General features: G+C 63.7%; 59 protein-coding genes (2 of these 59 only partly in view). 34 read left to right on the top strand and 25 right to left on the bottom strand.

Annotated elements, in window-relative coordinates; translation table 11 throughout:
• The 6 genes in view from G8E03_RS05890 to upp are tightly spaced (each overlapping or abutting the next) and all read left to right on the top strand, a layout consistent with a single transcriptional unit that may run on beyond the window.
• Positions 1-115 carry the 3' portion of a purine-nucleoside phosphorylase gene (locus G8E03_RS05890; RefSeq protein WP_166189698.1) on the top strand. The gene continues 677 nt to the left of window position 1, outside the view, so only the last 115 of its 792 coding nucleotides appear in the window; the start codon falls outside the window, past its left edge; it ends in the stop codon at positions 113-115.
• Positions 112-876: a deoxyribose-phosphate aldolase gene (deoC, locus tag G8E03_RS05895; RefSeq protein ID WP_166189700.1), complete on the top strand. Its 765-nt coding sequence runs from the start codon at positions 112-114 to the stop codon at positions 874-876. The genes G8E03_RS05890 and deoC overlap by 4 nt, the downstream gene beginning before the upstream one ends.
• Complete coding sequence (gene deoA, locus G8E03_RS05900) at positions 876-2183, top strand: thymidine phosphorylase (protein ID WP_166189702.1); 1308 nt, start codon at positions 876-878, stop codon at positions 2181-2183. The genes deoC and deoA overlap by 1 nt, the downstream gene beginning before the upstream one ends.
• On the top strand, positions 2183-3397 hold the full coding sequence (locus tag G8E03_RS05905; RefSeq protein WP_166189704.1) for a phosphopentomutase: 1215 nt from the start codon (positions 2183-2185) through the stop codon (positions 3395-3397). Before deoA ends, G8E03_RS05905 begins: the two co-directional genes overlap by 1 nt.
• Entirely contained in the window at positions 3394-4383 is a 990-nt protein-coding gene (gene add, locus G8E03_RS05910; RefSeq protein ID WP_166189706.1) for an adenosine deaminase, read from the top strand. The genes G8E03_RS05905 and add overlap by 4 nt, the downstream gene beginning before the upstream one ends.
• Positions 4380-5012 carry a uracil phosphoribosyltransferase gene (gene upp / locus G8E03_RS05915; RefSeq protein WP_166189708.1) on the top strand — a complete coding sequence of 211 codons (633 nt, stop codon included), beginning with the start codon at positions 4380-4382 and terminating at the stop codon, positions 5010-5012. The genes add and upp overlap by 4 nt, the downstream gene beginning before the upstream one ends.
• Positions 5013-5030: 18 nt before the next feature.
• On the opposite strand, the gene G8E03_RS05920 is transcribed toward upp, so the two are convergent.
• From G8E03_RS05920 to G8E03_RS05930, 3 genes are all read right to left on the bottom strand, one after another.
• Positions 5031-5729 (bottom strand): NAD(P)-dependent oxidoreductase, encoded by a 699-nt coding sequence (locus tag G8E03_RS05920; RefSeq protein WP_166189711.1) that lies wholly within the window; start codon positions 5727-5729, stop codon positions 5031-5033.
• A 46-nt stretch (positions 5730-5775) separates the two neighbouring features.
• Positions 5776-6678, bottom strand: a complete 903-nt coding sequence (gene rpoH / locus G8E03_RS05925) for an RNA polymerase sigma factor RpoH (protein WP_166189713.1) — start codon at positions 6676-6678, stop codon at positions 5776-5778.
• Between the two features lie 67 nt (positions 6679-6745).
• Positions 6746-7777 (bottom strand): RluA family pseudouridine synthase, encoded by a 1032-nt coding sequence (locus tag G8E03_RS05930; RefSeq protein WP_166189716.1) that lies wholly within the window; start codon positions 7775-7777, stop codon positions 6746-6748.
• Between G8E03_RS05930 and G8E03_RS05935 the strand changes: the two genes are divergently transcribed.
• A complete protein-coding gene (locus tag G8E03_RS05935) occupies positions 7776-8093 on the top strand; it encodes a DUF6476 family protein (protein ID WP_166189718.1) in 318 nt (105 codons plus the stop codon). The two genes, G8E03_RS05930 and G8E03_RS05935, sit on opposite strands and share 2 nt — an antisense overlap.
• Before the next feature lie 14 nt (positions 8094-8107).
• Here the strand turns inward: G8E03_RS05935 and G8E03_RS05940 are convergent, their stop codons facing one another.
• Positions 8108-8413 (bottom strand): hypothetical protein, encoded by a 306-nt coding sequence (locus tag G8E03_RS05940; protein WP_166189720.1) that lies wholly within the window; start codon positions 8411-8413, stop codon positions 8108-8110.
• A gap of 67 nt (positions 8414-8480) precedes the next feature.
• Between G8E03_RS05940 and G8E03_RS05945 the strand changes: the two genes are divergently transcribed.
• From G8E03_RS05945 to G8E03_RS05955, 3 genes are all read left to right on the top strand, one after another.
• Entirely contained in the window at positions 8481-10274 is a 1794-nt protein-coding gene (locus tag G8E03_RS05945; protein WP_166189722.1) for an aminopeptidase P family protein, read from the top strand.
• 74 nt (positions 10275-10348) lie between these two features.
• Positions 10349-10693 carry a DUF427 domain-containing protein gene (locus tag G8E03_RS05950; RefSeq protein WP_166189724.1) on the top strand — a complete coding sequence of 115 codons (345 nt, stop codon included), beginning with the start codon at positions 10349-10351 and terminating at the stop codon, positions 10691-10693.
• A 227-nt stretch (positions 10694-10920) separates the two neighbouring features.
• Positions 10921-12591 carry a chloride channel protein gene (locus G8E03_RS05955; RefSeq protein WP_430693241.1) on the top strand — a complete coding sequence of 557 codons (1671 nt, stop codon included), beginning with the start codon at positions 10921-10923 and terminating at the stop codon, positions 12589-12591.
• A gap of 162 nt (positions 12592-12753) precedes the next feature.
• Here G8E03_RS05955 and G8E03_RS05960 read toward each other — a convergent pair whose 3' ends face one another.
• The 7 genes from G8E03_RS05960 to G8E03_RS05990 form a co-directional block, all read right to left on the bottom strand.
• Positions 12754-13926: a dipeptidase gene (locus G8E03_RS05960; RefSeq protein ID WP_166189727.1), complete on the bottom strand. Its 1173-nt coding sequence runs from the start codon at positions 13924-13926 to the stop codon at positions 12754-12756.
• Positions 13927-13998: 72 nt separating this feature from the next.
• Positions 13999-15762 carry a M3 family oligoendopeptidase gene (locus tag G8E03_RS05965; RefSeq protein WP_166193922.1) on the bottom strand — a complete coding sequence of 588 codons (1764 nt, stop codon included), beginning with the start codon at positions 15760-15762 and terminating at the stop codon, positions 13999-14001.
• A 248-nt stretch (positions 15763-16010) separates the two neighbouring features.
• Positions 16011-16544: an OmpA family protein gene (locus G8E03_RS05970; protein ID WP_205793279.1), complete on the bottom strand. Its 534-nt coding sequence runs from the start codon at positions 16542-16544 to the stop codon at positions 16011-16013.
• A gap of 230 nt (positions 16545-16774) precedes the next feature.
• Positions 16775-17209 carry an OmpA family protein gene (locus G8E03_RS05975; protein WP_166189732.1) on the bottom strand — a complete coding sequence of 145 codons (435 nt, stop codon included), beginning with the start codon at positions 17207-17209 and terminating at the stop codon, positions 16775-16777.
• Between the two features lie 140 nt (positions 17210-17349).
• Positions 17350-18036: a molecular chaperone DjiA gene (locus G8E03_RS05980; RefSeq protein ID WP_166189734.1), complete on the bottom strand. Its 687-nt coding sequence runs from the start codon at positions 18034-18036 to the stop codon at positions 17350-17352.
• A 46-nt stretch (positions 18037-18082) separates the two neighbouring features.
• On the bottom strand, positions 18083-18910 hold the full coding sequence (locus tag G8E03_RS05985) for a PhzF family phenazine biosynthesis protein (RefSeq protein WP_166189736.1): 828 nt from the start codon (positions 18908-18910) through the stop codon (positions 18083-18085).
• A 171-nt stretch (positions 18911-19081) separates the two neighbouring features.
• The gene (locus G8E03_RS05990) at positions 19082-19567 is read right to left on the bottom strand and encodes a GNAT family N-acetyltransferase (RefSeq protein WP_166189739.1); all 486 of its coding nucleotides are present in this window, start codon (positions 19565-19567) and stop codon (positions 19082-19084) included.
• Positions 19568-19633: 66 nt separating this feature from the next.
• Here G8E03_RS05990 and G8E03_RS05995 point away from each other — a divergent pair, with 66 nt between their 5' ends.
• Positions 19634-23248: a hydantoinase B/oxoprolinase family protein gene (locus G8E03_RS05995; protein ID WP_166189741.1), complete on the top strand. Its 3615-nt coding sequence runs from the start codon at positions 19634-19636 to the stop codon at positions 23246-23248.
• A 69-nt stretch (positions 23249-23317) separates the two neighbouring features.
• Entirely contained in the window at positions 23318-23767 is a 450-nt protein-coding gene (locus G8E03_RS06000) for a YtoQ family protein (protein WP_166189742.1), read from the top strand.
• A 2-nt stretch (positions 23768-23769) separates the two neighbouring features.
• Here the strand turns inward: G8E03_RS06000 and G8E03_RS06005 are convergent, their stop codons facing one another.
• A complete protein-coding gene (locus tag G8E03_RS06005) occupies positions 23770-24471 on the bottom strand; it encodes a glutathione S-transferase N-terminal domain-containing protein (RefSeq protein WP_166189744.1) in 702 nt (233 codons plus the stop codon).
• A gap of 139 nt (positions 24472-24610) precedes the next feature.
• Here G8E03_RS06005 and mscL point away from each other — a divergent pair, with 139 nt between their 5' ends.
• Positions 24611-25054 (top strand): large conductance mechanosensitive channel protein MscL, encoded by a 444-nt coding sequence (gene mscL / locus G8E03_RS06010; protein ID WP_205793355.1) that lies wholly within the window; start codon positions 24611-24613, stop codon positions 25052-25054.
• 88 nt (positions 25055-25142) lie between these two features.
• Here the strand turns inward: mscL and ald are convergent, their stop codons facing one another.
• Positions 25143-26249 (bottom strand): alanine dehydrogenase, encoded by a 1107-nt coding sequence (gene ald, locus G8E03_RS06015; RefSeq protein ID WP_166189748.1) that lies wholly within the window; start codon positions 26247-26249, stop codon positions 25143-25145.
• Positions 26250-26386: 137 nt separating this feature from the next.
• Here ald and G8E03_RS06020 point away from each other — a divergent pair, with 137 nt between their 5' ends.
• Entirely contained in the window at positions 26387-26872 is a 486-nt protein-coding gene (locus G8E03_RS06020; protein WP_166189750.1) for an Lrp/AsnC family transcriptional regulator, read from the top strand.
• Here the strand turns inward: G8E03_RS06020 and G8E03_RS06025 are convergent.
• The gene (locus G8E03_RS06025; RefSeq protein ID WP_185803657.1) at positions 26848-27168 is read right to left on the bottom strand and encodes an AzlD domain-containing protein; all 321 of its coding nucleotides are present in this window, start codon (positions 27166-27168) and stop codon (positions 26848-26850) included. The two genes, G8E03_RS06020 and G8E03_RS06025, sit on opposite strands and share 25 nt — an antisense overlap.
• Positions 27168-27899 carry an AzlC family ABC transporter permease gene (locus G8E03_RS06030; RefSeq protein ID WP_166189755.1) on the bottom strand — a complete coding sequence of 244 codons (732 nt, stop codon included), beginning with the start codon at positions 27897-27899 and terminating at the stop codon, positions 27168-27170. The genes G8E03_RS06025 and G8E03_RS06030 overlap by 1 nt, the downstream gene beginning before the upstream one ends.
• A gap of 142 nt (positions 27900-28041) precedes the next feature.
• On the opposite strand from G8E03_RS06030, the gene G8E03_RS06035 reads away from it, so the two are divergent.
• The 7 genes from G8E03_RS06035 to G8E03_RS06065 all read left to right on the top strand — a co-directional run bounded on the left by G8E03_RS06035 (position 28042) and on the right by G8E03_RS06065 (position 34857).
• Complete coding sequence (locus tag G8E03_RS06035; protein ID WP_205793282.1) at positions 28042-28713, top strand: esterase/lipase family protein; 672 nt, start codon at positions 28042-28044, stop codon at positions 28711-28713.
• Positions 28710-29597 carry a formate dehydrogenase accessory sulfurtransferase FdhD gene (locus G8E03_RS06040; protein ID WP_166189759.1) on the top strand — a complete coding sequence of 296 codons (888 nt, stop codon included), beginning with the start codon at positions 28710-28712 and terminating at the stop codon, positions 29595-29597. The genes G8E03_RS06035 and G8E03_RS06040 overlap by 4 nt, the downstream gene beginning before the upstream one ends.
• Positions 29584-30357, top strand: a complete 774-nt coding sequence (locus G8E03_RS06045) for a hypothetical protein (RefSeq protein ID WP_166189761.1) — start codon at positions 29584-29586, stop codon at positions 30355-30357. The genes G8E03_RS06040 and G8E03_RS06045 overlap by 14 nt, the downstream gene beginning before the upstream one ends.
• Positions 30354-30956 carry a molybdenum cofactor guanylyltransferase MobA gene (gene mobA / locus G8E03_RS06050; RefSeq protein ID WP_166189763.1) on the top strand — a complete coding sequence of 201 codons (603 nt, stop codon included), beginning with the start codon at positions 30354-30356 and terminating at the stop codon, positions 30954-30956. The genes G8E03_RS06045 and mobA overlap by 4 nt, the downstream gene beginning before the upstream one ends.
• Positions 30953-31471 carry a molybdopterin-guanine dinucleotide biosynthesis protein B gene (gene mobB / locus G8E03_RS06055; protein ID WP_166189766.1) on the top strand — a complete coding sequence of 173 codons (519 nt, stop codon included), beginning with the start codon at positions 30953-30955 and terminating at the stop codon, positions 31469-31471. The genes mobA and mobB overlap by 4 nt, the downstream gene beginning before the upstream one ends.
• Positions 31468-33573 (top strand): molybdopterin-binding protein, encoded by a 2106-nt coding sequence (locus G8E03_RS06060; RefSeq protein WP_166189768.1) that lies wholly within the window; start codon positions 31468-31470, stop codon positions 33571-33573. Before mobB ends, G8E03_RS06060 begins: the two co-directional genes overlap by 4 nt.
• Positions 33574-33678: 105 nt before the next feature.
• Entirely contained in the window at positions 33679-34857 is a 1179-nt protein-coding gene (locus G8E03_RS06065; protein WP_166189770.1) for an MFS transporter, read from the top strand.
• 1 nt (position 34858) lies between these two features.
• On the opposite strand, the gene G8E03_RS06070 is transcribed toward G8E03_RS06065, so the two are convergent.
• Positions 34859-35830: a hypothetical protein gene (locus G8E03_RS06070; protein ID WP_166189772.1), complete on the bottom strand. Its 972-nt coding sequence runs from the start codon at positions 35828-35830 to the stop codon at positions 34859-34861.
• A gap of 28 nt (positions 35831-35858) precedes the next feature.
• On the bottom strand, positions 35859-36329 hold the full coding sequence (gene greA / locus G8E03_RS06075) for a transcription elongation factor GreA (protein ID WP_166189774.1): 471 nt from the start codon (positions 36327-36329) through the stop codon (positions 35859-35861).
• 127 nt (positions 36330-36456) lie between these two features.
• Between greA and G8E03_RS06080 the strand changes: the two genes are divergently transcribed.
• The 4 genes from G8E03_RS06080 (at position 36457) to G8E03_RS06095 (ending at position 41928) form a co-directional block, all read left to right on the top strand.
• Complete coding sequence (locus tag G8E03_RS06080) at positions 36457-37548, top strand: phosphatase PAP2 family protein (RefSeq protein ID WP_166189776.1); 1092 nt, start codon at positions 36457-36459, stop codon at positions 37546-37548.
• Positions 37549-37618: 70 nt separating this feature from the next.
• The gene (locus tag G8E03_RS06085; RefSeq protein ID WP_166189779.1) at positions 37619-39268 is read left to right on the top strand and encodes an electron transfer flavoprotein-ubiquinone oxidoreductase; all 1650 of its coding nucleotides are present in this window, start codon (positions 37619-37621) and stop codon (positions 39266-39268) included.
• Positions 39269-39419: 151 nt separating this feature from the next.
• Positions 39420-41093: a tetratricopeptide repeat protein gene (locus G8E03_RS06090; protein ID WP_166189781.1), complete on the top strand. Its 1674-nt coding sequence runs from the start codon at positions 39420-39422 to the stop codon at positions 41091-41093.
• A gap of 16 nt (positions 41094-41109) precedes the next feature.
• Positions 41110-41928, top strand: a complete 819-nt coding sequence (locus tag G8E03_RS06095) for a 4-(cytidine 5'-diphospho)-2-C-methyl-D-erythritol kinase (protein ID WP_205793357.1) — start codon at positions 41110-41112, stop codon at positions 41926-41928.
• 11 nt (positions 41929-41939) lie between these two features.
• Here the strand turns inward: G8E03_RS06095 and G8E03_RS06100 are convergent, their stop codons facing one another.
• Positions 41940-42872 carry a polyprenyl synthetase family protein gene (locus tag G8E03_RS06100; protein WP_166189783.1) on the bottom strand — a complete coding sequence of 311 codons (933 nt, stop codon included), beginning with the start codon at positions 42870-42872 and terminating at the stop codon, positions 41940-41942.
• Positions 42873-42988: 116 nt separating this feature from the next.
• On the opposite strand from G8E03_RS06100, the gene G8E03_RS06105 reads away from it, so the two are divergent.
• The 3 genes from G8E03_RS06105 (at position 42989) to G8E03_RS06115 (ending at position 44221) form a co-directional block, all read left to right on the top strand.
• Positions 42989-43210, top strand: coding sequence for a putative signal transducing protein (locus G8E03_RS06105; protein WP_166189785.1), 222 nt, complete (start codon positions 42989-42991; stop codon positions 43208-43210).
• Positions 43207-43965 (top strand): tRNA1(Val) (adenine(37)-N6)-methyltransferase, encoded by a 759-nt coding sequence (locus G8E03_RS06110; protein ID WP_240910436.1) that lies wholly within the window; start codon positions 43207-43209, stop codon positions 43963-43965. The genes G8E03_RS06105 and G8E03_RS06110 overlap by 4 nt, the downstream gene beginning before the upstream one ends.
• Positions 43966-44056: 91 nt before the next feature.
• A complete protein-coding gene (locus tag G8E03_RS06115; protein WP_166189787.1) occupies positions 44057-44221 on the top strand; it encodes a YdcH family protein in 165 nt (54 codons plus the stop codon).
• Here G8E03_RS06115 and yddG read toward each other — a convergent pair.
• The 5 genes from yddG to G8E03_RS06140 all read right to left on the bottom strand — a co-directional run bounded on the left by yddG (position 44202) and on the right by G8E03_RS06140 (position 49210).
• The gene (gene yddG / locus G8E03_RS06120) at positions 44202-45074 is read right to left on the bottom strand and encodes an aromatic amino acid exporter YddG (RefSeq protein ID WP_166189789.1); all 873 of its coding nucleotides are present in this window, start codon (positions 45072-45074) and stop codon (positions 44202-44204) included. The two genes, G8E03_RS06115 and yddG, sit on opposite strands and share 20 nt — an antisense overlap.
• On the bottom strand, positions 45071-45808 hold the full coding sequence (locus tag G8E03_RS06125) for a glutamine amidotransferase-related protein (protein ID WP_166189792.1): 738 nt from the start codon (positions 45806-45808) through the stop codon (positions 45071-45073). Before G8E03_RS06125 ends, yddG begins: the two co-directional genes overlap by 4 nt.
• Before the next feature lie 207 nt (positions 45809-46015).
• On the bottom strand, positions 46016-46738 hold the full coding sequence (phbB, locus tag G8E03_RS06130) for an acetoacetyl-CoA reductase (protein ID WP_166189794.1): 723 nt from the start codon (positions 46736-46738) through the stop codon (positions 46016-46018).
• A gap of 65 nt (positions 46739-46803) precedes the next feature.
• Positions 46804-47979, bottom strand: coding sequence for an acetyl-CoA C-acetyltransferase (locus G8E03_RS06135; RefSeq protein ID WP_166189796.1), 1176 nt, complete (start codon positions 47977-47979; stop codon positions 46804-46806).
• 79 nt (positions 47980-48058) lie between these two features.
• On the bottom strand, positions 48059-49210 hold the full coding sequence (locus tag G8E03_RS06140; RefSeq protein WP_166189798.1) for an alpha/beta fold hydrolase: 1152 nt from the start codon (positions 49208-49210) through the stop codon (positions 48059-48061).
• Between the two features lie 118 nt (positions 49211-49328).
• On the opposite strand from G8E03_RS06140, the gene phaR reads away from it, so the two are divergent.
• Positions 49329-49922 (top strand): polyhydroxyalkanoate synthesis repressor PhaR, encoded by a 594-nt coding sequence (gene phaR, locus G8E03_RS06145; RefSeq protein ID WP_166189800.1) that lies wholly within the window; start codon positions 49329-49331, stop codon positions 49920-49922.
• Here phaR and G8E03_RS06150 read toward each other — a convergent pair whose 3' ends face one another.
• Positions 49923-50711: an EAL domain-containing protein gene (locus tag G8E03_RS06150; protein WP_166189803.1), complete on the bottom strand. Its 789-nt coding sequence runs from the start codon at positions 50709-50711 to the stop codon at positions 49923-49925. It abuts the gene before it with no gap.
• Between the two features lie 68 nt (positions 50712-50779).
• Here G8E03_RS06150 and G8E03_RS06155 point away from each other — a divergent pair, with 68 nt between their 5' ends.
• The gene (locus G8E03_RS06155; protein WP_166189805.1) at positions 50780-51358 is read left to right on the top strand and encodes a DNA-3-methyladenine glycosylase I; all 579 of its coding nucleotides are present in this window, start codon (positions 50780-50782) and stop codon (positions 51356-51358) included.
• Here the strand turns inward: G8E03_RS06155 and G8E03_RS06160 are convergent.
• Positions 51355-51957 (bottom strand): TlpA disulfide reductase family protein, encoded by a 603-nt coding sequence (locus G8E03_RS06160; protein ID WP_240910437.1) that lies wholly within the window; start codon positions 51955-51957, stop codon positions 51355-51357. The genes G8E03_RS06155 and G8E03_RS06160 overlap by 4 nt on opposite strands.
• Positions 51958-51986: 29 nt before the next feature.
• On the opposite strand from G8E03_RS06160, the gene argH reads away from it, so the two are divergent.
• The 4 genes from argH to lysA all read left to right on the top strand — a co-directional run.
• Positions 51987-53393, top strand: a complete 1407-nt coding sequence (gene argH, locus G8E03_RS06165; RefSeq protein WP_166189807.1) for an argininosuccinate lyase — start codon at positions 51987-51989, stop codon at positions 53391-53393.
• Positions 53390-53515, top strand: coding sequence for a hypothetical protein (locus G8E03_RS17575; protein WP_283811450.1), 126 nt, complete (start codon positions 53390-53392; stop codon positions 53513-53515). The genes argH and G8E03_RS17575 overlap by 4 nt, the downstream gene beginning before the upstream one ends.
• A gap of 80 nt (positions 53516-53595) precedes the next feature.
• On the top strand, positions 53596-53913 hold the full coding sequence (locus tag G8E03_RS06170; RefSeq protein WP_166189809.1) for a DUF2834 domain-containing protein: 318 nt from the start codon (positions 53596-53598) through the stop codon (positions 53911-53913).
• A gap of 13 nt (positions 53914-53926) precedes the next feature.
• A protein-coding gene (gene lysA / locus G8E03_RS06175) for a diaminopimelate decarboxylase (protein ID WP_166189811.1) crosses the window boundary here: on the top strand, positions 53927-55016 show its 5' portion. It continues 188 nt past the right edge of the window; only the first 1090 of its 1278 coding nucleotides appear in the window; its start codon is at positions 53927-53929; its stop codon lies off the right edge, out of view.

Raw genomic sequence — 55016 nt, forward strand, 5'->3', positions numbered from 1 at the left:
CGGGGCCGGAATGACCACCACCAACAATTCCCACGCGGAAACGCTGGAGGAATCCGCCAAGGCACGCGGTGCCTTCATCCAGCTGGTCCGCGCCTATATTCGGAGCTTCGCATGAGCGATCTGAAAGCTGTCGCCCTCAAGGCAGTGTCCTGCCTCGACCTGACCAACCTCGACGACGATTGCACCGAGGAGGACGTCATCGCCCTGTGCAAGCGGGCGCAAACCCCGCACGGGCCGACGGCGGCCATCTGCATCTGGCCTCGTTTCGTCGCGGCGGCGCGAACGCATCTGGGCGACAACAGTCCGATCCGCATCGCCACCGTCGTGAACTTTCCGGGCGGCATGGACGATGCTGACGACGTGATGGCCCTGACCGAACAGGCCATCGCCGATGGCGCGGATGAGATTGACATGGTGATCCCCTGGCCCAAGCTGATCGAAGGGCACGATCAGGACGTCTCCGCGATTGTCGGACGGGTGCGCCGGTCCGCCGACGGGGCGCTGGTCAAGGCGATTCTGGAGACAGGAATGCTCAGGGAGCCGGACCTGATCAGCCGGGCCGCGAGGCTGGCCATCGAAGGCGGCGCCCATTTCATCAAGACATCGACCGGCAAGGTTCCCGTCAACGCCACGCTGAGTTCCGCCCGTCTGATGTTGGAGGCGATCCGCGACAGCGGCGAGCCGGTCGGGTTCAAGCCTGCGGGCGGTGTGAAATCCACCAATGACGCGGCAGCCTATATTGCATTGTGCGAGGAAATCATGGGCGACGGCTGGGTCACGCCCATGACGTTCCGCATCGGCGCGTCGGGTGTGCTGACGGCCCTGCTGGCAACGCTCGATGATGACGGGGAACCGACCGAAGGGGAGGGTTACTGATGCTGCCACAGGAAGTCATCGGCAAGAAACGCGACGGCGACCGCCTGACGGAGGCGGAGATCCGCTTCTTTATCGAGGGTCTGCACGATGAGAGCATTACCGAGGGGCAGGTCGGTGCCATGGCCATGGCGATCCTGCTCAACGGCATGGTGATGGACGAACGTGTCGCCCTGACCCAGGCGATGCGCGACAGCGGCACCGTTCTGAAATGGGATCTCGACGGTCCTGTGATCGACAAGCATTCGACGGGGGGCGTCGGTGATAACGTTTCGTTGATGCTGGCGCCGGCGCTGGCGGCCTGCGGGGCCTATGTGCCGATGATTTCGGGGCGCGGTCTGGGCCATACCGGCGGCACGCTCGACAAATTCGACGCGATCCCCGGCTACCGCACTCAGCCCGATATCGAGGAGTTGTACCGCGTCACGGGCAAGGTCGGCTGCGCCATCATCGGCCAGACCCCCGATATCGCCCCGGCGGACAAGCGGCTCTACGGTATCCGCGATGTGACGGGCACGGTAGAGAGTATCGACCTGATCACCGCATCCATCCTGTCCAAGAAGCTGGCGGCTGGCCTCGACGCGCTGGTGCTGGACGTGAAGGTCGGCACCGGTGCCTTTATGGCCACGGCCGAGGATGCCGATGCGCTGGCGCGGTCGCTGGTTGAGGTGGCGAACGGCGCGGGGTGCAAGACCTCCGCCATTGTGACCGACATGAACGAACCGCTGGCCTCGGCTGCGGGCAACGCTCTCGAAGTCATCAACGCCGTGCGGTTCCTGAAGATGGAGGAGATCGACAGCCGCCTTTGGGACGTGACCGTCGCCCTTGGCGGTCAGGCACTGGTGCTGGCGGGGATCGCCGGCGACGCCGCGGACGGTGAGGCGCGGATGCGCGATGCCTTCGACTCCGGTCAGGCCGCCGAGCGGTTCGCCCGGATGGTCACAGAACTCGGCGGACCCGCCGATTTCATGGACCGCTACGAGGATCACTTGCCCCGCGCCAATGTCGTGCGTGAGGTGATCGCGGAGCGCCCTGGTTTCGTGGCCAAGATCAACACACGCGGCGTGGGGCTGACGGTGGTCGAGCTTGGCGGTGGCCGGGTGCGCGCCGCCGATCCCATCGACTATTCCGTCGGTCTGGACATGCTGGCAGGGCGGGGCCTGCGGGTGGATGACGAGCAGCCGATCGCCCGCATCCATGCCAGCGACGAGGCCGCCGCCGACCGGGCGGAGGCCCGCCTGCGCGCCGCCTATCGCATCAGCGACGAGGCCCCGCATCAGTTGCAACTGGAAAAAGGGCGGATCGGCTGATGGCGCGCGCGTTTCTCCTCGTGCTTGACAGTGTTGGCGTGGGCGGTGCCCCTGACGCCGCGCAGTTTGGCGATGGTCCGAACGGTGACGAGGGGTCCAACACCCTGGGTCACATTGCCGAGGAATGCGCCGCCGGGCGCGCGGAGGAGGGGCGCACCGGCCCGCTTACCGTGCCTAATCTGGACGCGCTGGGACTGGGGGCGGCCACGCGGCTCTCCTCCGGCCTCGACGTGCCGGGCCTGAGCGCGACCCCGACCGCCGCATGGAGTGCCGCGACGGAGGTTTCGCAGGGCAAGGACACGCCGTCCGGGCATTGGGAGCTGGCGGGGGTGCCCGTGCCGTGGGACTGGCATTATTTCCCGGAAACCATCCCGACCTTCCCCGATGACCTGATCGCGGAGCTGGTGGCGCGCGGTGACATTCCCGGCATCCTTGGCAACAAGCACGCCTCGGGCGTACCGATCATCGAGGAGTTGGCCGAGGAGCATATCCGCACCGGCAAGCCGATTTGCTACACCTCCGCCGACAGCGTGTTCCAGATCGCGGCGCATGAGGAACATTTCGGGTTGGAGCGTTTGCTCAAGCTGTGCGAGGTCGCCGCCGAACTGGTGCATCCGATGCTGGTCGGTCGCGTCATCGCCCGCCCCTTCGTCGGCACACCGGGCCATTGGCAGCGAACCGCGAACCGCCGCGACTACGCCATCGCGCCGCCCGAACCTACTATCCTGGACCGGGTGCAGGCCGCTGGCGGCAGGACCATCGCCGTGGGTAAGATCGGAGACATCTTCGCCCATCGCGGGATCGATGAGTTGCACAAGGGCAAGGACGACATGGCCCTCGTGGACCACACCCTGCGCCTGCTGGACGAGGCGCCGGACGGGGCGTTCGTCTTTGCCAATTATGTCGAGTTCGACAGCAAGTATGGCCACCGCCGCGACGTGTCCGGCTATGCCCGCGCGTTGGAGGTGTTCGACACCCGCGTTCCGCAGATCCTCGCCCGGATGCGCCCGGATGATCTGGTGATCTTCACGGCGGACCACGGAAACGATCCGACATGGCGCGGCACTGACCACACCCGCGAACGGGTGCCCGTGCTGATGGCCGGTCTGGGCCCCGCGCGCGAACTTGGCCTGCACGGCTTCGCAGATGTGGGCGAAACCATTGCCGCGCATCTGGAAGTCGCCCCCGGAAAACATGGAAAATCACTGTTATGAGTACCGGAATAGACGTGGCCGACCTGCCCAAGGTCGAGTTGCACCTGCATCTGGAGGGAGCGGCCCCGCCCGCCTTCATGTCGGCCCTCGCGGCGGAGAAGGGGCTGGACCTCAGTGCCGTTATCGACGGCGACACCTATATCTACACTGATTTTCCAGCCTTTTTGGCCGCTTACGAGGCCGTCAGTTCCATTTTGCAGACGCCAGATGACTATCGCCGTCTGGTGCGTGCGGTGCTGGAACAGTCCCGCGATCAGGGCGTCATCTATACCGAACTGTTTGTGGCCCCTGCGATCACAGGAACGTCGATGACCGATTGGCCGCAATACCTCGCCGGGATGGAGGCTGGCGCCGACGATGTGCCGCAGGTCGAATGTCGCTTCATTTCCACCGCTGTGCGTCACCTCGGCCCCGAAATCGCCCGCCAGACGGCAGAGGTGACGGTGGCCCACCTGACACCCCGCCTGACCGGTTGGGGCATGGGCGGGAATGAGAGCATGTTCTGCCCCGCGGATTTTGTACCTGCCTTCGACATCGCGCGGCAGGCCGGGCTGGGCATCACCACCCATGCTGGTGAGGTTGAGGGCCCGCAAAGCATCCTCGACAGTCTCGACTACCTCAAACCCAGCCGTATCGGCCATGGCGTGCGCGCCATCGAGGATGCCGCCCTGATCGACCGGCTGGCGGCGGAGGGGATCGTGCTGGAGGTCAACCCCGGCTCGAACCTGCGGCTGGACGTGTATCCGACGCTGGACGATCATCCCATCGACCGTTTGCTGCGGGCTGGTGTGGCCGTCACAGTCTCCACCGATGATCCGCCGTATTTCGGCACCACGATGCGGGACGAATACAGCGAACTTGCGCGGGTCTTCGGCTGGACGAAGCTGGAATTCGATGCCATCAACCGCGTCGCACTCAGCGCGGCATTCTGTGACGAGGCGACCCGCGCGCGCCTGATGAAACATTTCGAGGAGCTTGCCGCATGAGCGACCACCTGACCGTCGTGAATCACCCCCTGGTGCAGCACAAGCTTACGCTGATGCGGGAGAAATCGACCTCCACCGCCGTGTTCCGGCAGTTGTTGCGAGAGATCAGCCACCTGCTGGCCTATGAGGTGACGCGCGACCTGCCGATGACCACCACCAATATCGACACGCCGCTGGTCGAGATGGACGCCCCGACGCTCAAGGGTAAGAAGCTGGCCTTGATCTCGATCCTGCGGGCGGGCAACGGGCTGCTGGATGGGGTGATGGACCTGATTCCGTCCGCCCGTGTCGGATTCGTCGGTCTGTACCGGGATGAGGAAACCCTCAAGCCGGTGCAGTATTACTACAAGGTGCCGGCGGAGCTGAACAGCCGTGTGGTGATCGCGGTCGATCCGATGCTGGCAACGGGCAACTCCTCGGCTGCCGCGATTGATCTGCTCAAACAGTCGGGCGCCACCGATATTCGCTTCCTGTGCTTGCTCGCCTCGCCTGAGGGTGTGGCCCTGATGAAGGATCGCCATCCCGACGTGCCGATCATCACGGCCGCGCTGGATGAGCGCCTGAATGAGAAGGGGTACATCCTGCCCGGCCTCGGCGATGCGGGCGACCGCATGTTCGGGACGAAGTGATCTGTCCGGGCGGTCCGTTTAATAGGTGCGCAGATTGGGCAGTTTTCGGTTGAGAACGTGCCCATCTGCGCTCTGCACATAGCAGGGCGTGGCGCGCAACCAGTCGTCCTGCACAGCGCATTGCACCATGAACGCTGCCAGATCAGCACGGCGGGTCAGCCAATGCCCCTCGGGCGGTCGATCTGCGTAGGCTTGGGGCGGGGGCGACGCGATCACATCATCCTGAAGGTATCCGGCCCGAACGGCGGTGTACTGCAAGCTGGGATATCCGCTCAACATCCGCTCCATGCTGCGCATCTGCGAATAAACACGAGTCAGCGCCATGACGGGGCCGGTGCGGAACCACAACGGCCCGAAATCATTGCTGCGCGACCACAGCGCTGAAATGCATATCAGTCTGTCGACGCCCGCGCGTTGCATCGCTTCGATGACGTTTTCGTGCCCATCCGTGTAGAGCGGCGGCGGGTTGAGCAGCGTTTTCGGGTCATTCGCCACGCCCAATGCCGATATGACGGCATCGACATCCTGCAAAGCCTCGTCCAGTCCTTCGCCAGACAACACGTTTACCTTCACCGGGCGAACCTGTTCGTCGGTTGCCTCGATATCCCCGGGATCGCGGGCGGCGGCTGTGACCGCCAGCCCGGCATCGAGCGCGGCTTGCATTACCAGCGCTCCGGTGCCCCCGGTCGCGCCGAGCAATAGGATGCGTTTCGTCATGAAGCCCTCCCGCAATGTCATGCAGGACAAGTATACCGACTGCGGTTCAGTTCAGGGCAGGAATCATGTTTTGCTCCGCGGCAAGTTCGCGCATCCGCTTTTGCAGCTTCTCGAAGGCACGGACCTCAATCTGACGGATGCGTTCCCGACTGACATTGTAGACTTGACTGAGATCTTCGAGCGTTTGCGGCTCATCCTTCAGCTTGCGCTCAGTCAGGATATGGCGCTCACGCTCGTTAAGCTCCTGCATCGCTTCCATCATCATGGAGCGGCGATTGTCCAGCTCGTCCTGCTCGGCATAGGCCTCGGCCTGATCGGCATCGTCGTCGGTCAGCCAATCCTGCCATTCGGACGCGCCCTCGCCATCGGATTTCAGCGGTGCGTTCAATGAGGCGTCACCGCCCGACAGCCGCCGGTTCATCGAGGTGACTTCTTCCTCCGTCACGCCCAGATCGGTGGCGATGCGCGAAACATTGTCGGGGCGCAGATCACCATCCTCCAACGCGCCGATCTTGTTCTTGGCCTTGCGCAAGTTGAAGAACAGCTTCTTTTGCGCCGCAGTCGTGCCCATCTTGACCAGCGACCAGGACCGCAGGATGTATTCCTGAATGCTGGCGCGGATCCACCACATCGCATAGGTGGCCAGACGGAAGCCCTTCTCGGGATCGAAGCGTTTGACCGCTTGCATCAGGCCGACATTCGCCTCCGACACCACCTCAGCCGTCGGCAGGCCGTAGCCGCGATAGCCCATAGCGATCTTTGCTGCCAGGCGCAGGTGCGATGTCACCAACTGGTGCGCGCTGTCGGAATCCTGATGGTCCACCCATGCCTTGGCCAGCATGTATTCCTGCTCCGGCTCCAGCATGGGAAACTTGCGGATTTCCTGCATGTAACGGCTCAACCCCTGTTCGGGTGACGGGGCGGGAAGTGATGTGTAAGTGCTGGCCATGGTGCGTCTCCCTCGTAACGGTCTCAATGGTCATTTAAGGATTGTACGGATGAAGACAAGAAATCCGTCACGAATGTTGCGATTGTTCACGTGTTCGCGTGCAGTTCCGCAATTCCTGCAACAATTGCGCGAAATCTGCGGGCAGGGGGGCCTCAAAATACAGGTTTTCACCGCTGATCGGATGGACAAAGCCCAGGCTGGTCGCGTGCAGTGCCTGTCGGGGGAAGCGTTTGAGCATCTCCGCCCCGCGCGGCACGGTGCGATGCCCGCCATAGACCGGATCGCCGACCAGCGCGTGCCCGGCATGGGTCATGTGCACCCTGATCTGATGGGTGCGCCCGGTTTCCAGACGGCATTCCAGCAGCGCCGCCAAGGGGCGGGCCAGGTCGAAGCGTTCCAGAATCTTCGCCCGTGTTACGGCATGGCGACCGCCTGCACGCACGGCCATCTTCTTGCGATCCGCAGGGTGACGGTCGATCTCGGTCGCGATGCGGATCAGGCCTCCCGCCTCGAAGGTGACGCCGGAAATGCCGCGCAGGCGCGGGTCGGCGGGATCGGGAACGCCGTGGCACAGGGCCGTGTAATGGCGGGCGATGTCATGACGTGCGAAAGCGGCGGACAGGGGCTGATGCGCCGCGTCGGATTTGGCCACCACCAGCAAACCGGAGGTATCCTTGTCGATCCGGTGCACGATGCCGGGCCGTCGTTCACCGCCTACGCCCGATAGCGTGTCGCCGCAATGGTGCAGCAGGGCATTGACCAGCGTGCCGTCGGGCGCACCGGGGGCAGGGTGCACGACCATGCCGGCAGGTTTGTTGACCACGATCAGGGCGTCATCCTCGAACACGACATCCAGGGGAATGTCCTGCGGTTCGGGCGCGGCATCGGCGGGCGGCGGCGGTTGCACGGTGAAGCTTTCGCCGACAGCGACCTTGCGCTTGATGTCCGTCTCAACCCCGTCCGGCCCGGTGACGGCGCCGCTTTCCACCAGATTGCGCAGGCGCGAGCGGCTCAGCCCGACCCCCTCTGGCGCTGCGTCGGCCAGCACCTTATCAAGGCGGCCAGAACTGCCTGCCACAATGTGGAAAGGATGCGACATGACATCTCCAGATGAGTTTCCGCCCGAACCGCCACGGTTGCGCGCGTTGCGCCGATTGGTCACGACCCTGACGATCGTGCTGATCGCAGGGGTCATAGTCGTAGTTGTCCTGCTTGTCATCCGGTTGAGCCGGATTTCAGCCCCCCCCGAATTTCCCGATCACCTCGCCGCCCCGCAAGGAGAGAGCGTTCGCGCCGCCACCATGGGCACCGGGTGGAACGCCATCGTCACACGCGATGACAGCGGCGTGGAGCGTATTCACATCCTGCGCCCCGACGGCACGATTCGCCAGACGGTTGAGGTGACGGTGGAGTGACGGCCCCGAACCGGTCAGCGCAATTTCGGTGCGGCGGCCCCGGCGATCAGGAAGAACACCCCGATCACGACCAGAATCGGCGCCAGCGGCGTATACAGGATGGGCGCGATGACGCTTTCCCAGATCCACGGCGCCAGATATCGTTCGACCCCCGGCTGCAATCCCAGCAAGCTTTCGCGGTGGAACCCGGCCCAGACCGCACCGGTCTCGGCCAGCTTGAATTCGCGGTCCTGTAAGGTGGTGGCGGAAAAGTCGAACCAGACCCGCAGCAGCGCAAGCGCCATGAAGATGTAGCCGATTGCCTTGAATGTCTTCCGCATCTTGATCTTCCCCTGAATGTTCGCGCAGCCTGCGCCCGAACAGTACGCCGCCGCCTGAGGAACGCAAATGTATCAATCCTTCGAGATGACCACCTCGCCCGAGACCGGCGCCGCACGACTGCGCGCGTTGCGTGCCGAACTGTCGCGGCGCGGCCTTGACGGGTTTCTGGTTCCGCGTGCCGATGCGCATCAGGGTGAATACGTCGCCGCCCGTGATGAGCGGCTGTCATGGCTGGCGGGGTTCACCGGCTCGGCCGGTCTTTGCGCGGTTCTGCCGGATCATGCGGGCGTGTTCATCGACGGGCGGTATACCTTGCAGGTGCGCGGGCAGATCGACCTCGACCATTTTACGCCTGTCGCCTGGACGGGGCAGGAGGTCGGCCCGTGGATCGCCCAACATCTGTCCGAAGGCATCGTCGGATTCGATCCGTGGCTGCATACCCCACGGGAAATCGCGGCGTTGCGCGAAAAGCTGCCGTCTGGTGTCGAGTTGCGCGCGTTAGACTCCAACCCGCTGGATGCCGTCTGGCACGATCAGCCGCCGCCGCCCGACGCGCCCATTGTCGTGCACCCGCTGAACCTGGCGGGTGAGGCGAGTGTGGACAAGCGCGCGCGCCTGGCCGAAGATTTGCGCGGGAAGGGTGCCGAGGCGGCCATCCTCAGCCTGCCAGACAGCATCGCGTGGCTCCTCAATATCCGGGGGGCGGATATCGCCCGCACTCCTGTCGCGCTGCTGTTTGCGATCCTGTATGCCGATGGCTCCGTCGATCTGTTCAATGCGGCGGAGCGTGCCGATGATGCCCTGCGCGCGCATCTCGGCCCGGATGTGCACCTGCATGGGATGGATGCCTTCGCCGCGACGCTGGACGCATTACAGGGCACGGTCGCGCTCGACCGGTCCTCCGCACCCGTCTGGATCGCGGACCGGGTGGCGGATGCATTGGATTTCGAACCGGTGCGCCTGCCCAAGGCCCGCAAGAACGCAGCCGAGATCGAGGGCGCACGCAACGCGCATGTCCGCGATGCCGTCGCGATGGCGCAGTTCCTGCACTGGCTGGATCAGAACGCGCCGAGCGGTAAGTTGAGCGAAATCGCCATCGCGCGCGAACTCGAATCATTCCGAAATGCCACCGGTCAGTTGCGCGACATCAGCTTCGAGACGATATCGGGTGCCGGCCCGAACGGTGCGATCGTACATTACCGCGTTACCGAAGCCTCCGACCGAATCCTGTCTCCGGGGGAGGTGATGCTGGTGGATTCCGGTGGACAATATCCCGATGGCACGACCGATATCACACGTACGGTGGCGGTGGGGCCGGTCGATCCGGAGGCGGCGCGGGCCTTTACGCTGGTTCTGCGGGGCATGATCGCGATCAGCCGTCTGCGATGGCCCTCGGGGCTGGGCGGGGCGCATATCGACGCGCTGGCGCGGGCGCCGCTGTGGTCAGCGGGCATGGATTACGCCCACGGCACAGGGCATGGCGTCGGGGCCTATCTGGGCGTTCACGAAGGCCCGCAGAGCCTGTCGCGCCGGTCCGCCGTGCCGTTCGAGCCGGGCAATATCCTCAGCAACGAACCGGGCTATTACCGCGAGGGCGCGTTCGGCATACGAATCGAGAACCTGCTGGTGGTCCAGCCGCCTTCGGACGTGCCCGGTGGCGATGCACCGATGCTGTCCTTCGAGACGCTGACACTGGTACCCATTGACCGCAGGCTGATCCTCCCCCACCTTCTGACATCGGAGGAGCGTGACTGGCTCGACCGATATCACAACCGAGTGTGCGCCCAGATTGGCGCCCTCGTTCCCCCTGCGACACGCGACTGGCTCAAAGCCGCCTGCGCGCCGCTACCGAAAGATTGAAGAACGCGTCACCGACCTGTCATGCCCTGCATGGCAGACCGGTTGAGGACGTTCCGTTTGAGGAGGAGACCGCAATGGTCGAAAAGCACATTACCATCGTCGAGGCCAGTGAACCCTGGACCGTCCGCACCGCCGGCGCAATCATCGCGGAGAGCGCCAACGCACTCCAACTGATCGAGGGCGACAATCCCGCCGTGATCTATTTCCCCCGCGCAGACATCGCGATGGCCTTTCTGGATCCTTCGGACAAGACGACACATTGCCCGCATAAGGGCGAGGCTGAGTATTTTTCCATCGTTACGAAAAGCGGCACGCTGGTCGATGTCGCCTGGTCCTATCCCCAGCCGAACGAAGGGGTGGAGCAGATTGCCGGCCACATCGCGTTCCACACCGATCGTGTAACTGTCGAGCGGTTCTGAACGGCGAAGGCGGGCGTCCCCTGTGGGGCATCCGCCCTGTCGGATCCCGGCGGGATTCTCGTTCTGCCCGATCTAATTGGCTCGGTATACTGGCTGAACCGGGCGGTGCGGCCCCGCTTCTTTCCATTTCAGGTCATGGCACGTCGCGCGTTCTTTTGCGCGCGCGGATCATCTGCGATCTTCCACCCTGTCACCTGCGGTGCTAGGACCGAAGGGCAGGAGGACAGATGCGCGACGTCATCAAAGCGAACTTTGCGCGCCACCGCGATGGCCTGGCAGGCATGTTGCGACGTATGCGCACGCGCGGTCCCGATCAGGTTCAATTCTGGCTGATCGCGCTGGTGATCGGTGCGCTGGCCGGTGTGGCCGCCATCGGGTTTCGTGAAGGTATCGCGCTGCTGCAACGCACCGTTTACGGTGAAACGGATGAAATGCTGCATTCCCACCTGTCCACCTTGCCGTGGTATTGGGTTCTGGGAATCCCGGTCGTCGGCGGTTTTGTTGTCGGCCTGATCCTGTGGCGGTTCACGCCTGACGGGAGGGGTCGCTCCGTCGCCCATGCGATCGAGGGCGCGGCCCTGGGCCACGGCCGGGTAGAGCAGGAAGCCGGGCTTGCCTCCGCCGCCGCGTCACTGATCACATTGTCCACCGGCGGCTCGACCGGGCGTGAGGGGCCGGTGGTTCATCTGGCCTCGCTGATTTCCTCTGCCGTGTCCAACTGGCTGCGTGCACCCGATATCACCGCACGCGATCTGATGGGCTGCGCCGTGGCGGGCGCGGTCAGCGCCAGTTTCAACGCGCCGATTGCGGGTGCTCTTTTCGCGTTGGAGGTGATCCTGCGCCACTTTGCCATCCACGCCTTTGCCCCGATCGTGGTGGCCTCCGTATCCGCCACGGTGGTCAGCCGCATGTGGTCGGGCAATGTGCCTGAGTTCACGCAACCGGTCAGCACCCTAGCCTTCTATGTCGAGATTCCGGCCTTCATGGTGCTGGGGCTGGTCTGCGGTCTGGTGGCCGTGGTGATGATGCGCGCCATCTTTCTGGCCGAGGATGCAGGCGACTGGATCGCGAAGCGTCTGAATCTGTGGTTGCCGCTTCGCCCGGCATTCGCGGGTCTGCTGCTGGGTATGATCGCGACGCAGTTTCCCCATATCATCGGCGTCGGGTATGAGACGACGACCAAAGCCCTCAACGGCCATCTGCTGTTGTGGACCGCGATCATTTTCGCCGTGGTCAAGGTCGTGGCCGTCGCCATCACCATGGCGGGGCGCATGGGGGGCGGTGTCTTCTCACCCTCGTTGATGCTGGGCGCGCTGACGGGGTTGGCCTTTGGCTGGATCGCGACCTCCATCTTTCCGTCAGTCTCCGGGTCGCAGGCGCTCTATGCGCTGGCGGGGATGGGGGCGGTTGCGGCGGCGGTGCTGGGGGCGCCGATCTCCACCACGCTGATCGTGTTCGAGATGACGGGCGATTGGCAGGCCGGGATCGCGGTGATGGTGGCGGTGTCGCTGGCCTCCGCCGTGGCGGTGAAGTTTGTGGACCGGTCCTTCTTTCTCACCCAACTGGAACGCAGCGGGCGGCATGTCGCCGCCGGGCCGCAGGACTATGTTTTGTGCACCATCACGGTCGGCTCCCTCATGCGCCCGCGGGGGGCGGAAAACGGTGCCTCCGACACGCAAAGCTGGGCGCTGGTGGAGCAGGGGGCCTTTCTCACGCGCGGTGACACGCTGGAATCCGCCCTGCCGATGTTCGACCAGATCAGCGGCGGCATGATCCCCGTGGTGCAACCTACCGGCGACGACAGCCCGCCAGAACTGCTGGGCGCAGTGTTTCACGTCGAGGCGTTGAAAGCCTACAACCGCGCATTGGCCCAGATTGCGGAGGAGGAACATTCATAGGGGCGCGCCAAGGTTTTGCGCGCCCGATCTCGCTGGATGCTCGGTCTTGCTGGATGATCTTGCGACGTGGCGGCAACCGGCACCGCGCATCACGGTCCGTTGAAGTTTCCCGCGCGATTGCGGCCACGCTCGACATGATCCGCGCGCGAAACCCGTTAGCGTTCAGCCCTGCGGCAGATTCGCGCGCAGGAAGCGGATCGTGTTTCCGCCCATGACGGCCGCGATGTCCTGGTCCGACAGTCCGGCCTCGATCAAGGCATGGGTTACGGCGGCCAGCTCCGACACGTCGAACGTCGTTTCCACCGCCCCGTCATAATCGGAGCCGAGCGAGACGTGATCCACGCCGACGACCTCGATCGCGGCCATGATCGCGGCGGCAATGCCGGCGGGGGTAGCGTCGCAGGTCACGTCCTCCCAAAACCCGATCCCGATCAGACCGCCTTCGTCCGCGATGCGCTGCATCAGCTCATCGGGGAAGTTCCGCACCGTTTCGCAATGGCTGAAGATGCCGGTATGGCTGACGATGACGGGGCGGCGCATGATGTCCAGAACGTCCTCGGCCATCTGGGGCGAGGCATGGGCAAGATCGACGATCATCCCACGATCCTGCAGGCCCGCCACGACCCTGCCTCCGAAATCGGTCAGGCCCGCCCCGCGTGAGCCGTGCAGCGATCCGCCCAATTCGTTATCAAAGAAATGCATCAGACCGACGAGCCGGAATCCCACATCGTAGATCGTGTCCAGATTGGCCAGATCGCCCTCCAGAACATGGGCACCCTCAGCCCCCAGAATGCCTGCGATAGGCTGGTGCCCCTCGCCCCGTTCCGCCAGTGCCGCATCCAGATCCGCTGCCGTTCGTACGAAGCGCAGCATGTCGGGATGCGCGTCCGCCGTTTCCTGTAGCCGGTTGGCCTGATCCAGACCACGCTCCAACAGGCTGGTCCACGTTCGAACGGGACGCAACTGGCCGAAGCTCAGCAATGTGATGTTGTCGCGCGCGTCGGTCGCGTTCGCCTCGTAGTTTTGCCCCGCCGGGCTTTTCGTCACGGTGGTGAAGACCTGAACCGCCACGTTGCCCTCTGCCAGGCGCGGCAGATCGACATGCCCACGCTCGGACCGCTCGGCCAAATCGCGGTCCCACAGCAGGCTGTCGGCGTGCCAGTCCGCGATGGTCAGGCTGTCATGCAGGCGCTGCGCCTCGGCCGAGACGGGCCATCCCTCATGCTCCGCAACCCGGTTCTGGGCGTTTTCCGTCAGTCCCGGTGCGAAGATGAAAAAGCCCGCCACCGCCAATAGGGCGAGGGCGAGCAGGGTGTAGGCTAACTTGCGCAGCATTTCAGGATCCCCCTCGATTTTGATCCTGAAATTGCTCAATCATAACGTGCGCGGTCAAGCGCAATCGTCGCGTCAGTCCTCCATCGCCTCCAACTCGTCGATCAGGCCCTCGATAACGCTCAAGCCCTTGTCCCAGAACTTGGGATCGCTTGCATCCAGCCCGAACGGCTCCAGCAATTCCTTGTGGTGCTTTGAGCCGCCTGCCTCCAGCATCGCGAAGTATTTCTCCTGAAAATTCTCGTCGCCGTCTTCGTAAACAGCATAGAGCGCGTTTACCAAGCCGTCACCGAAGGCATAGGCATAGACGTAGAAGGGCGAGTGGATGAAGTGGGGGACGTAGCTCCAGAATGTCTCGTACCCGTCCACGAACTCGAACACCGGGCCCAGGGATTCGGCCTGAACGCTCATCCAGATGGCGTTGATGTCGTCGGGGGTCAGTTCGCCCTCGCGCCGGGCGGCGTGCAGCTTGCACTCGAAATCGTAAAAGGCGATCTGGCGCACGACCGTGTTGATCATGTCCTCTACCTTGGAGGCCAGAAGCGCCTTGCGCGCGGTGCCCTCCTTGCCCTCCAGCAATTTGCGGAAGGTCAGCATCTCACCGAACACACTGGCTGTTTCGGCCAGCGTCAGCGGAGTGGAGGACAGCATCTCACCCTGCTTCGCCGCCAAACGCTGGTGCACGCCGTGGCCCAGTTCGTGTGCCAGGGTCATGACGTCGCGCTGCTTGCCCAGATAGTTCAACATCACGAAAGGATGGGCATCCACGACAGTGGGATGGGCGAAGGCGCCCGGGGCCTTGCCCGGTTTTACCGGCGCGTCGATCCAGCCCTTGGTAAAGAACGGCTCCGCCAATTCGGCCAGCCGCGGATCGAAGCCGGAATAGGCGTCCAGCACGGTCTGCTTTGCTTCCTCCCAACCGATGGTGCGATCGTCGGAAATCGGCAATGGCGCGTTGCGGTCCCAGACCTGCATCGTCTCCAGCCCCAGCCACTTTGCCTTCAGCGCGTAATAGCGATGCGACAGTCGGGGATAGGCCGCGACAACCGCGTCGCGCAGCGCTTCGACCACTTCAGGCTCCACATGGTTCGCAAGGTGGCGGGAGGCCTGCGGCGTCGGCAGTTTGCGCCACCGATCCTCGACCTCCTTGTCTTTGGCAAGCGTGTTGGTGATCCGGGAGAACAGCGGCAAGTGATGCCAGAAGACGGCGATCAAAGCGTGGGTGGCGGTTTCGCGCCGGGCGCGGTCGGGATCGCTGAGCAGGTTCAGCGTTGCCTCAAGGCTCAGCTTTTCTCCCTCGACGTCGAATTCCAGCCCGGCCATCGTTTCATCGAACAGGCGATTCCACGCGGCGGCCCCGACGACGGATTGATCGTGGAGGAACGTCTCCAACTCGTCGCTCAACTGATAGGGCTTCATCGCCCGCATCCGATCCAGAACGGGTTTGTAGCGGGTCAGCGTCTCATCTTGACTGACCAGCAGATCGAAGCGCTCATCCTCGATCCGGTTCATTTCCAGACTGAAGAACACCAGATCGGAGGAGATCGTGGTGATCTTGTCCTGCATGTCTGACATGAACTTCGCACGGTTCGCATCCGTGGTGTTCTGATAATAGCGCAACCCGGCAAAGGACATGATCCGGCCCATGACCGACTGCATCCCTTCATATCGCTGGATGCAGGTGCCCAGGGCGATGGCGGTCTTGTCGGACAGTTGCCCCTCGTAATCCGCGCGGAATCTTTTCGCCTCCTCGGCCAACCAGTTCAGGTCGCTGGCGATCTTGGGGTCGTCCTGTCCGGCATACAGGGCGGAAAAATCCCATTCCGGCAGATCGGCCATGTCACCGCCGCCACCACCTTCACCGGGTTGCAGACAGGTCAGCGGGCGAAGGGGACGGATCGAATTCATCGGATGCTCCGGTTTGAAATGGATGTGCTGACCCTCAGGTAAGCCATGCCAAGCAAGAGACAATGCGCAGATAAAGTTTCCTGATCATTCAGGTGAGCGTGCGAACGCAAAAACGCCCCGACAGTGATGCCGAGGCGTTTTCAAATTTCAAATCGAAGGCGTTCAAACCTTCACTGAAATCAGTTGTGCAGAACGATGCCTTCCTTCGTGGAGGCGGATTCGCACAGGCCGTCGGAAGCGACGATCACGCAGTCATAGGTGACTTCCTGAACAGGTGCCGCAACGCCATCGACGCTGATCTCAACGCGACGGTTACGTGCTTCGCGCACGCCGTCTGCGGTGGGGACGGCCAGGTCCAGCTCGGAACGACCCGAAGCGGTAATGATCGCGGGGTTCACACCGTTGCCGACCATTGCGCCAACGACGGTTGCCGCGCGTGCTTCGGACAGTGCCTGGTTGTAGGCGACGGAACCGACGGTGTCGGTATGGCCCACGACGGACACGGACGTGGAGCCCTCAGCCGCGCCGGAGGCTGCGGACACGGTCTCAGCGCCGAGCGCCGACAGGTCAGCGCGATCGAACGCGAAAAAGACCGTGTAGTCGGTCGCCACGGTGGGTGCCGGTGCCGGTGCGACAGCCACAGTAGTGGTCTCGCCTGCACATGCTGCCAGGAACGCAGCCGCGCCGATCATCATAACGGAAGCAGTTTTCATCCCTCTCTCCATTCTTTGTTAGAGGTGATTTCGGCCCAGCAAATGCACCAGACCATCCGGGTTAGAACGCGGTATTAATTGATTTAAGTACAGCGTCACGCAATCACGCGGCTCCGATTATTGCGGACTGATGCATTTCAGCATCGGCCCTATACCAAATATGACATTCAGCACGAAGCGCGCTCTCAACAATAGTATGCTGGCGAACGCGGGTCCGCCAGCAGAGTCTCTTATTCTACACCGATTTCGACACGACGGTTACGTGCTTCGCGCACGCCGTCTGCTGTCGGGACGGCCAGATCCAGCTCGGAACGGCCCGCAGCGGTGATGATCGCAGGGTTCACACCGTTGCCAACCATCGCGCCGACGACAGTTGCTGCACGTGCTTCGGACAGTGCCTGGTTGTAGGCGACGGAACCGACAGTATCGGTGTGGCCCACAACGGAAACCGTGGACGAACCAGTGCTGCTGGCGACATTGGATGCGGCCACGACGGTTTCTGCGCCGACCGGCGTCAGATCGGCGCGGTCAAACCCGAAATACACCGTGTAGTCTTCCGCGACGACTTCGACGACTGGCTCTGCGACGACCACTTCGTCATTGCCGCCACATGCAGCCAGAGCAAATGCGGAACCAGCGAGGAGGAGAGTTGCGTAGGTCTTCATGGTAATTTCCCTTTTTCGAATGCCGAGATCGCGGAGGATCGTGCAAAATGCGGATATGTCGATGTGTCCGACCAACGACCCGGTGCTGCATTGGTTCCCATTCGGGGCAAATTCTTCGTGATAAACGGAACGACTCGACCTCAGGCCGCAGTTCGTTCGTGCAGAATTTCATCCCATGCGCGATTGATCGCGACCATTCGCTTGGTTGCCAGTTGAACGGCTTCCTCGGGGACACCCCGTGCGATCATGCTGTCGGGATGGGTCTCGCGTACCAGCGCACGCCAGCGGGCCCGCATCTCGTCCATTGTCATGTCGGGGCTGATGCCCAGCACATCGTAGGGGTCCTGTTCCGCATCGGGGACCTGCCGGGCGCGAATCGCGCGAAAGCACCGCTCGTCAATTCCGAAGATCTCGGCCACGCGGTGCAGGAATCGATCCTCAGCCGGGTGATAGAACCCGTCTGCGGCGGCGATATGAAACAGCCCCTCCAGCAGATCCTGACGCACGGCTTCGTCATAGGCCAACATGCGGGCGATCTGGGTGGCGTAGGATTCGAAGCCTGCCGAATCGGTGCGGGCCATGTCGAAGATGCGCGCGGCCTTCGCCTCATCCTCGGGGGCGATCTGAAAGACCTCGCGAAAGGCCGTCACCTCGTCCCGTGTTACTTGACCATCCGCCTTCGCCATCTTGGCGCCCAGGGCGATGACCGCGATGGTGAAGCCGACGCTGCGCTCCGGATTCGAGGCGAGTCTGTCGAACACGACCGACAGCCCTTCGCCTGCGCGAAGAGCTGACAGCGCCTCAACTATGCGGGTCCAGATCGACATGCGCCGACCATAGCAGAATCCGGGAGGAGAACCATGCGTCGATTTATCAGATCACACGAACGCGACCGGCGACACGCACGCCTGCGCCCTGTCCCGGCAGGGCGGTGGCGAACAACCTGCTGGGCACACCCATGTCGTGGCCTTGCGCGATTTCGATTCGGCCGTGGCGTAGATTCGCATCGCGCCACCAGCCTGCCAGTGCAGCCGCCGCGGCACCGGTCGCGGGGTCCTCGATCACACCGCCCGAGGCGAAGGCGTTGCGGGCATGCACAATGCCATCCTGCGCCACATGGATCAGGGAAATCGTGACCAGGCCGACCTCACGCATCAGGGCGGCCCCCTCGGACAGGTCATAGGTCATCGTCGCGAGGCGGCTGCGGTCGTGCAGGCTGATGATCAGGTGATCGGCCCCTGCATGGGCGCAGGTCGGTCGCAGGGTGGGATCCAGATCGCCCCCCGTCAGCCCGAAAAGCAGCATCGCGCGGGCAACCGTTCCGGCCAGCGGTGCGTCGTGATGCGCGGGCGGGGATGTCAGCTCCGCCTGCCAGTGATCGCCCTCCGCCTCGGCCCGAACCTCGACCGGGCCGGCGGCGAAGGTATCCAGGTGAAAAGCACCCGCGCCATGGGCCTGCCCCAGCGCGGCCCCCAGTGCCACTGTGGCGTGACCGCAAAAGGGCACCTCCCCCACGGGCGCGAAATATCGCACGGACCAACGTTCACCGACCGGTGCGGCGAAGACGGTCTCGGAATACCCGACCTCGCGCGCCACATCCTGCATGGTCTCCACATCCGGCAGGCTGTCGCGGATCACCACACCTGCCGGATTGCCGCCGAGATCCCCATCGGCGAAGGCCGCAAGCCGCTGTACATCCATGATATCTCTCCTGTTCAGGCTCCCGTCACGATGTGGCGCGGCGGCGACCCGGTCCAACGCCAATCCTTGATGCCATCCATCAAGCCTTTCACTTTCCTGAAATATCCCCGCCGGAGGCAATGCTTTCCTCTTGCCGCAGACCTTCCTGGAACGGGGTTTCGCGCAGCGATCTCAAAGTTTGCGATGCATCAGCACCAGCTCCAGATCACGCCCGAACTTGCGCCCGGCCCCGGGTATGCGCCCGACTTCAGTGAAGCCCAGGGCGGCATGAAAGCGGATCGCGGCGGTATTCTCCCCGCTGATTCCACCGATCATCGCGGTTTTTCCGTGCCGGATCGCCTGGTCGTACAGCGCGTGCATCAGGGCACGCCCGCCACCGCCGCGCTGGGCACCCTCAGCCAGCATCACGGTATGTTCCGCGACATGTGCGTAGCCGGTGCCGCCGCGAAAGGTCCCGTAGGTGGCAAACCCGGTGCAGTTGGTGTCGGTATCGAGGACCAGAACCGGCTCCCCTGCGGTGGCCTTCGCGGTCAGCCAGTGGCGCAGGTCCTTTGCCTCGGATGTGAAAGTGGCGGTCGTCAGCGCGATCACGCGGTTCCAGATTGTCTCGATCGCGGGAATGTCCGCGTTCTGTGCCATGCGTACCGCAGCGTGCATTGCTTGCCCTTCCGATTTTCCCGGTCCAAGACTGGGGTTGAACATGGGTGGAGCATAGAGCATCAGATGAGCGGCAACTGGGATTTCTGGATCGATCGCGGTGGAACCTTCACGGATATCGTCGCCCGCGACCCCGAGGGGGGGCTGTCCACGGCCAAGCTGCTGTCCGAAAACCCCGAACAATACGCTGATGCGGCGCTTGCGGGGATCCGCCGGTTCTTGGGCCTCGCCCCCGATGCGCTGATCCCGCTAAGCCGCGTCGGGTCGGTCAAGATGGGCACGACCGTCGCCACCAACGCGCTTCTGGAACGCAAGGGCGACCGCACCGCGCTGGTCATCACGCAGGGGCTGGGGGATCAGTTGCGATTGGCCTACCAGCACCGTCCGCGCCTGTTCGATCGCCATATCGTGCTGCCCGAAATGCTCTATGATGAGGTGGTCGAGGCGCATGAGCGTGTGCGCGCCGATGGCACGGTGGAACGGGCGCTGGACGCCGATCGCCTTCGCGATGACCTGAACCGCTTGCGAGCCGACGGCTTCGACGCGCTGGCAATCGTGTTCGTCCACGGCTACCGCCACACCGCGCATGAGGCACGCGCCGCCGAGATCGCGCGTCAGATCGGCTTCTCTCAGGTCTCCGTCAGTCACGAGGTCTCCCCCCTGATGAAGATGGTCAGCCGGGGCGACACCACCGTGGTGGACGCCTATCTGTCCCCGATCCTGCGCCGTTATGTGGACCGGGTCGCGGATGCGTTCGACGGCGATCCGGCGGGCAAGCTGATGTTCATGCAATCTTCGGGCGGGCTGACCGATGCGCGGTTGTTTCAGGGCAAGGATGCGATCCTGTCGGGCCCGGCGGGCGGCGTTGTGGGGGCGGTGCGCACCTCGCAGATCGCGGGGTTCGAGCGGATCGTGGGATTCGACATGGGCGGCACCTCCACCGATGTCTGCCATTTCGCGGGCGATTTCGAGCGTGTGCTCAACACCGAGGTTGCGGGCGTGCGCATCACCGCCCCGATGATGAACATTCACACCGTCGCGGCGGGCGGCGGGTCGCTGCTGACCTTTGACGGTCAGCGGATGCGTGTGGGCCCTGAAAGCGCCGGCGCCGATCCCGGCCCGGCCTGCTATGGCCGCGGCGGACCGCTGGCCGTGACCGATGCCAATGTGATGACGGGCAAGCTGCGACCGGAATTCTTCCCGGCTATCTTCGGCCCCGATGCCGACCAACCGCTGGATGTGGCCGCGACCAAGGCTGCCTTCGATATGCTTGTCATTCAGACCGGCAAAAGCGCGGAGGTACTGGCCGATGGTTTCCTGCGCATCGCGGTTGAAAACATGGCCAATGCCATCAAGAAAATCTCCGTCCAGCGCGGCTACGAGGTGTCGAAATACTGCCTGACCGTGTTTGGCGGGGCCGGGGCGCAGCACGCCTGCGCCATCGCGGATACGCTGGGCATGGAAACCTGTCTGATCCATCCGTTTGCCTCGCTGCTCAGCGCCTATGGCATGGGTCTGGCCGATATTCGCGCCGCGCGCCAGCAAGCGGTGGAGGCGGTGCTGGACGATAGCAGCCGACTGGAATCCGCGAATATCATCGAATCGCTGTCGGCGCAGGCGGCGGATGAAGTCATGGGTCAGGGGGTTCCCGCAAATTCCGTGCACTATGACCGTATCCTGAACCTCAAGGTGCAGGGCACCGACACCTCCCTGCCGATCCCGTTCGGGTCACTCTCCGAACTGCGCACGGCCTTTGACACCGCGCATCTGCAACGGTTCGGTTTCGCATCGCCCGATGCACCGCTGGTCATCGAAAGCGTCGCGGTCGAGGCCGTGGGCGAGGCGGGCGATCTGTCAGAGCCTACGCTGGACATGGCCGCGCGGGAGGAGAGTTACGACACCGCGCTTATCGCTCCGATTTATGTCAGCGGCTGGCACGACGCCCGCTTCGTCAAGCGTGAGGTCCTGCGCCCCGGCGACACCCTGACCGGCCCCGCCGTGCTGGTCGAGCCGCACACCTCCATCACGATCGAGCCGGGCTGGCAGGCGCGCATCACCGCACACGACCACGTCACCCTGCATCGGATCGCAGCGCGCGAGGATGCCCACGCCATCGGCACCCGCGCCGATCCCGTAATGCTGGAGGTGTTCAACAACCTCTATATGTCGATCGCCGAACAGATGGGCGCGGTGCTGGAAAACACCGCCGCCTCCGTCACGATCAAGGAGCGGCTGGATTTTTCCTGCGCGGTGTTCGATGCGGCGGGCGATCTGATCGCGAACGCGCCGCACATGCCGGTGCACCTCGGCTCGATGGGGGCCAGCGTCAAGGCGATCATCGCCCAGAATCCCGACATGGGGCAGGGCGACGTCTACGTCCTGAACGCGCCCTATAATGGCGGCACGCATCTGCCCGATATCACAGTGGTGCAGCCGATCTTCTCGGACGGGGGGGAACTGCTGTTCTTTACCTCTGCCCGTGGGCACCACACCGATGTCGGCGGTCTGACCCCCGGTTCGATGCCGCCCGACAGCCGCACCATTCATGACGAGGGCGCGTTGATCGACAACTGGAAACTGGTGGATGCTGGCCATTTCCGCGAACAGGAAACCCGCGATCTGCTGTTGTCGGCACAGCATCCCGTGCGGGCCGTAGACACCAATATTGCCGACCTCAAGGCGCAGGTGGCCAGTTGTGCCAAGGGGGCGGCGGAACTGCGCCGCATGGTCGACCTGTTCGGGCTCGACGTGGTGCGCGCTTATATGGGCCACGTGCAGGACAACGCCGAGGAATGCGTGCGCCGTGCGATCCAGACGCTTCACGATGCCGAATATGTCTACCCGATGGATCCCGACTTCGACGGCAACCCGCGTGAGGTGCGCGTCAAGATCACCGTGGACCGCGACACCCGGTCCGCCACCGTGGATTTCACCGGCACCACGGGGCAGCTTGCCACGAATTACAACGCACCCGAACCGGTAACGATGGCCGCCGTGCTCTACGTCTTCCGTCTGCTGGTGGATGACGACATTCCGATGAACGAGGGGGTGATGAAACCGCTCAGGGTGATCCTGCCCGGCGGCACCATGCTCAGCCCCCGATACCCCGCCGCGGTTATCGCCGGTAATGTCGAGACATCGCAGGCCGTGACCTCCGCCCTGCTGCTGGCGCTGGGCGTGCAAGCGGCGGCGCAAAGCACGATGAACAACACCACATGGGGCAACGCAACCTACCAGTATTACGAAACGATCTGCGGTGGCTCCGGCGCGGGGCGCCTGACCGACGGGACGGGGCATCCGGGCACTGGCGGCGTGCACACTCACATGACCAATTCACGCCTGACCGATCCCGAGGTTCTGGAATGGCGGTTCCCTGTCGTGCTCGATGAATTCAGCCTGCGCCGCGATTCAGGCGGGGCGGGGCAGTTTCGCGGCGGCGACGGCACCACACGCCGGATTCGCTTTCTGGAGGAGATGACCCTCGCCGTCCTGTCCGGCCACCGCATCGTTCCCCCACCGGGGCTGGAGGGGGGCGGTCCCGGCGAGGTCGGCGCCAGCCGCATCCAGCGCGCGAACGGTGAGGTGGAGCGTCTGAAATCCGCCGACCGCACCGAAATGGCCCCCGGCGATACCTACTGGCTCGACACGCCGTCGGGCGGCGGCTTCACGCCCGAGGCCTGATCCGGGGCCGCAGCGGAAAATTTGCCAACCACAGGGCAGCCGCAGCCCATGAAAACAGGAGTTATTCCAATGCATCTGAGCGTTTACCTTTCAGGCGAGATCCACACCGACTGGCGCGATGAAATCGCCCAGGGCGCGGCAGACCTGCCGGTCAGCTTCACCGCGCCCGTGACGGATCATGCCGCCTCCGACGATTGCGGCGTCGCGATTCTGGGCGCAGAATCCGACAAGTTCTGGCATGATCGCAAGGGCGCTGGCCTGAACGCGATCCGCACTCGCAAGGGGATCGAGGAGGCCGACATCGTCGTCGTGCGCTTCGGCGAAAAGTACAAGCAATGGAACGCCGCCTTCGATGCCGGGTACGCGGCGGCGCTGGGCAAGTCATTGATAATCATGCACGGTTCCGACCACGCCCACGCCCTGAAGGAAGTGGACGCAGCCGCGAATGCCGTATGCGAAACGCCGCAGCAGGTCGTGGACATGCTGCGCTACGTCATCGCCGGAACGCTGCCCGGCTAGGGTCACTCTCGCGGAGGGATGTTCATCGCTGCCTTGCTCGCCGGACGCCCGGCGTGCAAGGTCAGGTAGCGCGCGACATTGCCGTAGTCGGACATGCTCAGGGCTTCCTCCCCCTCGTAGAAGCTGACCGCGTTCAGCCATGGCCAGATCGCCATATCCGCTATCGTATGCTGACCGGCTGCGACAAAATCCTTCGCGCGCAGATGCTCATCCAGAACGCCCAGCAGCCGCTTCGCCTCCGTCGTGAAGCGATCCTTGGCATAATCGTCGGTCGTCTTGTCGGCAGCGAACTTGTGAAAATGTCCGAACTGCCCCAGCATCGGGCCGAGCCCGCCCATCTGCCACATCAGCCAGCTGAGCACTTCGGCCTTGGCCTGCGGCGCGGACGGCAGGAATTTTCCCGACTTTTCCGCCAGATAGATCATGATCGCACCCGTCTCGAAGATCTCGACCGGGTCGCCGCTCGGGCCGCAGGGGTCGATGATTGCGGGGATCTTGTTGTTGGGGTTGAGCGCCAGAAACTCCGGTGTCATCTGGTCGTTCTGCATGATGTTGATGGTATGTGCCTCGTAGGGCAGGCCGGTTTCCTCCAGCATGGCGGAGACCTTGATCCCGTTGGGTGTCGGGAAGGAATAGAGTTGAATTCGCTCGGGAAATTCCGGTGGACGCAGCTTGGTGATCGGATGGTCTGTCAGTTTGGTCATCGTCATCTCCTTGGGGATTGTCCCTCGAAGGTAGGCGCGAAACCGGGCGCAACCAACCACGGGCGCGAATCGCAAGTTTCTTGACCCCCACTCCGATCCCCTACAGGATAGGGATCGTATACGTGCCACAGAAGGGATGCTGGGGATGCTGCAGGAATTCAAGAAGTTTATCGCCAAGGGCAATGTCATGGACATGGCCGTCGGCATCATCATCGGCGCCGCGTTTACCGCGATCGTTCAATCCGTGGTGAAGGACCTGATCAACCCGTTCGTCGGATTGTTCACCGGCGGGATAGATTTCACCAACCTGTTTGTCGTGCTGGACGGCTCCGAATATGCTTCGCTGGTCGAGGCGCAGGAGGCCGGTGCCGCCGTCTTCGCCTATGGCTCGTTCATCAACGCCGTCATCAACTTCCTGATCATCGCCTTCGTCGTGTTCCTGCTGGTCAAGGGCGTGAACCGCGTCAAGGAAAACATGGCCAAGGAAGAGGAAGAAGTGATGCCCGGACCCGTGGGCCCGACGCAGGAGCAGTTGCTGATCGAAATCCGCGACCTGATGGCGCGCGGCACCACGCAGGTCTGAGCCTGCTGCACGCCGGGGAGCCTCCGGCGGGGATATTTCTGGAAGGAGAATGGGCCGGGGGCGAACCTCCGGCCCTTTGTCGTTTCGCTTACAGCAAGGTCTCGGGCGCGACCCAGTCGAGGTTCTGTGCCGTGGCCACAGCCTCATTCGTAAGGGTGCCTTCATGGACGTTCAGACCGGCTGCAAGGTGAGGGTCAGCGGCGCAGGCCGCTTTCCAGCCCTTGTCGGCCAGGGCCAGAACGAAGGGCATCGTCGCATTGCCAAGCGCGATGGTGGACGTGCGCGCGACCGCGCCGGGCATGTTGGCGACGCAGTAATGCACGATGCCGTCCACCTCGTAGATCGGATCGTCGTGGGTCGTGGCCTTCGACGTCTCGAAACATCCGCCCTGATCTATGGCCACATCGACCAGAACCGCCCCTGGCTTTAGCGTGGACAGATCGGCACGGGTGAGCAGCTTGGGCGCCGCCGCACCGGGGATCAGGACTGCCCCGACGATCATGTCGGCCTGCGTGACGAGTTCCGCGATATTGGCAGGGCTGGCATAGCGGGTGCCAAAGACGCCGCCGAACTGGTCGTCCAACTGCCGCAGACGGGGAAGGGAGAGATCCAGCACCGTGACGCGCGCGCCCATGCCCGCCGCGATCCGCGCCGCGTGGGTGCCCACGACGCCACCGCCGATGACGACAACGTCCGCCGGGCCGACTCCCGGTACGCCGCCCATCAAGACGCCGCGCCCGCCATTGGCCTTTTGCAGGGACCACGCACCGACTTGCGGGGCCAGACGACCGGCGACTTCGGACATCGGGGCCAGCAGGGGCAGGCCGCCGTTGCGGTCGGTCACAGTCTCATACGCGATACAGGTGGCACCGGACGCGAGCAGGTCCTGCGTCTGCGGCGTATCGGGGGCGAGGTGCAGATAGGTAAACAGGGTCTGCCCCTTGCGCAGGCGGGCGCGTTCATCCGCCTGGAGCTCCTTGACCTTTACGATCATGTCGGCGGCAAAGACCGCATCGACATCCCCGATCTGCGCCCCGGCGGCGATATAGTCGGCGTCGGAGAAACCTGCACCCAGACCGGCACCCGCCTGGATGGTGACCGAATGACCGCGCTCGGTCAGGGAATGGACGGCGGCGGGCGTCAGGCCGACGCGGTATTCACGAACTTTGATTTCAGTAGGGCAACCGATATGCATAGAAACCTCCGTTGAATTTATAACGTGCATCATGCTTGAACTTGCGTGCAAAGTGCTTGCGAAGATGTGTGGTACTTCGCCAGAATGTGACCGATTTCAGGCGTGGTTCCGTCGTATTGCGGGAGGATTTTCCGACAGTGGACTTGGATGCGCAGGACTTGAAGTTGCTGACCCTGCTGCAGCGCGATGCGCGACAGTCGAACGCGACGCTGGCCGAGGCTGCGAATCTCTCGGCCTCCGCCTGTCATCGCCGGGTGCGGCGGCTGGAGGCAGGCGGCGTGATTGCAGGCTATGGCGCCCGGCTGGACCCGGTGGCGATCATGCGGCGCACAGTCGTCTATGTGGAGTTCACCTTGAACGGGCAAAGTCAGGCGGTGCTCGACCTGTTCGAGGCTGCGATCCTGTTGGTTCCGGACGTGGTGGAATGCCATCTGATGGCGGGATCAGCGGATTATCTGGCCAAGGTGATGGCTGCGGACAGCGATGATTTCGCCCGCATTCACCGTGAGCATCTGTCCCGCCTGCCCGGAGTGGTCCAGATGCAGTCCAGCTTTGCCCTGCGCACGGTGCGCGCGGGCAGGGAGCTGCCGGTGCCTGCTTACAGAAGCCACAACAATAGATAGAGCGTCGCCAGACCGCCGAAGATCGCGCCCAACGTGTTTCGCGTCCCCGCACCGATGAGCAGCGCCACTAGTGCCGCGCCGATGCGGGCCGGGTCGAAGTCGCCATCTGTCGCGGCGGGCCAGACCACCAAGGGGGCCACCAGTCCCGGCATGACAGCCACCGGGACGTAGCGCAGCAGGCGCATGGTCCAGTCAGGAAAGCGCCGGCCCGTCATCAGGCCCAGAAACGAGAAGCGGATCGCGAATGTGCCGATTCCCAGTGCTATGATGACGATCCAGATATCTCGCATGTCCATCACGAGTCCCCTCCCCGGCGTTCGAGCGCGATTTCCGTCGCGGCCCCCGCGGCCATCGCCAGTGCCGCCGCAATGATCAGGCCCAGCGAATAGGGCACCCAGACCAGCGCCAGCGCTGCCACGATGGAGACGATAGCCGTCATCACATGCGGAATGGTGCGCAACATCGGCGCGATCAGTGCGATGAATGTGATCGGTACCGCGAAATCCAGCGCATATTCCTGCGGTATTGCGCTCCCCGCCACCGCGCCGATCCATGTGCAACCGTACCACAGGGGCGCGATCGGCGTCACGACTCCCATGAAATAGGCGAATTTGGACCGGACCGGGGCGTTTGGCTCCGTCTCGTATTGCGCCACCGACGCGGCATAGGCCTGATCGACCAGGAAATAGGCGACGAAAGCTTTCTTCCAAAGAGGCAATGAATTCAGATGCGTGCTCAGCGATGCGGAATACAGCGCCATGCGCAAATTGACTGCCAGCGCCGTGAGGATGACGATGAACAGCGGGGCGTTGTCCAGCATCAACGTCACGGCGGTAAATTGCGACGCGCCCGCGATCACCAGTACGGTCATCACCATGGTTTCCAGCAGCGGCAGCCCGGCCTCGGTCGCGACAACGCCGAACAGCAGCGCGAACGGCGCAATGACCAGCGTGAAGGGTGCGCCGTCGCGCACGCCGCGCCAGAACCATGCCGAGGTGTCGGCTGGGATAGAAGATATCTCGCCCATAGAAACGCCCCTTTTCGGATCGGGCGGACTATTGGCGATCCGGGCGGTGAGGCCAAGACGGGAATTGTGTCCGTAACGATCTGCAATCTGATGGGAGCGTATCGGTGTGGACATGATCGCGCAAAAGTTCCTATCTCGAACGATGAGTGATTTGGCACAGAATTCGGACGATCGTCGCGCGGTGGGTCTGATCCACGGGCTGGGCCGTGGTCCGGGCTCGATGACGCTGATGGCAAATCGGTTGGAGGCAGCGGGCTTTCGCACGTTCCTGATGCATTATCGCTCACGCCATGTCGTTCCGGCTGAGGCACAGGCCGATCTGGTCCAGCAACTGGACGCGCTGTCGCCGGGATCTTGCGATCTGGTGGGGCATTCACTGGGTGGGGTGCTGGCGCTGCGGATCAAGATCGCGCAGCCCGACCGCATCGGACGGGTGGTGCAGTTGGGACCGCCGAATCTGGGCTCGCCCATGGCCACGTTCTTTCGCGATTATCGCCTGGTCGCGGATTTGATGGGTCCGGCGCTGGAACGGCTGGCCGCAGCCGATATGGGGCTGGATCATCTGCCGCCGGAGGTCGCGCGGGATCTGGGCATCATTGCGGGATCCGCGCCGATCGGCCCGGTAAGCGGTTTCTGGGGGCTGGCGGAGCCGTCGGACGGCATGGTTCCGGTCAGTTCCGCACTGGGCATAGATCATGCGGATGCGCTGATCACGCGGACGGTGCACGGCATGCTGCCCCTGTCGATGGGCGCGGCGCGGCAGACGGCCGCGTTCCTGCGCGACGGACGCTTCGATACGGAGAAATCGGCATGAGCGACTATCTGATCGGCCCATCCCCCGACGATCTGACGCTGACGCGCGCGCTCAGCGGGCGCGACCATGAGGGGCGGGAGGTCGATCTGCGCGTGGTCGAGGAGCGGCCCCTGACGATCTATCTCAATTCGCAGGAGATCGTGACGGCAATGACCATCGGGGATCACCCGCGCTGGCTGGCCGTGGGATATCTGTCCAATCAGGGGATGCTGCTGCCCGACGACCGGATCACCGCCGTCGATTTTGACGAGGAGGTGGAAACCGTCGTTGTCCGTACCGCCCGCGCCACGGATTACGAGGACAAGCTCAAGCGCAAGACCCGGACCTCCGGCTGCGCGGTCGGCACAGTCTTTGGCGACATGATGGAGGGGCTGGAGGGCGTGCGCCTGCCGGTGGCCGAACTGCGCACAAGCTGGCTCTACACGCTCGCCCATCGCATCAACACGACGCCCAGCCTGTATCTGGAGGCGGGCGCGATCCACGGCACTGTGCTGTGCCGACAGGATCGGGCGCTGGTCTACATGGAGGATGTCGGCCGCCACAACGCGGTGGACAAGATCGCGGGCTGGATGCGGATGCAGGACGCCGACCCGTCGGACAAGATCCTCTACACCACGGGACGTCTGACATCCGAGATGGTCATAAAGACGGCGCTGATGGGGATTCCGGTGCTGGTCAGCCGCTCCGGCTTCACCGCCTGGGGGGTGGAAATCGCGCGTCAGGTCGGGCTGACGCTGATCGGGCGGATGCGGGGCAGGCGGTTCGTCTGCTTGGCGGGTGAGGATCGTCTGATCCGCGACGCAAACCCCGCCCATGTGGCCGACGAGCCGCGCAAATCCACAGGGGCAAATCCGCAGGAAAGGGCACGTCATGAGCGAGGATAACGACCCCGCAGGCCTCGCGGCATGGCTGGCCCATCCGCTGTTTCTGACCTTCGTGGTGTTCGTCCTGACCAGTATTATCGGTTCGTTCATCAACCAGAGCATCCAGCGCAACGCCGACGCCCGCCGCAGCTATGATGACAGCCTGGTCCAGATCGCTACGCGCTGGCAGGATGATGCATCGCACGCGAACCGCATCACGACCCTGATGTTCGAACGGGCGGCGATGACAGATCTGCTGCGCTCCGCGCTGCAACGGCAGGTCATGCACGAGGTGTTGGAGCGCAAAATCCTCTACGATGCGATCTATCAACGATGGAACACGCAGCTGCCGCAGATCCTCGCCACTCTGGACGGGTTCGATGCGGCGGAGGGACTGCGGGCGGAGCTTTCCGCCTCGTTCATCGGCGATTTCGCCAGCAAGTTCGCGCGGATCGACGGGTGTATCACGCTGGTGCACGACCGCTTCCTGTCGCGCGCGACGCAACATGCCTTCGCCTCCAGCCATCTGAGCTGCCCGCCCGAGGCCGTGACGGACCCGATGCGGTGGCTGCGGCTGGATGTGGACAAGATCAGAACCGGCGCCCGGCGGTTCGAGACGGACCTGCTCACCCGGTTCGAGGCGCGCCGGCAGATCGAGCGGCGGGTGGCGGAATGCATCTTCGACCGACGACCCTCCGTTTGGTCACGCATCATGATGAGCGAGGTCGAGCAGGATGAGGCTGACATCCTGCGCGCGCGTGAATGTGAGGTGCAGGCATGAACGTCGCGGGGATCATTCTGGCCGGGGGGCGCGCCACCCGGATGGGGGGCGGTGACAAGGGACTGCTCGATCTGGGGGGGAAACCCTTGCTGGCGCATGTGGTCGATCGCTTGTCGCCTCAGGTCACGGTGCTGGCCCTGAACGCCAATGGGGACCCGCGACGCTTCGCGCCGTTCGGCCTGCCGGTGGTGGCTGATGCTGATGACACCCGCGCAGGCCCCCTGGCCGGAGTTCTGGCCGGTATGGACTGGGCAGCCGCGCAAGGGTTCGATCTGATCGCGACGGCGGCAGCGGATACGCCGTTCTTCCCCTCCGGGTTGGTCGCCGATCTGTGGGCCGGCATGGCGTCCGAGGGCAAATTGCTGGCCCGCGCCGAAACAGAGCGTTCGGGCGGTGGCTTCGACCGGCACCCGACCTTCGGCCTGTGGTCCGTCGGTCTGCGCGACGATTTGCGCCGCGCATTGAGCGATGGCACGCGTAAGGTGGTCGCGTGGACCGACCGCCACGGCTGCGCGCGTGTGGTGTTCGCGGGCGACGACCCGTTCTTCAACGTCAACACCCCCGACGATCTGCAACAGGCAAGGCGACGCATCGGATGAGGCTTTACGGTATCACGGGCTGGAAAAACTCCGGCAAGACGACACTGATGGAACGTCTGGTGGATGATATCACCGCGCGGGGATATTCCGTCTCGACCGTCAAGCACGCGCACCATTCCTTTGACGTGGATCACCCCGGAAAGGACAGTTTTCGTCACCGCATGGCCGGCGCACGGCAGGTATTGTTGGCGTCGCGCAATCGCTGGGCCCTGATGCACGAGCTGCGCGGCGAGCCTGAGCCTGCGCTGGATGAATTGCTGCACCGTCTGAGCCCGGTCGATCTGGTCCTGATCGAGGGGTACAAGCGCGACCGTCATCCCAAGATTGAGGCGCATCGCAACGCCACCGGCCAACCGCTGATCGCGCCGGATGACGACACGATCCGCGCGGTGGCAAGTGACAGCGCCCCGAAGGATCTGGCTGTTCCCGTGCTCGATCTGAACGACACACGGGCCATTGCCGCGTTCATCCTGCGCGAAGTCGGTCTGCACAAGGAGGAAGGCGGGGCATCATGATGTTCGACAGCGTCGTGGCGGTAGACTGGTCGGCACGCTCCACCCCGTCCCTTGCCGGGCCTTGCCGGGATGCTATCTGGATCGGTCGCACGTGCGATGGCGTGGATGAGGCTCCGCTCTACTGTCGCACACGGGCCGAGGCGATGGCGCAGTTGCTGCGGATGGTGGAACGGGACCGCGCGGCCGGGCGCAGGGTGCTGATCGGCTTCGATTTCGCGTTTGGCTGGCCACAGGGCTTCGCCGCGGCGGTCACGGGACAGGCGCGCGCGCTGGCCGTCTGGGATCATCTGGCAGCCCGGATCGTGGACGCCGCCGACAATGCCAACAACCGCTATGACGTGGCCGAAGCTCTGAACGCCGGACTGTCCCACGGGGGTCCGTTCTGGGCAAAATCGCATCGCGACCGCTGGGCCGCAATTCCCTATGCCGACACGCGCACAGACCACGGGCTGCCCGAACGCCGGATGGTCGAGCGACGGGCCAAAGGCACGAAACCGGTCTGGCAGCTTGCCGGGGCAGGCAGTGTCGGATCGCAATCCCTGCTGGGTGTCGCGCGGCTGCACGCTTTGCGCAAGGCTATCGGGGCGCAGGTCTGGCCGTTCGACACGGACGGCGCCGTGCCCGATGGCGACGTGGTGCTGGCCGAGATTTATCCCGGTCTGTTCCGTGAGCAGATCGCCGCCTCAGGGGAAAGCGATGAAATCCCCGACCGTGCGCAGGTGCGGGTCACGGCGGCACATCTAGCCGGACTGGGCCGGATAGGCGTTCTGGCGGAACTGATGGACATTCGCGCGCTGGGTGACGTGATCACGCAGGAGGAAGGCTGGATCCTCGGCGTTCCGGTCACGGGCACCGCGCCGCGTTTGCGCAACGATTGCTTCGCCTTGCCGCCGGGGGTCCACTGGACGCCTGTCGCCACCGCGCTCGAACGGTTGCGGGGGAGCCTTACAACCGTGGTCGGCACGGAAACGGTTGCGTTGCGCAGTGCGGGCGGGCGTGTTCTGGCGCAGGATGCCGTTGCCCGCCGCTCCAACCCGTCGGTGGCGAACGCGGCTGTGGACGGCTATGCCTTCGCATGGCGCGCGGCGGAAGGGGACGCGACGATCACGCTGCCGCTCACCCCAGGGCGCGCTGCAGCCGGGGTGCCGTTCGCCGGTGTGGTCCCGCCCGATAGCGCGCTGCGGATCCTGACGGGCGCGGCCGTTCCCGAAGCATGCGATACCGTCATCATGGAGGAAGACACCAGCCGCACCGGCAACACCATCTCGTTCGAAAGCGGGCTGCGTCCCGGTGCCAATGTGCGCCAAAGCGCGGAGGATTTCGCGCAGGGCAGCGTCCTTCTGCCTGCGGGGCACAGGCTGCGTGCGCCTGATCTGGCCCTGCTGGCGGCGGGTGGACCGGGGCAGGTCGCGGTGCGGCGCAAATTGCGGGTCGCCGTTCTGTCGACCGGGGACGAGTTGTCGGATCGCTGGCAGCCCGGCGATGCGACCCTGCCAGATGCCAACCGCCCCATGCTGATTGATCTTTTGCAACGCTGGAACATGGAAGCCGTCGATCTGGGCATCGCGGGCGATTGCCGCGAAGACGTGCGGGCGGCGCTGGATGCCGGTGCCGCGCAGGCCGATGCGGTCTTGACCACAGGTGGTGCCTCCGCCGGGGATGAAGATCATGTTTCGGCAACCTTGCGCGCGGCGAATGCCCTGCAAACGTGGCGGATCGCGATAAAGCCCGGGCGTCCGCTGGCGCTGGGAGTGTGGGGGGGCGTTCCGGTTTTCGGCCTGCCGGGCAATCCGGTTGCCGCGCTGGTCTGCGCCGTGATCTTCGTCCGTCCGGCACTGCTGACACTGGCGGGCGCGGACTGGCCTGTATTGACGGGCACGACGCTGCCAGCTGCGTTCACCAAGCGCAAGAAGGCCGGGCGGCGCGAGTTCCTGCGCGCGAGGGTGCGCGAGGGTCGGGTCGAGGTGTACCCTTCGGAGGGATCAGGCCGGATCGCCGGGTTGAGCTGGGCCGAGGGGCTGTGTGAATTGCCTGACGGTGCGTTCGATATCAGCCCGGGCACGCCCGTGACCTATCACGCATGGTCGTCGTTCGGGATTTGAGGTGGTGAGACCGGCACGGTTGCCTGCGGCGCGGATATTTACGGAAAGTGAAAGGGTTTCCGGGTGCCAATCCGGCTGCTAAGGGATGGTTGAAAGGGGCCTCCCATGCTTCGAAATCCTGTGCTGCAACCTGCGGGTATCCGCACGGCGCTGACCTATGCCGCGATTTTCGCCGCTCTGGGCGCGCACCTGCCGTTCTGGCCGCTATGGCTGTCGGACTGGGGATTGAGCGAGGCGGAGATCGGCACCTTCACCGCCGCCGGCATGGTCATTCGCGTTGTGGCCGGTTTGACGGTGCCCGCGCTGGCGGATCGGATCGACAACCGCAGGCTGGTTCTGGCCGTTGTCGCGGCGTTCGGTGCCCTGATCTTCGCGGTGCATGGCTTGCTCGCTGACAAGGCGGTGCTGTTGCTGGCCACGTTGTGCAGCGGCATTGTCTTCGCGGGGATGATCCCGATTGCCGATGCGCTGGGCGGGGCGGCGGCGCGCACGGCAGGATTCGCCTATGCGCCGGCCCGGTCCTTGGGGTCGTTTGCCTTTCTGGTTGCCAGCCTTGGCGTCGGCTGGCTGGTCGGGCGATTTGGCATCGGGGTCGCGCAATGGTGGATTGTGGCGAGTCTGGCCCTGACGATCTGGTTCGGCGCGACTCATCCCGGCGGAGGCAAGGTATGCCAGTCCACGCCGCCACGGCTGAGCGATCTGGGACGCTTGCTGAGCGAGAAACGGTTTCTGGTTTTCCTCGCGGCGATCGGGTTCGCGCAGTCCAGCCATGCGGTGCTTTATGTCTATGGTTCGCTGCACTGGCGGGCGCTGGGGGTGGATGAGGCCGTGATCGGTCAGCTTTGGGCCTTTGGCGTCGCAGTCGAGACGGCGTTGATGCTGTTCGCCGGCACCTGGCTGATCGCCCGTTTCGGCGCGGTGGGAGCTATCGCTATCAGTGCATGTGCCGGCATCGTGCGGTGGGGAATCATGATGACCGATCCGACCGGCATGGCGCTGTGGGTGACGCAATCATTGCATGCGCTGACCTTCGCGGCGGGGCATCTGGGGGGGATCGCGTTCATAGGGGCGGCGGTGCCGGAGCGATTGGCCGCCTCGGCTCAGGGCATGTTTTCCTCCGTTATCGGTGGTGTTCTGTTCGCCATTGCGATGGCCATCGCGGCGCTGGTTTATCCCTATGCGGGGGGGGCAACCTACGGGGTGGCGTTGGCGATGTCGCTGACAGGACTGGTTTTCGCGCTGTGGCTGCGCCGTATCTGGAGCGGTGAGCAGACGCTGGAGTGAGTTACTCCAGCGCCCCCGTGACCGTGGCCAGCAGCATGAAGGCCCGCCCCGTCCGGGTATCCGCCAGCCGCGCGATCTGCGTGTCGTCGTCCATGCGCGCGCACAGGGATTTCAGCAACAGATCGAAATGCCGGATGAAGTGCAGCGCGGCGTCGCGCATCACGTCGTCCGAACGCATCCGCCCCCGCGTCAGCGACAGCGCCGTCTGGTCGTCTATCGCGGCAAGGCCCGAGGTCACATCGCCACGTTCCCCCTCGGCGAAGCGACGCCACAATGCCGGGTCGATGGCAATCGGATCGAGGTCATCCATGTAGATGCCGTCTTGCGACAGCAGGTTGAGCACATCCTCCGCCGCGCGCAGGACCTGTGCGACCTGTCTGTCGCGGTTGGCGCGGTGCATGGCGCGGAATCCCGCCGTATCATCCTGATCCTGCGGAAAGTTTAGCGCGCGGACCAGATCGGCCCAGGCGGGGGGCTCATCCGAGGGGGCGGCCTCTTCGTTCAGGGGCAGGGAGGGTTGGCCGATTTCACGCTTGGGCGCGACCATAGGCTTCGGGCGCGGAACCGGGCGCACGCTGGCCGCGCGGGCCGAGTTTTCCGCGACTTCGGCCAGAACTGTCCTGTCTGCCGCGCGCCCTTCGAGCAGGGACAGCAGCGCCCGGTCGCTGACCTGCTGGCGCGCGGTCAGTTTCTGGAACATCGCGTCGATTTCCGACCGGCTGAGATTTGCGGTGTTGCGCGGCTGGCTGGAGACCGTTTGCGCCAGATCGGAAACTTGTGCCCGCGTCTCACCCAGACGTTCGATGACATAGGCAAGCATTCCGATCAGCAGGGACGGCACAATTGCCGCCATGAAGGCGAACAGCCCCGACCCCTGCCCGCTTTCTGTCGTGATCCACCATGCCGCGATCAATGCGAGCCAGCAGAAAATTGCGGCGCCCGCGATGGGCCAACCCTTCCAGACGCTCTGCATCCGGTTACTCCACTACTTGAATTGCACTCTACTTGAATTCGATCTTCAGCACCTCGTAACTGCGCGTGCCGCCGGGCGTGCGTACATCGACGCTGTCGCCCTCTTCCTTGCCGATCAGGGCCCGCGCGATGGGAGAGCGCATGTTGAGCAGACCGTTTTCGATATCGGCCTCCTGCTCACCCACGATCTGATAGACCTTTTCCTCATCGGTATCCTCATCCACGATCGTGACGGTGGCGCCGAACTTGATCGCGCCGGTCATTTTCGAGACCTTGATGACCTCGGCGCGGGAAATCACGCTTTCCAACTCCTTGACGCGCCCCTCGATGAAGGACTGCTTTTCGCGGGCGGCGTGGTATTCGGCGTTTTCGGATAGATCGCCATGCTCACGAGCTTCCGCAATCGCCTTGATAACGGCGGGGCGTTCCTCGAGCTTGAGCTTCTTGAGTTCGGCGTCCAGTTTCGCAAAACCCCGCTCGGTCAGGGGAACCTTCTCCATCGTTCGTCTCCGTCATTCGGTGGCGGACCACGCCGCGCGAAATACAAAAAAAGGGCCGCACTCGATTGGCACGGCCTGTCAATTGACGATAGGTTCGCAGCTGGTGAGTTGCAAGGGAACCCGAGTTGTGCGGCAACTGAGAACGGCTGAAACCGGGCCTGCGCGAACAGGGCCTGCGCGGGCAGCGGGTGAGAGGTCGCCGCGCGCCACGCTGTCGGGTCCGATCCTGTTCAATCTGGCGTTCGGCGTCTATCTGTTGGCCACGGTGGTGATCACGCAATTGCTGGGTGAGCCGCACGGCGTCGTCGAACTGGCGATGCGGGGGACGCGGGACGCCGTGTTGGTCCTCGTCCTGCTGGGGCTGAGCCTGTTCGTGACGTTCTACGGACTGTGGCGAGGCGCGGGCCAGGGTCTGGCCACGCGGCTGTTGGCGGCGATTCTGGTCGGATGCGGTCTGTACCTGTACCTCCTGCCGGCTTTTGCCGTGGTCAAGGGCATGGTGTCTTTACCCTTCGGCTTCTGGGCGGATCCGTGGCTGGCGTGGCTGGATCATGCGCTGCATGGCGGGCAGGACGCATGGCGTCTGTACTGGCCCCTGGTCGAGATCGTTCCCCCGAGGCTCGCCTTTATCGGCTACAATTACGGCTGGGCCGTCATATCCATGGTGTTGCCGGTTCTGGTGGCTGCGCTGGATACCGATACGGCGCGACGTGATCGAATGCTGATCGTTTATGTCTTCGTCTGGATCGGATTGGGCAATATCGCGGCGACAGCGTTCGCATCCGTCGGTCCGGTATATTACGAATCATTGAGCGGCATTCCCCGATATGCCGAATACATGCAGCATCGGGAGGGCCTGCTGCCGCCCGATCATGCCGTGCGGGTCTTGCAGGACTTGCTGTGGGCGAACGTGGAGCTGCGGCAGGGTCGGCTGGGTCTTGGCATATCGGCGTTTCCCTCGGTACATGTCGGCATTGCGGCGCTGGTGATGGTGTACCTGATGTCGCTGGGTCGCCTTGCCGGGGCGTTGGGGATCGGGTTCTGTGTGCTGACGCAGTGGAGCAGCGTGATCTATGGCTGGCACTATGCCATTGATGGATACGCCTCTATCGTGTCGGTGGTCGCAGTCTGGATCGGTGCGGGATGGTTGACGAAAAATCCCGCCAGAACAGGGCAGAAGATGCAAGAGATGCCACCTGATACACGTGCATACGATTGACACGGCAATGCCCGGCCCCATACCTGTCACGAAATGAAATTGCCCGGACCCATGCAAAGGAAGCCGAAATATGTCTGAAGTCGAACGTGAAGCCATGGAATACGATGTCGTCATCGTCGGTGCGGGGCCTGCTGGTCTGTCGGCTGCGATCCGGCTGAAGCAACTCGACGCTGACATGAACGTCGTCGTCCTGGAAAAGGGATCCGAGGTCGGGGCGCACATCCTGTCCGGCGCCGTGCTGGATCCCATCGGTCTGGACGCGCTGATTCCCGATTGGCGTGAGAAGGGGGCCCCTGTCACGACCGAAGTGACCGAGGATCGCTTCCTCGTCCTCGCCCCGAATGGATCGGTCAAGATCCCGAATTTTCCGATGCCGCCGCTGTTGAACAATCATGGCAACTACGTCGTATCAATGGGCAATGTCTGCCGTTGGATGGCCGAGCAGGCCGAGGCGCTGGGCGTCGAGATCTTTCCCGGCATGTCCTGCTCCGAACTGGTCTATGGCGACAACGGAGAGGTCAAGGGCGTCGTCGCAGGCGAATTCGGCATCGAGAAGGACGGCACCAAGGGCGCGGGTTACGAGCCGGGAATGGAATTGCACGGCAAGTACGTCTTCCTGGCCGAGGGCGTGCGTGGTTCGTTGAGCAAGATGGCCATCGCGCGCTACGGCCTCGACGCGGATTGCGATGTCCAGAAATACGGACTGGGCATCAAGGAGGTTTGGGATATCAAGCCCGAGCATCACAAGCTGGGGCAGGTCACGCACACCATGGGCTGGCCGCTGGGCAAGAATGCGGGCGGCGGTTCGTTCCTGTATCACGCTGAAAACAATCAGGTCTACGTTGGTTTCGTGACGCACCTGAATTACAAGAACCCCTACCTGTCGCCCTATCAGGAGTTTCAGCGGTTCAAGCATCACCCCGACATCGCCCCTGTGTTCGAGGGGGGCAAGCGGGTCGCCTATGGCGCGCGCGCCATCACCGAGGGCGGGTTCCAATCCATCCCCAAGATGGCGTTCCCGGGCGGCGCGCTGCTGGGCTGTTCCGCGGGCCTCGTCAACGTGCCGCGGATCAAGGGCAACCATAACGCGATGCTGTCGGGCAAGGCCGCGGCTGAGGCCGCGCATGCTGCCATCGCGGCTGGTCGTCAGTCGGATGAGTTGTCCGACTACACCGAGGAGGTCAAGACCGGCGCGATCGGCAAGGATCTAATCAAGGTGCGCAACGTCAAACCGTTGTGGTCCCGCTATGGTCTGATCGCCTCGATGGTTGTGGGCGGCCTCGACATGTGGTGGGCGTCGCTGTTTGGCAAGCCGCTGCTGGGCACGCTGAAGCACGGCAAGACGGATGCGGAAAGCACCGAACCCGCCCGGCGTCACCAGCCAATCGACTATCCCAAGGCGGACGGAAAGCTCAGCTTCGACCGGCTGACCAACGTGTCCTTTTCGGGCACCAATCATGCCGAGGATCAGCCGACGCACCTCAAGCTGAAGGATGCGGATCTGCCCACGCATGTGAACCTGCCGAAATATGCCGGACCTTCGCAGCGCTACTGCCCTGCGGGCGTTTACGAATTCGTCGGTGAGGAAGGTGAGAAATCGTTCCAGATCAACGGTCAGAACTGCGTCCACTGCAAGACATGCGACATCAAGGATCCGCTTCAGAACATCGTCTGGACCGTTCCGCAGGGCGGCGATGGGCCGAACTATCCGAACATGTAATCGACTGAGAACTTTCGGGCGTGCGTTGCGACGCGCGCCCGACCGCGCGATCCTGCCACGATCCTGCCACGGGCCGGTTCGGGTCGTGTCGCGTTGCCCTCCTCCGGTCGGATGCCTAGGGTGTGCAAAACGAGAATTCCGAGGTTTGCCCATGCCCGTCCGCTCCCTTTTCGCATTCGCGACAGCTCTGTCGGTGCTGCTGCCCACAATGGTCGAGGCACGCAGTCTGTCCGGATCCTATCTGGCGGCCGCGCAGGCGGAGCTGCGCGACGATCATGTGAACGCGGCGCTCTACTACACCCGTGCCTTGGGCTATGACGGTGAAGACACGCAATTGCTGCAACGTGCGATGCAGGCGCAAGTCTCCGCCGGGCGGGTCGGCGTCGCGGCCAGCATCGCGGAACGGCTGCTGGCGCTGAATTCCGAGAACCAGTTCGCGACCCTCGTCGCGATCACGCATGATATCCGTCGCGGCGATCCGGCCCGTGCCCTGGCGCGTCTGGATCAGGGTGAGCAGGGCATGACGCCCCTGTTGGCGAAATTGTTGCGCGGCTGGCTGATGATGTCGCTAGGGGATGAGGCCGCGGCGCTAGACTTGTTCGACGCGGTTTCAGGGAATGAGACCTACGAGGTCTTCGCGGCCTTTCACTCCGCATTGGCGTTGGCGCTGACCGGGCAGGTCGAGGCCGCATCGCGCAGGATGGAGGGGGGCGATGCCGGTCCGGTTCGTCTGAACCGCCGATCCACCCAGGCGCGCATCCAGTTGCTGGCCGCCACCGGGCAGAAGGAAACGGCGCTGGCGGTTGCGGACGATGTGCTGGCCACCGGCTTCGGCGACCGCCCGTTCGAGGTGCTGCGCACCCGGATCGAACAGGACGACCCTGTGCAGTTCGATCTGGTGCAGACCCCGGATGATGGCATCGCGGAGGTTCTGTTCGACCTCGCCTCCGTTCTGGGAGAGGAAGGCGCTGACGTCGCATTGATCTACAGCCGCCTTGCCGCGCATATTCAGCCGGACTTCGCCGAGGCGCAGCTATTGGTGGCCACCGTGCTGAACGAGCAGGGGCAGTATACGCTGGCAACCGATGCGTTCGATGCGGTGCCCAGCACTTCCCCCCAATTCGTGGAGGCGGAACTGGGCCGCATGCAAGCCCTTGCCAGTGACGGGCGTCAGGACGACGCAATCGCTGTTCTGGCCGGTCTGACGCGTGCCTATCCCGACAGCATGCGCCTGCATTACCTGCACGGCGATACCTTGCGCCGCGCCGACCGCCCGGCTGAGGCGATAGAGGCCTTCGACATGGCGGTGTCACTGCTGGGGGAGCCGTCGGCACAGCACTGGCTGGTCTATTATCAACGTGCCGTGGCGCATCACAATGCGGACAACTGGGCGGCGGCGGAGGCTGACCTGCGCCGGGCGTTGGAACTGGAACCGGACAACGCGCTGGTTCTGAACTATCTGGGCTATTCGCTGGTCGAGGAGAAGCGCGATCTGGATGCGGCGTTGGAAATGATCCGTCGTGCAGTCGATCAGCGCCCCTATGAAGGCTACATTACCGATTCCCTTGGCTGGGTTCTGTACCGCCTCGGGCGTTTCGAAGAGGCGATCGAGCCGATGGAACGGGCGGTGGAACTGGCGCCCGTCGATCCGCTCATCAACGACCATCTGGGCGATGTCTACTGGGCCGTAGGGCGCAAGCGCGAGGCTGAATTTCAGTGGAAGCGCGCCCTGTCCTTCGAGCCGGAGCCTGAGGAAGAGACCCGCATCCGCCTGAAGCTCGACATCGGTCTGGACGCGGTTCTGGCGCAGGAGGCTGCGAACTGAGGTGGTAGACGCGCCGATACGGGAGCTCGCCCGGGCCAAGGTCAACCTGACACTGCACGTGACAGGACGCAGGCCCGACGGGCTGCATATGCTCGATTCGCTGGTGGTCTTCGCTGATCTTGGCGACGTGGTGGAGGTGGAGGCCGGATCAAGGCTGTCCCTAGCCATCGGCGGCCCCTTCGGCAGCGGAATCGGCGCCACGCCCGACAATCTGGTGTTGCGCGCGGCACGGCACCTGGGGGTAAGCGGGGCGCTGCGTCTGACCAAGGCATTGCCGGTCTCATCCGGTATCGGGGGTGGTTCGGCTGACGCTGCGGCGACGATCCGCGCGATGTCGCGGTTGCATGGCCTTACCCTGCCTGCCGCTGCCGATCTGACGAGGCTGGGTGCCGATGTGCCGGTATGTCTGGCATCGGTCCCGACCCGGATGCGCGGCATAGGAGAGGTGTTGCAGCCGGTGCCGACGTTGCCTCCCGTCTGGCTGGTTCTGGTCAATCCGGGTGTCGGCATGGCGACCCCTGCGGTTTTCGCGCGTCTGGATCATGCCGACAATGCGCCGATGGATATGCCTGACAGCTTCGGTGACTTTGACGGCTTTGTGAAATGGCTCACCAGACAGCGCAATGATCTGCAATTCCCGGCCGAGCAGTTGTCGCCGGTGATCGGTGAGGTGCTCACGGCCCTGAACCAAGACGCGCCGTTTGCGCGGATGTCAGGCTCGGGCGCGACATGTTTTGGTCTTTATGCGGAACAGGCGGCGGCGCTGCGCGCGGCGGACCGGGTGCGCCATGCCCATCCGGGCTGGTGGGTCGCGGCGGCGCCCGTCGGACGTTAGCCAGCCCGCCTTCAGCGCAGGCGCGAGACCACGAAATCCGCCAGATCGTGCAGTTCCGCGCGGATCGGCGTATCGGGCAGAATTTCCAGTTCTGCCTGTGCCTTTGCCACATAGTCGAACGCGGTGGTGCGCACCGTTTCCAGAATGTCGTGCCGGGCGAAGATGCCGAGCGCGATGTCCAGATCACCCTCCTGATACCGGCCCCGTCCAATCAGACGTTCCCAGAAGCTACGCTCCTGCGCGTCAGAGGCCGCGATGGCACGGATGACGGGCAGGGTCAGTTTGCCCTCGCGCAGGTCGTCGCCAGTATTCTTGCCGATATCGTCGCCGGTCAGATCCAGCAGATCGTCGGCAATCTGGAACGCGATGCCCAACGCGTCCCCATAATTGCACAGGGCCGTGATGTCCCGCTCGGACGCGCCGGCGACCAGACCGCCAACCTGGGTCGCGGCGGCGAACAGGGCGGCCGTCTTGCCGCGCACGACGCGGATATAGGTCTCCTCCGGCGTGGCGAGGTTGCGCGCGACGGACAATTGCAGGACCTCGCCTTCGGCGATAACGGCGGCTGCGTTGGCCAGAATGTCGAGCACGCGCAGGCTGCCCGCCTCGACCATCAACTGAAACGAGCGTGCGAACAGATAATCGCCCACCAGAACGCTGGACTGATTGTCCCACAGCAGGTTGGCCGTCGGACGCCCGCGTCGTTGATCGCTTTCGTCCACCACGTCGTCGTGCAGCAGGGTGGCGGTGTGGATGAATTCCACCGTTGCCGCCAGCTTCACGTCATGCTCACCGTCATAGCCGTACAGCCCTGCCGCCGCCAGGGTCAGCAGCGGGCGTATCCGTTTGCCGCCCGCGCCGATAAGGTGGGCCGTCACCTCGGGGATGCGGGGGGCGTTCTCGCTCTCCATCCGGGTGGCGATCAGGTGGTTCACCGCATTCATGCGCGTCTCGAGCAGAGATTGAAGGCGTATTATCGGAGAGGTCAATTCACTATCCTTGCTCGCACCGGCCCTTGGGGGGACTCGACGGTTTGTGGGGCACCGGCTACACCCGGCACATGGAAGAAATACTGCGCACCAACGATCCGGTCACACTCAGCTTTGCCGAAGCATTGCTACGTAGTGAACAGATAGAGACGTTCGTCATGGACGTCCATATGAGCGTGTTGGAAGGTTCGATAGGTGTGCTGCCGCGACGCATGACTGTGGCGCGCGCTGACGCCTTTCGCGCCCGTGCGATCCTGCGCGACAATGACGTCGAAGTGAGTGAGCGCAGGTGAGCTTTGCCCAAACGGATCTGACCCACGATGCGTTTCTGGGTGGTCGCGTGCATATCTGGCAACCGCGAAAGGGATACCGCGCCGCCACCGATCCCGTCTGGCTGGCAGCGGCCTGCCCTGCGGCTTCGGGGCAGAGTGTGCTGGAACTGGGCTGCGGTGCGGGCACGGCACTGGCCTGTCTGAACGCGCGCGTGGCGGGGCTGGATCTGGCCGGTATCGAGATGCAGCGCGACTACGCCGAACTGGCGCGGCGCAACCTGCCCCAAGGCGCGCGTGTTTTGGAGGGGGACCTGTCGCGAATGCCGCCGGAATTGCGCGCCCGACGATTCGATCATGTTATCGCCAACCCGCCCTTTTACAGCGCAGGTCAGGGGATTCGGCCCAACGATCCGGGGCGCGAAACGGCACATGTCGAGGATACGCCCCTGGCAACGTGGATCGATTCGGGCCTGCGGCGGGTGCAGGATCGTGGAACCTTCACCATGATCAACCGCACCGACCGGTTGGCCGATATTCTGGCACCGCTGCAAGGTCGCACCGGCGGCGTGATGATCCTGCCATTGGCCGCGCGGGCAGGGCGGGCGGCGGAGCGGGTCATCGTACAGGCCATCAAGGGTGCACGCGCACCTCTGAAGCTGTTGCCACCTATGGTTGTGCATGAGGGGGATTCGCATCCGGGGGACGTTTCGCATTTCAGCGCACTGGCGTCCGGGGTGCTGCGTGAAGGGGCCTGCCTTTCGCTCGCCGCAATATAAGTAAAATTGCGTAAAAAACCAGACATGACAGTTATATGAATATGTGGCGCAATACTCGGACTGTCATCTGGATGGAAGGAGTACCCCAAGAATGAGCGTTACCTCACATGTCAGCGCACTTCAGAAGAAGCATCAAATCCTGTCCCAGACCATTGAAACGGAGCAACGCAGCCCAGCCTCCGACAATCTTCAGATTGCCGAGATGAAGCGGGAAAAGCTGCGACTGAAGGAGGAAATCAGCCGGCTCCGCTCCTAAATTTTCCTGATCCGGCGCGGGCGGCAATGACCGCCCCGCCGGTGATCAGAATTGCAGACGCGGCCAGCGTCCACGTCAATGGCGCAAACCCGGTCGCAATCAGAAGTAGAGTGGACAGCAGCGGCGCGGCATAAGATACCGTTCCGAGAAGCTGGATATCCCCATGCTTCACCCCGATATCCCACAGATAGAACGCGGCACCGACAGGGCCGAGACCCAGCATTACCAGCCCCAGCCAACCGCTCGGTTGCGATGGCCAGACCGTTTCCTCCAACAGCAGATGCGCCCCGGTCGAGAGTGCTGCCGTCACGAGACAAAACAATGCGACGCTTTGTGTCGGGGCGCTGCCGAAACGGCGCGACAATACGGAATAGCCGGACCACAGCACCGCGCACAGGATAGCGGCTGCGTATCCCAAGGCATATTCGCCGGAAAAGCTGAGGTCCGCATCCGCCAGAATCAGCATGGCCCCCACGAACGCGACCAAGGCGCCGATGATGTGCCCGCGGCGCAAGGTCTCTCCGGGCAGCAATCCCGAAAACAGCACGATCAGCAGGGGCCACAGATAGGCGATCAGCCCTGCCTCCGCCGGTGGTGCGTTTTGAAGGGCGGTGAAGTAGAAAAAATGATAGCCGAACAGCCCGCCGATACCGAGCATCCAGACCCGCCATCCCAGCCCGCCTATCGCGCCGAAGCCCCGTCCCAGAGCGGTCCAGATCACACCGATCGTGCCGCCGATCGCAAAGCAGAACGCCGTCAGCTGGAACGGCGGCACGTCACCTGCCAGAACCGTTAAAAGCGCTAGGGTTGCCCATAAACCAACCGCGCCCGCGCCGATGAGAGTGGGGTTCATGCCGCGCGCCGTGCAACTGCATCCCGCATGAAGCGGATCATCCAGCGCGCCCAGTCCACGTTATGCACCGGCTGGTCGAGCGTTTCCAGCGCGGCAGTGCCGACATCTTCCGGAACCGCATCGCCAATCCGGCTCAAGATGATTTCGCGCACGAAGTCCGCGTCAAATTCGGGATGCGGCTGCACGCTGATGGCGATAGGGGCATCGGCGTCTCCATAGGCGAGGGCCGCGTAGTTACAGAATTCGGACCGTGCCAGAACCACGGTTTCGGGCGGCAATTCGACGATCTGATCCTGATGCACTGCCCGTGTCGAGAATGTATCGCCGGCCGTCACCATCCAATCGGGGCGGGTCGTGATCTGATAGGTATGCACGCCCAGCCCCCAGCCCTTGTCGGATTTCTCGACCTTTCCGCCCATCGCCTCCGCCAGAAGCTGATGGCCAAAGCAGACGCCCACAACGGGAACCCGCCGGGCAAGGCAATCGCGCAGAAACGACTTGAGCGGCTCCATCCACGGCAACGGATCGTAGACGCCGTGGCGCGAGCCGGTGATAAGCCACGCATCGGCCTGTTCGGGATCATCGGGCATGACACCGCGCACGACACTGAAGGTCTGGTAGGTCAGATCACCATCCGCCGCGTCGAGCAGGCGGCGAAACATCGGCGGGTAGGAGCCGTGCTTGTCCGCCATATCACCTGAGACTTCACCCGTCTCCAGAATGCCGATGCGCATGGTTCGTCTCCTCCGAATCGTGCGGACGATAGGCCCGTGTGCTCGCCGCGCCAAGTGTGAGAATCACCGCAACGTTACGATTTAACGATCCCGCATCAGTGCCGCGTTCGTCGCCGTGACGATGCGCTTGGCCGCAAGCGTGGTGTGAACGACAAAGGGCCCGCAGGGGTGCTGCGGGCCCTTTGCCAGGTTCGCGGTCAAATCATCTCATGTGAAGTACTGCCCGCCATTCGCAGTGATGGTGGAGCCGGTGATGAAGCCCGCATCGTCAGCGGTGAGGAACGCCACGCAACGCGCGATCTCCTCCGGCTCACCCAGACGACCGACGGGGATCTGGCCGATGATGCTTTCACGCACTTTCTCAGGCACGGCCATGACCATGTCGGTGCCGACATAGCCGGGGGCGACGACGTTCACGGTAATGCCCGCACGTGCGCCCTCCTGGGCCAGCGACTTGGTAAAACCGATATCACCCGCCTTGGAGGCAGCATAGTTCGCCTGCGCGAACTGACCCTTCTGACCGTTGATGGAGGAAATCGTGACGATGCGGCCGAACTTGCGCTCACGCATTCCCGGCCAGACATTGTGCGTCATGTTGAACACGCCGGTCAGGTTGGTGTCGATGACCTCATGCCACTGCTGCGGCGTCATCTTGTGAAACGGCGCGTCACGGGTGATGCCGGCATTGTTGACCAGAATATCCACCGGGCCGAGATCGGATTCGATCTGGGCGATGCCGTCCTTGCACGCATCATAGTCACCGACGGACCACTTATAGGTCTTGATGCCGGTTTCCTTGGTGAAGGCCGCTGCGGCCTCGTCGTTGCCGCCATAGGTCGCTGCGACCTCGCATCCGGCCGCCTTCAGCGCCTTGGAGATTGCCGCCCCGATCCCGCGGGAGCCACCCGTGACCACTGCCACTCTTGCCATTATGTTTCCTCTCGATTTTTTTTGGATTGGGGGGAGGTGCCGTTCGGACCCTCCCCGATTGAAACTCAGTCGCGCTCGACACACATGGCGACACCCATGCCGCCGCCGATGCACAGGGTCGCCAGACCCTTCTTGGCGTCACGTCGCTGCATTTCGAACAGCAGCGTGTTGAGCACACGGCAGCCCGACGCGCCGATCGGGTGCCCGATGGCGATCGCGCCGCCGTTCACATTCACGATTTCGGGATCCCAGCCCATTTCCTTGTTCACAGCGCAGGCCTGCGCCGCGAAGGCCTCGTTCGCCTCGATCAAATCGAGGTCGGAGGCGGACCAGCCGGCCTTCTCCAACGCCTTGCGGCTGGCATAGACGGGGCCGACCCCCATGATCGAGGGATCCAGACCGGCGGTGGCATAGGACGCAATGCGGGCGAGGGGCTGGATGCCGCGCCGTTCGGCGTTCTCCACGCTCATCAGCAGGGTCGCCGCCGCGCCGTCGTTCAGGCCGGAGGCATTGGCCGCCGTAACGGACCCATCCTTGGTGAAGGCGGGGCGCAGTTTTTGCATCGCCTCCATCGTGGCGCCGTGGCGGATATATTCATCCTTGTCGACGATCGTGTCGCCCTTGCGGCCCTTCACGGTGAAGGGGATGATCTCATCGTCGAACTTGCCGGCCTTTTGTGCGGCCTCTGCCTTGTTTTGCGAGGCTACGGCGAACTCATCCTGCTGATCGCGACTGATCTGCCACTGGTTCGCCACGTTTTCAGCCGTTTGGCCCATGTGATAGCCATTGAAGGCGTCCCACAGCCCGTCGCGGATCATCGTGTCGATGAATTTTGTATCGCCCATCTTGGTGCCTGAACGCAGGTGGGATGCGTGCGGTGCCAGGCTCATGCTTTCCTGACCGCCCGCGATCACCACGTCGGCATCGCCCAGTTGCACATGCTGCGCGCCCAGTGCGACCGCGCGCAAGCCAGAACCGCAAACCTGATTGATGCCCCAGGCGGAGCTTTCCTTGGGCAATCCGGCGTTGATATGCGCCTGGCGGGCAGGGTTTTGACCCTGCGCCGCGGTCAGAACCTGCCCCAGGATGGTTTCGGAGACCTCGCTCGCGTCCACACCCGCACGCTCCAGAACGCCGCGAATGACGGCGGCACCCAGATCGTGCGCGGGGGTGTTGGCAAATGCACCGTTGAACGAGCCGACAGCGGTACGCCCGGCTGCGGCGATGACGACATTAGTCATGTAACTCTCCCAATCCCAGTATCATGCAATGCAGCGTAAAAGCAGCTTCTGCCGTTTGCACCCACGAATCTCTACGACTTTAGATCCCTTTCAGGAAATTTTTTAAGGGTTCATGGACAGATTGCGCAACTTTCGAACCGACAATCATGCCCACATGGCCGGTTTCGGGCTTGAGAATGCGCGCCTGAGGAATTTGCTGCGGTAGCGCCTCGGCGTTTTGCGGCGGCGCGATCAGGTCGTTCGCCGCACAGAAACTCAACGTGGGGCAAGCAATGTCCGCTGGCCTGACCGGTCCCCCCATCAACGACCACTGGCCAGCGGCCAACATGTTGGTCACGTGCCAGTCGAGGAGGACTTCCTCCGCCACGCGGGGGGCGACCGTGACGGGATCGTTCAGCCAATCCTCGACCGCAACAAACAGGCCTGCCTCGGACGAGCCTTGGTCCATCCCGGCGAAACTTGCGAATTTGCGGCGCGCCAATCCGGGGTCGAGTGTTGCGAACAGCGCCTGCATCAGGTCAGACGGAATCACCCCGAAAACCTGCGCCGCCGTGCGGAAAAAGGCCCGCAACGTCGCGATCTGGGGGCGGGCGGTATCCTGCATCATCCGCACGATCGCAGAGGCCGCCGCACAATTCCAAGGTGTGCCAAGGGTCACGAGCGCGCGCACGTCGTCGGATCGTCGCACCGCAGCCGCGACCGCCAGCGCCCCGCCCATGCAGTATCCGATCACCGGAACCGGGCCGCCTGCAAGAACCCGGGATATGGCCAGCGCGGGACGCAGCCGCGTATCGGCATAATCGTTGAGGGAAAGGGTTTTCTCGACCTCTCCCGGTACGCCCCAATCGAGCAATAATGGGCGGTAGCCGTCCTCGACCAGAGCGCGTAGGAAGGACCGTTCCGGCGTGATATCCAGAATGTAGGACCGGTTGATCAGTGAGGGCACGACCAATACCGGTTTGCCCCGACCGTTGCCGTAATCGCGCAGCGTGGTTGCACCCTCCGACCACAAAACCGTCGTCTCATCGTCGGGGCGGCGCCAGGGGGCCGCCCGCCACATCTCGATCCCGCGCAGCATCGCGTCCAGCCGGTCCATTTGCACGTCCAGAGGCACGCCCGGTTGCACGATGGATTGGGCAAGGTGCAGCGGCAATGGCACCGGCGCCGCCGCGCGGAAGTCCGGAGGCGTTCCGGCGGACGAGTTTCGAGCAGGTTCGGCGCTATGTGACATCGACGCGCTCATAGCACGACAGCACGGCAGCGCGTGTGCGAAATATGCGTTGCGATGCGAGGGTGCGGCGCACTATGGTTTTCTAACGGCACCTAAGACCGCACCGGGGAGCGATACGATGGCGAACAAGAACGTTGATCCGGACCAGCCGATCATCATCAAGAAATACGCCAATCGGCGGCTCTATAACACATCGAAATCCAGCTATGTGACGCTGGAACATCTGGCGCAGATGGTGCGTGACGGTGAGGATTTCGTGGTGAACGATGCGAAATCCGGGGACGACATCACGCGATCCGTCCTGACGCAGATCATATTCGAAGAAGAAGCGAAGGGGCAGAACATGCTGCCGACCAATTTCCTGCGACAGCTGATTCGCCTGTACGGGGACACGCTTCAGGGGTTCGTTCCTGGCTATCTTGACGCGTCGATGGACACTTTTTCGCGAAATCAGGAAAACATGCGCGCCCAGGTCCGCACTGCGTTCGAGGCCAATCCCGCCATCGCGAATTTCGAGGCGATGACGCGTTCCAACATGGAATGGTTCGAGAATACCATGCGCATGTTCACCCCCTTTGCCACTGCGGTGGCGCCTGCGCCCGATACCGCCGACTCGCCCACGGAGAAGGCGAAGGATGTGGAGCTGGACGATCTCAAGAGCCAGCTTGCCAAGATGCAGGATCAGTTGTCCGAGTTGGTCCGAAAATCCTGATTACATCGCGACTTGCGCGATATTCGTCGTGATCCAGTCCGGCTGTTGCCGGGCCGGGGCGAACAGGTGACCTTGCAGGAAATCGACGCCCAGATCGGTCAGGCATTGCGCCTGTTCCGGGGTTTCGACGAACTCCGCCACGGTGAACATCTCGAAATGACGGGCAATATCGACCAGCGCCTTGATCAGGCAGCGGTTGTCGGCATCATTCTCGATCCCGCGTGAGAAGAAGCCGTCGATCTTGACCCCATCCAGTGCCAGATCGCGGAATTGGCGAAAGGCCGTATGGCCCGCGCCGAAATCGTCCAGCACGACCGTGACGCCCAGTGCCCGAACCGTGCGTGTGAACGGAACGGTTATGTCGGGGTCTGCCACCGCCAGTTCGGTCATTTCCACGATCAGGCGGTCGGTCAGATGGGGACGGTCCGCCACCTCACGCTGGAGCAGGTTGATCCAGCCGGGATCGGTCATCGTCTGCAGGCCGACATTGATCGAGACGCGCAGTCGCGGCCGGTCTTCTAACGTTCCCAGCGCGTGGCGCAGCACATAGCGGTCCAGTTGCGGCCCGCGCCCCGCCTGCTCGATCACGGGCAGGAATGCGCCGGGCATCAGCACCTCATCCTGTTCCAGACGCAGGCGCGCCAGCCCCTCGAAAAAACCGATCCGTTGCCGGGGTCCGCTGCGCAGGATTGGCTGGAAGGCAAGCTCCGTCCCGCCGGCGGCCAGCGCATCGAGGATCATTCGATCATGCGAATCATCAAAGGGTTTCTCGTCCAGCCGCGCCTGCATCTTCTCGCCCCTTTCCGAGTTCGACTGTATGTTCTGCCAACGTTCTGAACGAATCATTAAAGGGTGAAATGATGGCTGAGCGCTGTTCGTGGTGCGGAACCGATCCGCTCTATATTGATTACCACGATACCGAATGGGGTGTCCCGGTCCGTGACGGGCGCGACCTGTGGGAAAAGCTGGTGCTGGAGGGGTTTCAGGCCGGTCTGAGCTGGATCACCATCCTGCGCAAACGGCAGAGCTTCCGCGCCGCCTTCGATAATTTCGACCCCTACCGCATCGCACGATATGATCAGAGTGACGTGGCCCGCCTGCTGGGCGACGCGGGAATCGTGCGCCATCGGGGCAAGATCGAGGCGACGATCGGCAACGCCCGCGCCTTCATCGCGCTTGAGGAGCGAGAGGGATTCGCGTCCTTCATCTGGTCTTATGTCGATGGCGATCCGCAACAGAACGCCCCCCGCACGATGGCGGATGTGCCCGCCGAAACGCCGGTGAGCAGACAGCTTTCCAAGGATCTCAAGAAGGCAGGGTTCAAGTTCTGCGGCCCGACCATCGTTTATGCCTTCATGCAGGCATCGGGCATGGTGAACGACCACGTGCGCGACTGCCACCGGGCCGAGGTTATCCGGGAGCTGAGCGAGGTCTAGTCCGCCGCGATTGCTGCTGCGATGATCTCACGTGCGGGGGCGTCGTTCCAATGGGCGCCGCCTTGCAGACGCGCGATTTCGTGCCCCTCACGGTTCATCAGAATGCTGACAGGCAGGCCCAGAACACCCGCGCGGCGCGACAGTTGCCCCTGCGGATCCAGCAGGATCGGCAGGGTTTCAATCTGCTCCTCCTCGAAGAAGGCCCGGATCCCGCTGAGGCTGTTGCGCCCGCTGGCGATGGTCACGACCTCGAAATCCTCACCCGCCATATCGGCGTTGAGCGCGTCGAGATCGGGCATTTCCTCACGACAGGGGGCGCACCACGTGGCCCAGAAGTTCACCAGAACGATCTTTCCGGCATAATCGGCCAGGGTATAGGCATTGCCGTCGGGATCGGTGAACGTCTCACCCGGCAATTGCTGCGGTTCGGCATGAACGTCCAGTTTGCGCATGTCATCGCGGCGGATTTGTTCCAGTTGCGATGCACCCTGTGCGACAGCGTGGTTTGCCATGCCGCCAAAGCCTGCGTAGAACAGGCCCGAGAACAATCCAACTGCGGCCAGCATCCTGCCGCCGCGTCCCGTCATCCAAGCGCTCATCCCGCCATCTCCCCGTTTAGAGGCCCCGAATGTCCGACCAGAACACTGGAACCAAATCGTCGAATGCCATGTGGGGCGGCCGTTTCGCCGACGGCCCCGATGCGTTGATGGAGGCGATCAATGCCTCCATCGGATACGACCGGCGACTTGCCCCGCAGGATGTCGAGGGTTCACGCGCCCACGCCGCCATGCTGGCCGCCACCGGTATACTGACGGATAGCGACGCCGAGCTCATTCGGGAAGGGCTGCTCACGGTCTTGTCAGAGATCGAGGCCGGAAACTTTGCGTTTTCCACCGCGCTCGAAGACATCCACATGAACATCGAGGCGCGGTTGAAGGAGCTGTTGGGCGAACCTGCCGGGCGTCTGCACACCGCGCGCAGCCGCAACGATCAGGTCGCCACGGATTTCAAGCTGTGGACCCGCGATCAGTTCGACGCGATGGATGCGGGGCTGACCGCGCTGATGAAGGTTTTCGTCGCCCAGGCGGAGGCCGGGCCGGACATGGTGATGCCGGGCTTTACCCATCTGCAAACCGCCCAGCCCGTAACGTGGGGCCATCACATGATGGCCTATGTGGAGATGTTCGCCCGCGACCGTAGCCGCGTGCGCGATGCCCGTGCGCGCATGAACGAAAGTCCGCTGGGGGCGGCGGCACTGGCGGGCACCGGCTTTGCCATCGACCGGCACATGACGGCGGAAACGCTGGGCTTCGACCGGCCCTCGGCCAATTCGCTGGATGCGGTCAGCGACCGGGATTTCGCGTTGGAGTTCCTGACGACCTCCTCGATCTGTGCCATGCACCTCAGCCGCTTCGCGGAGGAGCTGGTGATCTGGGCCTCGGCGCAGTTCCGGTTCGTGACGCTGAGCGATCGGTTCTCCACGGGGTCATCCATCATGCCGCAGAAAAAGAACCCCGATGCGGCCGAGTTGCTGCGCGCCAAGGTGGGCCGCATCGTCGGTGCGACCGTGGCCCTGCTGACCGTGATGAAGGGGTTGCCGCTGGCCTATTCCAAGGACATGCAGGAGGACAAGGAACAGGTGTTCGACGCCGCCGATTCCATGATGCTCAGCCTCGCCGCGATGACCGGCATGGTGGCCGATCTGCGCCCCAACGCCGAGGTGCTGCGCGCCGCTGCGGCCTCGGGCTTCTCCACCGCCACGGACCTTGCCGACTGGCTGGTGCGTGAGGCGAACCTGCCGTTTCGCGATGCGCATCACGCGACGGGTGCGCTGGTGAAAATGGCGGAGGATCGCGGTTGTGACCTCGCTGACCTGACGCTGGAGGACATGCAGTCCGTGAACCCCTCGATCACGTCGGGCGTGTTCGACGTGCTGACGGTCGAGGCTTCGGTCGCGTCGCGCATCAGCTATGGCGGCACGTCGCCCGAGCGTGTGCGCGAACAGATCGCCCGGTGGAAGGAGGCCCTCGCATGATCCGTATCCTGATTGTCGCGGCCCTGCTGACAGCCCCCGTCGCCTGTGGGCGCAAGGGCGACCCGCTGCCACCGTCCGAAGCCTCCACCGCGTTGGGGGCGCAGGTACAGCCAACCGACTGATCCCGTGCGCCGGCGGTGTTTGCTTGCAATGCGCGGGACGCGTGGCTAGGTCGGGGCGCAATCGAAATTCGGAGGGCGAGATGTCTGCGCTGCGCATTACCTATCTGATCCTGACGCTGGTGGGGACGATCCTGCCGATGGCGTATTTCCTGCCATGGCTGGCGAAAAACGACTGGTCGATGGCGGCGATGATCGGCGCGTGGAATGTCTCGGATGCGACGACCGGCCTCGTCTACGATCTGAACGTCACGGCGGCCGCCCTGATCATCTGGATCGTGGCAGAGGTGCGCGTGCGCCGCGACTGGTCGTCGCTGGTGGCGATCCCCGCGATCTTCTGCATCGGGGTGTCATGTGCATTGCCCCTCTATCTCCTCCTGCGCTCACGCGGGCAGGACTGAAAGGCGCATCGACATGGACCATTTTCTATACCGCGACGGTGTCCTGCACGCCGAGGATGTCCCCCTGACGGAGATCGCGCGCAGCGTCGGCACGCCGTTCTACGTCTACTCCACCGCGACGTTCGAGCGTCACTTCAAGGTGTTCGAGGAGGCGCTGGCCGGTCTGCCGCATCTGATCTGCTATGCGATGAAGGCAAACTCCAACCTTGCCGTCTTGCGCATCATGGCGCGGCTGGGCGCGGGCATGGACGTGGTCAGCATCGGCGAGTATCGCCGTGCCCGCGCCGCCGGGGTGCCGGGTGAGAAAATCGTGTTCTCGGGCGTTGGAAAAACTGCCGATGAGATGACCTACGCGCTGGAACACGGCATCCGCCAGTTCAACGTTGAGAGCCTGCCGGAGCTGGAGCGTCTGTCCGCCGTGGCCACCGCCCTGGGCAAGGTCGCGCCGATCACCGTGCGGGTGAACCCCGATGTGGATGCGAAGACCCACGCCAAGATCGCGACGGGCAAGTCCGAGAACAAGTTCGGCATCCCCATCGCCAACGCGCGTGACACCTATGCCCGCGCCGCCGCCCTGCCGGGAATCGAGGTTGTCGGCATCGACGTTCATATCGGCTCGCAACTGGTCGATCTGGCCCCCTACGAGGCCGCGTTCGGCAAGGTCGCGGAACTGACCCGGCAATTGCGCGCCGATGGCCATACGATCAAGCGGCTGGATCTGGGGGGCGGGCTGGGCATTCCCTATGTCCGCGCGAACGAGGCCCCGCCGCTGCCCTTCGATTACGGTGAGGTCGTGCGCCGCACCGTCGGTGATCTGGACTGCGAGATCGAGATCGAGCCGGGCCGCCTGATCGCGGGCAATGCCGGACTTCTGGTCAGCGAAGTGATCTATGACAAGACCGGCGCCGACCGATCCTTCCTGATCGTGGATGCCGCGATGAACGACCTGATCCGCCCCGCGATGTACGAGGCCTGGCACGATATCGTTCCGGTCAACGAGCCTGAGCCGGGGTTGGAGCCGCACCGCTACGACGTGGTCGGCCCGATTTGCGAGAGCGGCGATACCTTTGCCAAGGGGCGCGATCTGCCGGGTATGGCGGCGG

The organism is Pontivivens nitratireducens (genome assembly GCF_011290545.1).
Lineage (GTDB): Bacteria > Pseudomonadota > Alphaproteobacteria > Rhodobacterales > Rhodobacteraceae > Pontivivens > Pontivivens nitratireducens.

Bases quoted from the DNA above. Each gene is read 5' to 3' on its own strand.
- deoC (WP_166189700.1), top strand. From the start codon at position 112: ATGAGCGATCTGAAAGCTGTCGCCCTCAAGGCAGTGTCCTGCCTCGAC.
- deoA (WP_166189702.1), top strand. From the start codon at position 876: ATGCTGCCACAGGAAGTCATCGGCAAGAAACGCGACGGCGACCGCCTG.
- G8E03_RS05905 (WP_166189704.1), top strand. From the start codon at position 2,183: ATGGCGCGCGCGTTTCTCCTCGTGCTTGACAGTGTTGGCGTGGGCGGT.
- add (WP_166189706.1), top strand. From the start codon at position 3,394: ATGAGTACCGGAATAGACGTGGCCGACCTGCCCAAGGTCGAGTTGCAC.
- upp (WP_166189708.1), top strand. From the start codon at position 4,380: ATGAGCGACCACCTGACCGTCGTGAATCACCCCCTGGTGCAGCACAAG.
- G8E03_RS05920 (WP_166189711.1), bottom strand. From the start codon at position 5,729: ATGACGAAACGCATCCTATTGCTCGGCGCGACCGGGGGCACCGGAGCG.
- rpoH (WP_166189713.1), bottom strand. From the start codon at position 6,678: ATGGCCAGCACTTACACATCACTTCCCGCCCCGTCACCCGAACAGGGG.
- G8E03_RS05935 (WP_166189718.1), top strand. From the start codon at position 7,776: ATGACATCTCCAGATGAGTTTCCGCCCGAACCGCCACGGTTGCGCGCG.
- G8E03_RS05930 (WP_166189716.1), bottom strand. From the start codon at position 7,777: ATGTCGCATCCTTTCCACATTGTGGCAGGCAGTTCTGGCCGCCTTGAT.
- G8E03_RS05940 (WP_166189720.1), bottom strand. From the start codon at position 8,413: ATGCGGAAGACATTCAAGGCAATCGGCTACATCTTCATGGCGCTTGCG.
- G8E03_RS05945 (WP_166189722.1), top strand. From the start codon at position 8,481: ATGTATCAATCCTTCGAGATGACCACCTCGCCCGAGACCGGCGCCGCA.
- G8E03_RS05950 (WP_166189724.1), top strand. From the start codon at position 10,349: ATGGTCGAAAAGCACATTACCATCGTCGAGGCCAGTGAACCCTGGACC.
- G8E03_RS05955 (WP_430693241.1), top strand. From the start codon at position 10,921: ATGCGCGACGTCATCAAAGCGAACTTTGCGCGCCACCGCGATGGCCTG.
- G8E03_RS05960 (WP_166189727.1), bottom strand. From the start codon at position 13,926: ATGCTGCGCAAGTTAGCCTACACCCTGCTCGCCCTCGCCCTATTGGCG.
- G8E03_RS05965 (WP_166193922.1), bottom strand. From the start codon at position 15,762: ATGGCCGATCTGCCGGAATGGGATTTTTCCGCCCTGTATGCCGGACAG.
- G8E03_RS05970 (WP_205793279.1), bottom strand. From the start codon at position 16,544: ATGAAAACTGCTTCCGTTATGATGATCGGCGCGGCTGCGTTCCTGGCA.
- G8E03_RS05975 (WP_166189732.1), bottom strand. From the start codon at position 17,209: ATGAAGACCTACGCAACTCTCCTCCTCGCTGGTTCCGCATTTGCTCTG.
- G8E03_RS05980 (WP_166189734.1), bottom strand. From the start codon at position 18,036: ATGTCGATCTGGACCCGCATAGTTGAGGCGCTGTCAGCTCTTCGCGCA.
- G8E03_RS05985 (WP_166189736.1), bottom strand. From the start codon at position 18,910: ATGGATGTACAGCGGCTTGCGGCCTTCGCCGATGGGGATCTCGGCGGC.
- G8E03_RS05990 (WP_166189739.1), bottom strand. From the start codon at position 19,567: ATGCACGCTGCGGTACGCATGGCACAGAACGCGGACATTCCCGCGATC.
- G8E03_RS05995 (WP_166189741.1), top strand. From the start codon at position 19,634: ATGAGCGGCAACTGGGATTTCTGGATCGATCGCGGTGGAACCTTCACG.
- G8E03_RS06000 (WP_166189742.1), top strand. From the start codon at position 23,318: ATGCATCTGAGCGTTTACCTTTCAGGCGAGATCCACACCGACTGGCGC.
- G8E03_RS06005 (WP_166189744.1), bottom strand. From the start codon at position 24,471: ATGACCAAACTGACAGACCATCCGATCACCAAGCTGCGTCCACCGGAA.
- ald (WP_166189748.1), bottom strand. From the start codon at position 26,249: ATGCATATCGGTTGCCCTACTGAAATCAAAGTTCGTGAATACCGCGTC.
- G8E03_RS06025 (WP_185803657.1), bottom strand. From the start codon at position 27,168: ATGGACATGCGAGATATCTGGATCGTCATCATAGCACTGGGAATCGGC.
- G8E03_RS06030 (WP_166189755.1), bottom strand. From the start codon at position 27,899: ATGGGCGAGATATCTTCTATCCCAGCCGACACCTCGGCATGGTTCTGG.
- G8E03_RS06035 (WP_205793282.1), top strand. From the start codon at position 28,042: ATGAGTGATTTGGCACAGAATTCGGACGATCGTCGCGCGGTGGGTCTG.
- G8E03_RS06040 (WP_166189759.1), top strand. From the start codon at position 28,710: ATGAGCGACTATCTGATCGGCCCATCCCCCGACGATCTGACGCTGACG.
- G8E03_RS06045 (WP_166189761.1), top strand. From the start codon at position 29,584: ATGAGCGAGGATAACGACCCCGCAGGCCTCGCGGCATGGCTGGCCCAT.
- mobA (WP_166189763.1), top strand. From the start codon at position 30,354: ATGAACGTCGCGGGGATCATTCTGGCCGGGGGGCGCGCCACCCGGATG.
- mobB (WP_166189766.1), top strand. From the start codon at position 30,953: ATGAGGCTTTACGGTATCACGGGCTGGAAAAACTCCGGCAAGACGACA.
- G8E03_RS06060 (WP_166189768.1), top strand. From the start codon at position 31,468: ATGATGTTCGACAGCGTCGTGGCGGTAGACTGGTCGGCACGCTCCACC.
- G8E03_RS06065 (WP_166189770.1), top strand. From the start codon at position 33,679: ATGCTTCGAAATCCTGTGCTGCAACCTGCGGGTATCCGCACGGCGCTG.
- G8E03_RS06070 (WP_166189772.1), bottom strand. From the start codon at position 35,830: ATGCAGAGCGTCTGGAAGGGTTGGCCCATCGCGGGCGCCGCAATTTTC.
- greA (WP_166189774.1), bottom strand. From the start codon at position 36,329: ATGGAGAAGGTTCCCCTGACCGAGCGGGGTTTTGCGAAACTGGACGCC.
- G8E03_RS06085 (WP_166189779.1), top strand. From the start codon at position 37,619: ATGTCTGAAGTCGAACGTGAAGCCATGGAATACGATGTCGTCATCGTC.
- G8E03_RS06090 (WP_166189781.1), top strand. From the start codon at position 39,420: ATGCCCGTCCGCTCCCTTTTCGCATTCGCGACAGCTCTGTCGGTGCTG.
- G8E03_RS06100 (WP_166189783.1), bottom strand. From the start codon at position 42,872: ATGAATGCGGTGAACCACCTGATCGCCACCCGGATGGAGAGCGAGAAC.
- G8E03_RS06105 (WP_166189785.1), top strand. From the start codon at position 42,989: ATGGAAGAAATACTGCGCACCAACGATCCGGTCACACTCAGCTTTGCC.
- G8E03_RS06115 (WP_166189787.1), top strand. From the start codon at position 44,057: ATGAGCGTTACCTCACATGTCAGCGCACTTCAGAAGAAGCATCAAATC.
- yddG (WP_166189789.1), bottom strand. From the start codon at position 45,074: ATGAACCCCACTCTCATCGGCGCGGGCGCGGTTGGTTTATGGGCAACC.
- G8E03_RS06125 (WP_166189792.1), bottom strand. From the start codon at position 45,808: ATGCGCATCGGCATTCTGGAGACGGGTGAAGTCTCAGGTGATATGGCG.
- phbB (WP_166189794.1), bottom strand. From the start codon at position 46,738: ATGGCAAGAGTGGCAGTGGTCACGGGTGGCTCCCGCGGGATCGGGGCG.
- G8E03_RS06135 (WP_166189796.1), bottom strand. From the start codon at position 47,979: ATGACTAATGTCGTCATCGCCGCAGCCGGGCGTACCGCTGTCGGCTCG.
- G8E03_RS06140 (WP_166189798.1), bottom strand. From the start codon at position 49,210: ATGTCACATAGCGCCGAACCTGCTCGAAACTCGTCCGCCGGAACGCCT.
- phaR (WP_166189800.1), top strand. From the start codon at position 49,329: ATGGCGAACAAGAACGTTGATCCGGACCAGCCGATCATCATCAAGAAA.
- G8E03_RS06150 (WP_166189803.1), bottom strand. From the start codon at position 50,711: ATGCAGGCGCGGCTGGACGAGAAACCCTTTGATGATTCGCATGATCGA.
- G8E03_RS06155 (WP_166189805.1), top strand. From the start codon at position 50,780: ATGATGGCTGAGCGCTGTTCGTGGTGCGGAACCGATCCGCTCTATATT.
- G8E03_RS06160 (WP_240910437.1), bottom strand. From the start codon at position 51,957: ATGAGCGCTTGGATGACGGGACGCGGCGGCAGGATGCTGGCCGCAGTT.
- argH (WP_166189807.1), top strand. From the start codon at position 51,987: ATGTCCGACCAGAACACTGGAACCAAATCGTCGAATGCCATGTGGGGC.
- G8E03_RS17575 (WP_283811450.1), top strand. From the start codon at position 53,390: ATGATCCGTATCCTGATTGTCGCGGCCCTGCTGACAGCCCCCGTCGCC.
- G8E03_RS06170 (WP_166189809.1), top strand. From the start codon at position 53,596: ATGTCTGCGCTGCGCATTACCTATCTGATCCTGACGCTGGTGGGGACG.